The 54,879-nt window shown below is 59.4% G+C and carries 62 protein-coding genes, 1 tRNA gene and 1 pseudogene (2 of these 64 cut by a window edge); 24 read left to right on the top strand and 40 right to left on the bottom strand.

What is annotated here, in order from left to right; all coding sequences use genetic code 11:
- Positions 1-367 carry the start of a dipeptidase gene (locus tag J5278_RS01890; protein ID WP_209185362.1) on the bottom strand. Its footprint begins 695 nt before the window's first position, so 367 of the gene's 1,062 nt are visible here — the first part of the coding sequence; the start codon lies at positions 365-367; the stop codon falls past the left edge of the window.
- 174 nt (positions 368-541) lie between these two features.
- Here J5278_RS01890 and J5278_RS01885 point away from each other — a divergent pair, with 174 nt between their 5' ends.
- Positions 542-1,051 carry a DUF1993 family protein gene (locus tag J5278_RS01885; protein WP_111222057.1) on the top strand — a complete coding sequence of 170 codons (510 nt, stop codon included), beginning with the start codon at positions 542-544 and terminating at the stop codon, positions 1,049-1,051.
- A gap of 23 nt (positions 1,052-1,074) precedes the next feature.
- Here the strand turns inward: J5278_RS01885 and J5278_RS01880 are convergent, their stop codons facing one another.
- From J5278_RS01880 to J5278_RS30845, 9 genes are all read right to left on the bottom strand, one after another.
- Positions 1,075-2,625: an alkaline phosphatase family protein gene (locus J5278_RS01880; protein WP_209185363.1), complete on the bottom strand. Its 1,551-nt coding sequence runs from the start codon at positions 2,623-2,625 to the stop codon at positions 1,075-1,077.
- Positions 2,603-3,586, bottom strand: coding sequence for a UDP-glucose 4-epimerase GalE (gene galE / locus J5278_RS01875; protein ID WP_209185364.1), 984 nt, complete (start codon positions 3,584-3,586; stop codon positions 2,603-2,605). The genes J5278_RS01880 and galE overlap by 23 nt, the downstream gene beginning before the upstream one ends.
- 338 nt (positions 3,587-3,924) lie before the next feature.
- Positions 3,925-4,212: a hypothetical protein gene (locus tag J5278_RS01870; protein ID WP_111222061.1), complete on the bottom strand. Its 288-nt coding sequence runs from the start codon at positions 4,210-4,212 to the stop codon at positions 3,925-3,927.
- Between the two features lie 232 nt (positions 4,213-4,444).
- Positions 4,445-4,681, bottom strand: coding sequence for a hypothetical protein (locus tag J5278_RS01865; protein WP_209185365.1), 237 nt, complete (start codon positions 4,679-4,681; stop codon positions 4,445-4,447).
- A gap of 166 nt (positions 4,682-4,847) precedes the next feature.
- Entirely contained in the window at positions 4,848-5,333 is a 486-nt protein-coding gene (bfr, locus tag J5278_RS01860) for a bacterioferritin (RefSeq protein WP_111222062.1), read from the bottom strand.
- Positions 5,299-5,610, bottom strand: coding sequence for a (2Fe-2S)-binding protein (locus tag J5278_RS31475; protein ID WP_111222063.1), 312 nt, complete (start codon positions 5,608-5,610; stop codon positions 5,299-5,301). Before J5278_RS31475 ends, bfr begins: the two co-directional genes overlap by 35 nt.
- Before the next feature lie 136 nt (positions 5,611-5,746).
- Positions 5,747-9,136: an error-prone DNA polymerase gene (locus tag J5278_RS01850; RefSeq protein ID WP_209185366.1), complete on the bottom strand. Its 3,390-nt coding sequence runs from the start codon at positions 9,134-9,136 to the stop codon at positions 5,747-5,749.
- Positions 9,133-10,554 carry a DNA polymerase Y family protein gene (locus J5278_RS01845; RefSeq protein ID WP_247749258.1) on the bottom strand — a complete coding sequence of 474 codons (1,422 nt, stop codon included), beginning with the start codon at positions 10,552-10,554 and terminating at the stop codon, positions 9,133-9,135. The genes J5278_RS01850 and J5278_RS01845 overlap by 4 nt, the downstream gene beginning before the upstream one ends.
- A gap of 40 nt (positions 10,555-10,594) precedes the next feature.
- On the bottom strand, positions 10,595-11,539 hold the full coding sequence (locus J5278_RS30845; RefSeq protein WP_247749234.1) for an ImuA family protein: 945 nt from the start codon (positions 11,537-11,539) through the stop codon (positions 10,595-10,597).
- Between the two features lie 163 nt (positions 11,540-11,702).
- Between J5278_RS30845 and J5278_RS01840 the strand changes: the two genes are divergently transcribed.
- Positions 11,703-12,140 carry a metallopeptidase family protein gene (locus J5278_RS01840; RefSeq protein ID WP_111222066.1) on the top strand — a complete coding sequence of 146 codons (438 nt, stop codon included), beginning with the start codon at positions 11,703-11,705 and terminating at the stop codon, positions 12,138-12,140.
- An 8-nt stretch (positions 12,141-12,148) separates the two neighbouring features.
- Here the strand turns inward: J5278_RS01840 and J5278_RS01835 are convergent, their stop codons facing one another.
- Positions 12,149-12,355, bottom strand: a complete 207-nt coding sequence (locus J5278_RS01835) for a DUF1737 domain-containing protein (RefSeq protein ID WP_209185368.1) — start codon at positions 12,353-12,355, stop codon at positions 12,149-12,151.
- Positions 12,352-13,260, bottom strand: a complete 909-nt coding sequence (locus tag J5278_RS01830; RefSeq protein ID WP_209185369.1) for a CoA ester lyase — start codon at positions 13,258-13,260, stop codon at positions 12,352-12,354. Before J5278_RS01830 ends, J5278_RS01835 begins: the two co-directional genes overlap by 4 nt.
- 113 nt (positions 13,261-13,373) lie before the next feature.
- Here J5278_RS01830 and J5278_RS01825 point away from each other — a divergent pair, with 113 nt between their 5' ends.
- The 4 genes from J5278_RS01825 to J5278_RS01810 all read left to right on the top strand — a co-directional run bounded on the left by J5278_RS01825 (position 13,374) and on the right by J5278_RS01810 (position 15,949).
- A complete protein-coding gene (locus tag J5278_RS01825; RefSeq protein WP_142828761.1) occupies positions 13,374-13,604 on the top strand; it encodes a hypothetical protein in 231 nt (76 codons plus the stop codon).
- A gap of 147 nt (positions 13,605-13,751) precedes the next feature.
- Positions 13,752-14,357: a 3-isopropylmalate dehydratase small subunit gene (gene leuD, locus J5278_RS01820; protein ID WP_142824560.1), complete on the top strand. Its 606-nt coding sequence runs from the start codon at positions 13,752-13,754 to the stop codon at positions 14,355-14,357.
- A gap of 212 nt (positions 14,358-14,569) precedes the next feature.
- Entirely contained in the window at positions 14,570-14,788 is a 219-nt protein-coding gene (locus tag J5278_RS01815; RefSeq protein WP_142824559.1) for a hypothetical protein, read from the top strand.
- A gap of 198 nt (positions 14,789-14,986) precedes the next feature.
- Complete coding sequence (locus tag J5278_RS01810) at positions 14,987-15,949, top strand: sensor domain-containing diguanylate cyclase (protein WP_247749235.1); 963 nt, start codon at positions 14,987-14,989, stop codon at positions 15,947-15,949.
- 21 nt (positions 15,950-15,970) lie between these two features.
- On the opposite strand, the gene J5278_RS01805 is transcribed toward J5278_RS01810, so the two are convergent.
- The 3 genes from J5278_RS01805 to J5278_RS01795 form a co-directional block, all read right to left on the bottom strand.
- Positions 15,971-17,578 (bottom strand): DHA2 family efflux MFS transporter permease subunit, encoded by a 1,608-nt coding sequence (locus J5278_RS01805; protein ID WP_257623384.1) that lies wholly within the window; start codon positions 17,576-17,578, stop codon positions 15,971-15,973.
- Between the two features lie 2 nt (positions 17,579-17,580).
- Positions 17,581-18,735, bottom strand: coding sequence for an HlyD family secretion protein (locus tag J5278_RS01800; RefSeq protein ID WP_247749236.1), 1,155 nt, complete (start codon positions 18,733-18,735; stop codon positions 17,581-17,583).
- Between the two features lie 82 nt (positions 18,736-18,817).
- Entirely contained in the window at positions 18,818-21,040 is a 2,223-nt protein-coding gene (locus J5278_RS01795) for a cation:proton antiporter (protein WP_209185370.1), read from the bottom strand.
- 317 nt (positions 21,041-21,357) lie between these two features.
- On the opposite strand from J5278_RS01795, the gene J5278_RS01790 reads away from it, so the two are divergent.
- Positions 21,358-21,633, top strand: coding sequence for a hypothetical protein (locus tag J5278_RS01790; RefSeq protein WP_209185371.1), 276 nt, complete (start codon positions 21,358-21,360; stop codon positions 21,631-21,633).
- Between the two features lie 22 nt (positions 21,634-21,655).
- On the opposite strand, the gene J5278_RS01785 is transcribed toward J5278_RS01790, so the two are convergent.
- Both J5278_RS01785 and J5278_RS30840 read right to left on the bottom strand, forming a co-directional pair.
- Complete coding sequence (locus J5278_RS01785; protein ID WP_224127913.1) at positions 21,656-22,156, bottom strand: regulatory protein RecX; 501 nt, start codon at positions 22,154-22,156, stop codon at positions 21,656-21,658.
- Between the two features lie 212 nt (positions 22,157-22,368).
- A pseudogene (locus J5278_RS30840) lies at positions 22,369-22,560 on the bottom strand (cold-shock protein); the annotation flags it as partial.
- Positions 22,561-22,807: 247 nt separating this feature from the next.
- On the opposite strand from J5278_RS30840, the gene J5278_RS01775 reads away from it, so the two are divergent.
- The 5 genes from J5278_RS01775 to J5278_RS01755 all read left to right on the top strand — a co-directional run bounded on the left by J5278_RS01775 (position 22,808) and on the right by J5278_RS01755 (position 28,756).
- The gene (locus tag J5278_RS01775) at positions 22,808-25,108 is read left to right on the top strand and encodes an FdhF/YdeP family oxidoreductase (protein WP_209185372.1); all 2,301 of its coding nucleotides are present in this window, start codon (positions 22,808-22,810) and stop codon (positions 25,106-25,108) included.
- Positions 25,109-25,272: 164 nt separating this feature from the next.
- Positions 25,273-26,280: a Tim44 domain-containing protein gene (locus tag J5278_RS01770; RefSeq protein ID WP_209185373.1), complete on the top strand. Its 1,008-nt coding sequence runs from the start codon at positions 25,273-25,275 to the stop codon at positions 26,278-26,280.
- 589 nt (positions 26,281-26,869) lie between these two features.
- On the top strand, positions 26,870-27,067 hold the full coding sequence (locus J5278_RS01765; RefSeq protein WP_209185374.1) for a hypothetical protein: 198 nt from the start codon (positions 26,870-26,872) through the stop codon (positions 27,065-27,067).
- A complete protein-coding gene (locus J5278_RS01760; RefSeq protein ID WP_209185375.1) occupies positions 27,048-27,893 on the top strand; it encodes a hypothetical protein in 846 nt (281 codons plus the stop codon). The genes J5278_RS01765 and J5278_RS01760 overlap by 20 nt, the downstream gene beginning before the upstream one ends.
- Positions 27,894-28,474: 581 nt before the next feature.
- Positions 28,475-28,756, top strand: a complete 282-nt coding sequence (locus J5278_RS01755; protein ID WP_209185376.1) for a hypothetical protein — start codon at positions 28,475-28,477, stop codon at positions 28,754-28,756.
- Between the two features lie 88 nt (positions 28,757-28,844).
- Here J5278_RS01755 and J5278_RS01750 read toward each other — a convergent pair whose 3' ends face one another.
- The 5 genes from J5278_RS01750 to J5278_RS01730 are packed head-to-tail and all read right to left on the bottom strand — an operon-like array spanning position 28,845 to position 31,274.
- Entirely contained in the window at positions 28,845-29,054 is a 210-nt protein-coding gene (locus tag J5278_RS01750) for a hypothetical protein (RefSeq protein ID WP_209185377.1), read from the bottom strand.
- Between the two features lies 1 nt (position 29,055).
- Complete coding sequence (locus J5278_RS01745) at positions 29,056-29,730, bottom strand: hypothetical protein (protein ID WP_209185378.1); 675 nt, start codon at positions 29,728-29,730, stop codon at positions 29,056-29,058.
- Positions 29,727-30,542 (bottom strand): hypothetical protein, encoded by an 816-nt coding sequence (locus J5278_RS01740; protein WP_209185379.1) that lies wholly within the window; start codon positions 30,540-30,542, stop codon positions 29,727-29,729. Before J5278_RS01740 ends, J5278_RS01745 begins: the two co-directional genes overlap by 4 nt.
- A gap of 43 nt (positions 30,543-30,585) precedes the next feature.
- The gene (locus J5278_RS01735; protein WP_209185380.1) at positions 30,586-30,969 is read right to left on the bottom strand and encodes a hypothetical protein; all 384 of its coding nucleotides are present in this window, start codon (positions 30,967-30,969) and stop codon (positions 30,586-30,588) included.
- Entirely contained in the window at positions 30,966-31,274 is a 309-nt protein-coding gene (locus J5278_RS01730; RefSeq protein ID WP_209185381.1) for a hypothetical protein, read from the bottom strand. Before J5278_RS01730 ends, J5278_RS01735 begins: the two co-directional genes overlap by 4 nt.
- Positions 31,275-31,381: 107 nt before the next feature.
- On the opposite strand from J5278_RS01730, the gene J5278_RS01725 reads away from it, so the two are divergent.
- The 5 genes from J5278_RS01725 (at position 31,382) to J5278_RS01705 (ending at position 35,278) form a co-directional block, all read left to right on the top strand.
- Positions 31,382-31,627, top strand: a complete 246-nt coding sequence (locus J5278_RS01725; RefSeq protein ID WP_209185382.1) for a helix-turn-helix transcriptional regulator — start codon at positions 31,382-31,384, stop codon at positions 31,625-31,627.
- Between the two features lie 5 nt (positions 31,628-31,632).
- Entirely contained in the window at positions 31,633-32,160 is a 528-nt protein-coding gene (locus J5278_RS01720) for a hypothetical protein (protein ID WP_209185383.1), read from the top strand.
- 854 nt (positions 32,161-33,014) lie between these two features.
- Positions 33,015-33,440, top strand: a complete 426-nt coding sequence (locus tag J5278_RS01715; protein ID WP_209185384.1) for a hypothetical protein — start codon at positions 33,015-33,017, stop codon at positions 33,438-33,440.
- Positions 33,441-33,535: 95 nt separating this feature from the next.
- On the top strand, positions 33,536-33,718 hold the full coding sequence (locus tag J5278_RS01710; protein ID WP_209185385.1) for a hypothetical protein: 183 nt from the start codon (positions 33,536-33,538) through the stop codon (positions 33,716-33,718).
- A gap of 711 nt (positions 33,719-34,429) precedes the next feature.
- A complete protein-coding gene (locus J5278_RS01705) occupies positions 34,430-35,278 on the top strand; it encodes a hypothetical protein (protein WP_209229396.1) in 849 nt (282 codons plus the stop codon).
- Positions 35,279-36,122: 844 nt separating this feature from the next.
- Here J5278_RS01705 and J5278_RS01700 read toward each other — a convergent pair.
- The 18 genes from J5278_RS01700 to J5278_RS01615 form a co-directional block, all read right to left on the bottom strand.
- Positions 36,123-36,623 carry a DUF4411 family protein gene (locus tag J5278_RS01700; RefSeq protein WP_209185387.1) on the bottom strand — a complete coding sequence of 167 codons (501 nt, stop codon included), beginning with the start codon at positions 36,621-36,623 and terminating at the stop codon, positions 36,123-36,125.
- Positions 36,623-37,786, bottom strand: coding sequence for an ImmA/IrrE family metallo-endopeptidase (locus J5278_RS01695; RefSeq protein ID WP_209185388.1), 1,164 nt, complete (start codon positions 37,784-37,786; stop codon positions 36,623-36,625). Before J5278_RS01695 ends, J5278_RS01700 begins: the two co-directional genes overlap by 1 nt.
- A gap of 233 nt (positions 37,787-38,019) precedes the next feature.
- Positions 38,020-38,274 (bottom strand): hypothetical protein, encoded by a 255-nt coding sequence (locus J5278_RS01690; RefSeq protein WP_307877462.1) that lies wholly within the window; start codon positions 38,272-38,274, stop codon positions 38,020-38,022.
- Positions 38,274-38,798, bottom strand: a complete 525-nt coding sequence (locus J5278_RS01685) for a helix-turn-helix transcriptional regulator (protein ID WP_209185389.1) — start codon at positions 38,796-38,798, stop codon at positions 38,274-38,276. The genes J5278_RS01690 and J5278_RS01685 overlap by 1 nt, the downstream gene beginning before the upstream one ends.
- A gap of 7 nt (positions 38,799-38,805) precedes the next feature.
- Positions 38,806-39,159, bottom strand: a complete 354-nt coding sequence (locus J5278_RS01680; RefSeq protein ID WP_209185390.1) for a hypothetical protein — start codon at positions 39,157-39,159, stop codon at positions 38,806-38,808.
- A gap of 212 nt (positions 39,160-39,371) precedes the next feature.
- Positions 39,372-41,195: a hypothetical protein gene (locus tag J5278_RS01675; protein WP_209185391.1), complete on the bottom strand. Its 1,824-nt coding sequence runs from the start codon at positions 41,193-41,195 to the stop codon at positions 39,372-39,374.
- The gene (locus J5278_RS01670) at positions 41,195-43,288 is read right to left on the bottom strand and encodes a transglycosylase SLT domain-containing protein (RefSeq protein ID WP_209185392.1); all 2,094 of its coding nucleotides are present in this window, start codon (positions 43,286-43,288) and stop codon (positions 41,195-41,197) included. The genes J5278_RS01675 and J5278_RS01670 overlap by 1 nt, the downstream gene beginning before the upstream one ends.
- Positions 43,289-43,556: 268 nt before the next feature.
- Positions 43,557-44,246: a hypothetical protein gene (locus tag J5278_RS01665; RefSeq protein ID WP_209185393.1), complete on the bottom strand. Its 690-nt coding sequence runs from the start codon at positions 44,244-44,246 to the stop codon at positions 43,557-43,559.
- Entirely contained in the window at positions 44,246-44,479 is a 234-nt protein-coding gene (locus J5278_RS01660; protein ID WP_209185394.1) for a hypothetical protein, read from the bottom strand. The genes J5278_RS01665 and J5278_RS01660 overlap by 1 nt, the downstream gene beginning before the upstream one ends.
- A 93-nt stretch (positions 44,480-44,572) precedes the next feature.
- On the bottom strand, positions 44,573-44,854 hold the full coding sequence (locus J5278_RS01655) for a hypothetical protein (protein ID WP_209185395.1): 282 nt from the start codon (positions 44,852-44,854) through the stop codon (positions 44,573-44,575).
- 198 nt (positions 44,855-45,052) lie between these two features.
- The gene (locus J5278_RS01650) at positions 45,053-45,553 is read right to left on the bottom strand and encodes a hypothetical protein (protein ID WP_209185396.1); all 501 of its coding nucleotides are present in this window, start codon (positions 45,551-45,553) and stop codon (positions 45,053-45,055) included.
- A complete protein-coding gene (locus J5278_RS01645) occupies positions 45,553-45,735 on the bottom strand; it encodes a hypothetical protein (RefSeq protein ID WP_209185397.1) in 183 nt (60 codons plus the stop codon). Before J5278_RS01645 ends, J5278_RS01650 begins: the two co-directional genes overlap by 1 nt.
- Positions 45,732-46,034 (bottom strand): hypothetical protein, encoded by a 303-nt coding sequence (locus J5278_RS01640; protein WP_209185398.1) that lies wholly within the window; start codon positions 46,032-46,034, stop codon positions 45,732-45,734. Before J5278_RS01640 ends, J5278_RS01645 begins: the two co-directional genes overlap by 4 nt.
- Positions 46,031-46,240, bottom strand: a complete 210-nt coding sequence (locus tag J5278_RS01635) for a hypothetical protein (RefSeq protein WP_209185399.1) — start codon at positions 46,238-46,240, stop codon at positions 46,031-46,033. Before J5278_RS01635 ends, J5278_RS01640 begins: the two co-directional genes overlap by 4 nt.
- Before the next feature lie 15 nt (positions 46,241-46,255).
- Positions 46,256-46,441 carry a helix-turn-helix domain-containing protein gene (locus tag J5278_RS01630; RefSeq protein ID WP_209185400.1) on the bottom strand — a complete coding sequence of 62 codons (186 nt, stop codon included), beginning with the start codon at positions 46,439-46,441 and terminating at the stop codon, positions 46,256-46,258.
- 279 nt (positions 46,442-46,720) lie between these two features.
- Complete coding sequence (locus tag J5278_RS01625; RefSeq protein WP_209185401.1) at positions 46,721-47,566, bottom strand: hypothetical protein; 846 nt, start codon at positions 47,564-47,566, stop codon at positions 46,721-46,723.
- Between the two features lie 92 nt (positions 47,567-47,658).
- Complete coding sequence (locus J5278_RS01620; protein WP_209185402.1) at positions 47,659-48,858, bottom strand: site-specific integrase; 1,200 nt, start codon at positions 48,856-48,858, stop codon at positions 47,659-47,661.
- A 137-nt stretch (positions 48,859-48,995) separates the two neighbouring features.
- Positions 48,996-49,085, bottom strand: a tRNA-Ser gene (locus J5278_RS01615).
- Positions 49,086-49,378: 293 nt separating this feature from the next.
- Between J5278_RS01615 and rplU the strand changes: the two genes are divergently transcribed.
- The 7 genes from rplU to J5278_RS01580 all read left to right on the top strand — a co-directional run.
- Positions 49,379-49,696: a 50S ribosomal protein L21 gene (rplU, locus tag J5278_RS01610; RefSeq protein WP_111222079.1), complete on the top strand. Its 318-nt coding sequence runs from the start codon at positions 49,379-49,381 to the stop codon at positions 49,694-49,696.
- A gap of 30 nt (positions 49,697-49,726) precedes the next feature.
- Positions 49,727-49,996 carry a 50S ribosomal protein L27 gene (rpmA, locus tag J5278_RS01605; protein WP_142824524.1) on the top strand — a complete coding sequence of 90 codons (270 nt, stop codon included), beginning with the start codon at positions 49,727-49,729 and terminating at the stop codon, positions 49,994-49,996.
- Positions 49,997-50,120: 124 nt separating this feature from the next.
- Positions 50,121-50,756, top strand: coding sequence for a GNAT family N-acetyltransferase (locus tag J5278_RS01600; RefSeq protein ID WP_111222081.1), 636 nt, complete (start codon positions 50,121-50,123; stop codon positions 50,754-50,756).
- On the top strand, positions 50,753-51,349 hold the full coding sequence (locus J5278_RS01595; protein WP_209185403.1) for a GNAT family N-acetyltransferase: 597 nt from the start codon (positions 50,753-50,755) through the stop codon (positions 51,347-51,349). The genes J5278_RS01600 and J5278_RS01595 overlap by 4 nt, the downstream gene beginning before the upstream one ends.
- A gap of 193 nt (positions 51,350-51,542) precedes the next feature.
- On the top strand, positions 51,543-52,637 hold the full coding sequence (gene obgE / locus J5278_RS01590; RefSeq protein WP_209185404.1) for a GTPase ObgE: 1,095 nt from the start codon (positions 51,543-51,545) through the stop codon (positions 52,635-52,637).
- On the top strand, positions 52,634-53,800 hold the full coding sequence (proB, locus tag J5278_RS01585) for a glutamate 5-kinase (RefSeq protein ID WP_209185405.1): 1,167 nt from the start codon (positions 52,634-52,636) through the stop codon (positions 53,798-53,800). Before obgE ends, proB begins: the two co-directional genes overlap by 4 nt.
- Positions 53,793-54,879, top strand: the 5' portion of a protein-coding gene (locus J5278_RS01580) for a glutamate-5-semialdehyde dehydrogenase (protein WP_209185406.1). Its footprint extends 197 nt past the window's final position; 1,087 of the gene's 1,284 nt are visible here — the first part of the coding sequence; its start codon is at positions 53,793-53,795; its stop codon lies off the right edge, out of view. Before proB ends, J5278_RS01580 begins: the two co-directional genes overlap by 8 nt.

Here is a 54,879-nt window from a genome sequence, read left to right as displayed (position 1 = left end):
TGCCTTTCGCCATGCACTCGCGGATATCGCCGATCGACCTGCAAAGCTTCCACGCGCCATCACGATCTAGGCGCAGCGCGATCGCAGCCATCTCATGGGCGATGTCCAGCGACGGAGAGCGCTCGAGCGGAGCTGCCATCGGCGTCACGTAATGACCGTTGCGGTCGGGTTCGGCGAAGACGAGATCGCCGGAGGGAATGTAGATGGCGCAAAGTCCACCGGCGAGGCCACCAGCTTTTGCACGAGCTGCATCGATATGGCCGCTCGTCGTTCCGTCCCGGAATTCGGCGACCGGATCGCTCCCCTTTTTCTGGTGCGACCATAGTCGCAGGAGAACATCATTATGGCCGTCGAACACGAGTTGCATATGCTATCCTGGGCAGGCTGCCGATCCATCGGAAGTGGCCAGCATAAAAAGGCTGACAGGATTCGCCATCCCCCGGAGAAAATAAAAATAGCGGTGGCATCCTGCGTCGAACGCACCACCTAAGGGCGGCAACGACGGCGACCCATCGCCCGCTGCATTATAAGGGAGATTTCCATGGCGCTTTCGATGTACCGCATGAGCATTCCGGTGTTTCAGCGTGGCTTGGCCACACTCACGACCTATCTCGACAAAGCAGATTCCTACGCGACGGAAACAGGCAAGGATCCCGCGACATTGGTCGAGGCCCGCCTGGCACCCGACATGCTGACGCTGTCAGGCCAGATCCAACGCGCTTCCGACACGGCCAAGCTGACCGTGTCGCGCCTCTCCGGCATCGAGGCGCCACGCTTCGAAGACACCGAAACGACCATCGCCGAACTGCGCGCCCGTGTGGAAAAGACGACAGCATTCCTGTCCTCGGTTGCTGCCGACGCGCTCGAAGGCAGCGAGACCCGCGAGGTGACGATATCGCCTGGTGGTGTCGCTACGACGTTCCGGGGCGACGACTATCTCGCAAGCTTCGCATTGCCAAATTTCTATTTCCACGTCGCCATGGCCCACGCCATCCTGCGAAACCAGGGCCTCACCATCGGCAAGAGGGACTATCTCGGCCCGCAAGGCTGACGTCCCGATTCGCCAATTGCTGATCAGGGCCGGTATGTCACCGGCCCGTCCTCGGTCAGCTCCGTATAGGCCAGCGTCTGGTCGAGATGCCGGGCCCGGACGGACAGCAGCCGCTCGGCATAGCGCAGCCGGGTGGCAAGGTAGGCTGGCTCTTCCGCCAGATTGCGAAGCTCACCCGGATCGGCCTGCAGGTCGAACAGCAGCGGCGGTAGGCCGGCGAAATGGACATATTTGAAGGCCGCATCGCGGATGACCGACAGATTGCATTCGTTGGGCCGCAGACCGAAATGCTGTTCCGGCAGAGAGTGGCGGATATCGCGGAAATCAAACTCCCAGAATGCCGCATCCCTCCAGCCGGCGGGTGCCGCGCCGTTCAGGAAAGGCACCAGCGTCTCGCCATCGAGGTGATTGTCCGCATCGAGGCCCAGCCTGTCGCAGAGCGTCGGAAAGATATCCACCGAGCTGGTGAACTGCTCGATGACGGTGCCGTTGCCGGTGGCCTTGGGATCGCGGACCACCAGCGGGATATGATAGCTGCCGTCGAAGAAGCCACCCTTGCCCAGCGTCCAGTGGTCTCCGGCCATTTCCGCATGGTCGGAGGTGAAAATGATGACGGTCTTGTCCCAGACGCCGGCATCCTTCAGTGCCTGACAAGCCCGTCCGATCTGCGCGTCAACCTCGGCAATCATGCCGTAATAGATGGCCCGGATGGCGCGAAAATCCTCTGACGACCAATCGCTGAGCGGACCGTCGCCACCATGGATATAGTAGCCCTGGTTGTTTTGCGGCATCGCATAGGCGAGATAGGGATGCAGAGCATGCTCGGCTGCAACCGTCTCGGCACGCGCAAACTCGGGGCCGTCCTCGGGCGCAAACATCGTGTTGTAGGGCGCAGGCACGGAAAACGGCGGATGTGGCCGCAGCAGCGACACATGCGCAAACCAAGGTGCGTCCTGTTCGCCCAGCCAGCGCTCGAACTCGCCGATCAGAAAGGCCGTCTGGGTCTCGTCCTTGGAATAGGACGGCGCACCGTTCGTGATTTCGCCGGGGTTGGCGCCGACCGGAATGTGGATGTGGCGACTGGTCGCCTCCTCATGGCCGCGCGCCCTCAGCCAGGACAGCCACTGCTTTTCGTGCTCCGGCAGCAGTTGGCGGGCAGTAAAGCCTGGCAGGACGCCTTCATAGGTCGTCATATGCGGATCGGCACCTTGGAGGCTGCGCGGGTCGGGCGCCGTATCGGTATAGCCGAAAAGGGTCGGCTCGTAGCCGCCGCGCCGGGCGGCCAGCGCCAGGTTGTCGAAGCGTGCATCCAATGGCGACCCATTGCGGCAGACACGGGTGTTCATCTGGTAGAGACCGGTGTAGAGCGTCGCCCTCGCCGGCGAACAGGGTGCGGTGCCTGCAAAATGGCGTTTGAACAGAACGCCTTCCGCCGCAAGCGCATCGATATTCGGCGTCCGCACGGCGGGATGGCCGACAGCCGAAAGACAATCGCCGCGCCATTGATCGGCGGTGATCAGCAGCACATTTGGCCGTTCCGAGATGTCCATGTCAGTGATGATTGGATTTTGCATGCCAGTTCCAAGCCGATTGAATGATCTGCGACAGGTCGTATTGCGGTACCCAGCCGAGAACGGCTTTGGCATGATCGTTGTTGGCGACGAGCGTCGTGGAATCACCCTCGCGGCGGCCTGCATACTCTACCGGAAACGGCTTGCCGGTGACGTCCTCGATGGCCGACAGCAGTTCCTTGACCGTCGTTCCCGTTCCCGTACCAAGGTTGAGCGCCACGGAATCACCGCCATCGAGCAGGTACTGGACCGCTCGCACATGGGCATCGGCGAGATCGAGCACATGGATATAGTCGCGCACGCAGGTGCCGTCGCGCGTCTCGTAATCGCTGCCGAACACCTTGAAGCCGGCCCGGCGACCGAGCGCCGCATCGATTGCCAGCGGAATTGCGTGAGTTTCCGGTTTGTGCCATTCGCCGACGCGGCCCTCGAAATCGGCACCGGCGGCATTGAAATAGCGCAGGATCACCGAGCGGAAGCCGGTATAGCGGTCATAGTCGGCGAGCGCCTGTTCGACGATGTATTTGGTCTGGCCGTAGGGATTGATCGGCACCTGCCGATGGGTCTCGTCGAGCGGCACGCTCTGCGGCAGGCCGTAGGTGGCGCAGGTTGAAGAGAAAACGAAAGCTTTTATGCCTGCCGCTTGCGCCGCAGAGAGAAGAGTGAGAGTGCCCACCACGTTGTTTTCATAAAACGCGACAGGATCCTTCACGGATTCGCCCACTTCGATCAGCGCTGCAAAATGCAGGATGGCTGCCGGCTTGTGCCGGGCGATCACCTCGTCGAGGCGGGCGCGGTCACGAATATCGCCTTCCTCGACCGGCCCCCATCTGACGAACTCGCGATGACCATTCGAGAAATTATCGTAGACGACGGGCACGAAACCCTTGTTTGCGAGATCGAGGCAAGTGTGCGAGCCGATATAGCCGGCACCCCCCACAACGAGAATTGTTTCCCCGGCCATGCAACGCTCTCCTCTATCTAAGCTGCGAAAGACTTAGACGAGTTGGGAGACAAGAAAAAGGCATCGGCGGTCGAAAATCAAAGTCTGACCGTCGCGCATCGCTGCGTGACGGATATGGGCGGAAAACCGATCTTACTTGTGCCCATCCCGCTGCGATATGAGCGAAAGCGGCTCGACGCTCTTTCCGAGGAGCGCTATCCGAGCCGATTGCATGCAGAAGCGATAGACCGGCCATTCCAGCCGGACACAGCAAAGCTGCCCATGCCGGCGACATGACCTCTCTCGATTTGAAAATACCGCGTGCTGACAAGGCGAGGCTTTTAGGCCCGGCGGGATGCCTACTTGTTGCGCATCAGCCAGATCTTACCAGCCATGGTGATTTCATGGCAGTCCAGTTCGGGCGATTCTTCCTGGTTGCAGCGCTCGATGAGGCCCATTTCGCGCAGTTCTTCCAGGGTGGTATTGGTGAGGAATTTAACCTTCTGCGGCCGCTCCTTGAAGCGGTCGGTCTTGGCATAGGTCACCACGGCGTTCAGGTGAGTCCACTTCTTCGGTGGCAGCGGAAAAAGCTTCCCGTCCTTGGCAAGCTTCAACCCTCTGATCTGAGTCGGTGTGAGCGTAATCATCGTGTGTCCTTGGATGCTAAAAGTTGTGCCTGACGGCCAAAAAGAGGGCTTGATCGACCCTCTTGTTTTTCTCTTGAAGCTCTCCCTAGCAGATCAATCGGCAAAAAGATAAGGATCTGTGCACGCCGATAGCGTTTCAGCGCGATCAAGGCTAACGCAACCCCACAAAATGCGGGCACTGACGTAACTGTGACGCTTGTTGCGCGTGTTCTTGGGAGGAACCAATACCTGGCTATACCACCGGCAAGGGTTCACCCCATGTCAAAGTCCACAATGGCTCGCCGGCCGGCATATGCGTATAGGTAAAGCGCTCGGTCACATCAGTGCCAATCACATCGACGATCCATTCCGTCGGTGAGCGGCGACAAAGCGCCTTCTGTTTTAACCAGGAACTGAATTGCTGTTTGCTCCCGCAGGCAGTTTCCGTTTGTCCGTTCGGCAGCTCAAAAGCCCAGTGTATCATCGCCATGCTCTAACTTTAAAAAAGTCGGATAGCAGGCAATACTTACGGCTGCCTGAAGGCAGACCGTCCAATAGCACAGACTTTTCGATTGGATTCCTGCAGTGCGCCAAGCGAAATTGGCAGGACAGGCATAGAAACGCGGCAACCTTTGAAGGCTGCCGCGTCTATGACACTACTCGGCTGCGTCGGCCGAATCGGCATTGAGCTGCCCGTATTTCTCGGCGCCGATCTTGGCGAAAAGTTCGAGTTGGGTTTCGAGGAAGTCGATATGCCCCTCCTCATCGGCAAGCAGCGTTTCGAAAAGCTTCATCGAAACATAGTCGCCGGCATCATGACAGATATCGCGCGAAATCTTGTAGGCGGCACGCGCGTCGTATTCGCCAGCGAGATCTGCCTCCAGCACTTCCTTGACGGTCTGGCCAATACGCAAGGGTGCGAGCGTCTGCAGGTTGGGATGGCCTTCGAGGAAAATGATGCGGGCGACGAGCTTGTCGGCATGCTGCATCTCTTCGATCGATTCGGCGCGCTCTTTCTTGGCAAGCTTGGTGTAGCCCCAGTCTTCGAGCAGCCGATAATGCACCCAGTACTGGTTTACGGCACCGAGCTCGAGGAACAATGCCTCGTTAAGCCGCTCGATGACTCTTATGTCGCCTTTCAATGTCCGCTCTCCTTTGGTCTTCGTGGAACTTTTTGAGACGGGACATGAAATCAACTATTTCGACATCCGTCGAGTGGCGACGGGCGTGATAGTCTTCGGTTGTCTGTATGATCAGGTCGACCACGCCGGGAAAACAGCCGCAGCAGCGTCCGCGCTTCGACATCGCATGATAGACCTTCGACGGCACGATCAGCTGCCAACAGTCTTCGTCGAGCAGCTCGTTGATGACTGCCCGGATATCGTGATCGGTTATGTAATTACAGCTGCAGACCAGCATGGTTCTTCAGTCCGTCAAACATGACACTTGCTATCCTGTTTTTGATAAAGAAGAGACTGGATGTCAAGAAAGATTCTGATGCTGGCTTCCACAGGATGTCGTGAATGTGTCACATCGCCGTGAATGGCGAGTGTTTTCAATGGAAGTTCCGACCCCTGGGCATGACACTGGCAGTCCCGGAGACATCGGCAAGATCTGGGACATCCCTTTTCACCGCCTTTTCCCGCGCTAGGCGCTCGAGTTGCAGGGCCAGTTTCTTCTGCCGATGGTCGGCTGTCGGACGCAGCGCCTCGTCAGCTCTCTCGCTCGCGCCGAAACGCCGTGCTTCACGCTGCAGGATACCGAGTGCCGGGGTCAGGTCCTCGAGGTGATCGGCAACCACGTGAATGACGCCATTGGCACTCTGCAATCGTCCATGGATCTTGACCAGCCTCGCGCCCATCGCAATCGATCGGTATTTTTCAAAGATTTTCGGCCAGACAATAGCGTTTGAGACACCTGTCTCGTCCTCGAGCGTCATGAAAACGACCCCCTTTGCAGACCCCGGCCTCTGGCGCACCAGCACCAGCCCGGCAATGATCAGCTTGCGGCCGGATGGAACGGTAAGCAGATCGACGTTGCGAACAATGCCCATCGCGGTGAACTCGGTCCGCAGGAATTCTACCGGATGCGCCTTCAGCGATAGCGACAGGGCACGATAATCCTCGATCACCTCTTCGCCCGGCAGCATGGCCGGGAGGGTAACCTCCGGCTCGACCTGCAGATCGGCCCTGTCGGCAAGATCGAATAGCGGCAGGTTCTCCGCCGCATTTTTCGCATCCAGCGCCCGCACCGCCCAGAGAGCCTCCCGCCTGTTGAGACCGATGGACCGGAAGCAATCGGCATCGGCCAGCTTCTCGATGTCGATTCTCGCCAGCCCGGAGCGCAGCCAGAAATCGCGCACGGAAACATAGCCGGCGCCGCGCCGGGCCACGAGGAGGTCCCGCATGTCCCCCTCCGACACTCCACGCACCTGGCGAAAGCCCAGCCGGACAGCCTTCCTGGTCCGGATCACCCCCTGCATCGATGCATGCCGGGGGTCGATAGCGATCGGAGAAGGTGCATTTTCCAGGATCGAATCCCATTCCGACAGATTGATATCGACCGGGCGAATGTCGACGCCGTGCTCGCGCGCATCGCGAACCAGCTGCGCTGGCGCGTAAAAACCCATCGGTTGCGAATTCAGCAGCGCCGCACAGAAGACGTCCGGATAATAGGTCTTGAACCAGCAGGATGCATAGACCAGCAAGGCGAAGGAGGCCGCATGGCTTTCCGGAAACCCGTATTCGGCAAAGCCTTCGATCTGGCTGAAGCAGCGCTCGGCAAACTCCTGCGAATAGTTGTTGGCCAGCATGCCCGCGATCATGTCGTCTCTGAATTCATTGACCTTTCCGGATCGCTTGAATGTGGCCATCGAGCGTCGCAGCCGATCGGCCTTGGCGGGAGGGAAGCCCGCAGCCGTGATGGCGATCTGCATCGCCTGCTCCTGGAACAACGGCACGCCGAGGGTGCGCTTCAGCACCGCCTCCAGCGCCGGGCTCGGATACTCGATCTCCCGGCCGCAGCGCTTGTCTTCCCTGCGCTTCAGGTAGGGGTGCACCATGTCGCCCTGGATCGGCCCTGGCCGGACGATCGCCACCTCGATCACCAGATCGTAGAACTCCCGTGGCCTTAGGCGCGGCAGCATGCTCATCTGCGCCCGGCTTTCGATCTGGAAGACGCCGATCGTATCCGCCCGGCAGATCATGTCGTAGACGGGCTCGCCGTCCTGGTGATCGTCGTTACCGAGATCGGCGAGCGTCTTCTTCACCTCGTAGTGCAGCGCCAGCATGTCGAAGGCCTTGGCAAGGCAGGTCAGCATGCCAAGCGCCAGGATATCGACCTTCAGGATGTCGAGGACATCGAGATCGGTCTTGTCCCACTCGATCATGTAGCGATCGGGCATGGCGGTGTTCATGATCGGCACGATCTCGTCGAGCCGGTCGCGGGTGATGACGAAGCCGCCGACATGCTGCGTGAGATGGCGGGGAAATCCCATCAGTTCGGAGGCATAGGAGAGCACACGCTGCGTCGTTCGATCCGAAAGATCGAGCCCTGCGGCCCGCGCCTCGCGCTCCGACAGATCGTCGGACGACCATCCCCAGACGGTGCTTGCAAGTGCCGACTGTACGTCCTCGGAAAGCCCGAATGCCTTGGCCACCTCACGGCCGGCGGATCGAGCGCGATAACTGGTCACCGCCGCCGTCAGGCCGGCATGGGCAATGCCGTAGGTCCTGTAGATGTACTGGATGACTTCCTCGCGGCGGGCATGCTCGAAGTCGACATCGATATCAGGCGGTTCGTCACGGTCCATGGAGATGAAGCGCTCGAACAGCAGCGTGCTCCTCTCCGGATTGACCTCCGTAATCTCGAGGCAATAGCAGAGCGTCGAATTCGCCGCCGAGCCCCGCCCTTGGCAAAGGATATTCAGTTCGTAACGGGCGTGCTGGATGATTTTGTGGACTGTGAGAAAATAGGATTCGTAGGCCTTCTGCCGGATGAGATCGAGTTCATAGGCGATCTGCGTGGAGATTTTCTCCGGTACGCCTCCGGGATAACGGCGCGATGCGCCAAGCCATGTCAGACGTTCCAGGGTTTGCGCCGGCGTTTCGCCCGGTGCACTTTCATCCGGATAATTATGCTTCAGTTCGTCCAGCGAAAACTGCAGGCGGGCAAAAAAGGCCTGCGTATTCTCGACCGCCTTGGGATAGGCCTCGAAAAGCCGTGCCATTTCACGCGGCGGCTTGAGATGGCGCTCTGCGTTAGGCGCCAAAAGAAATCCGGCATCGGCGATCGTCACATGCTCGCGGATTGTCGTGACGATATCAGCAAGCGGGCGCCTCTGAGCGCCATGATAGAGAGGCTGGTTGGTGGCAATCAACGGCAACCGCGTCTTTGCAGCCAGCATTGCAAAGGCTTCGAAGACGAAGCGGTCTCGGCCGTCATAGGATGGCGAAAGGGCCAGATGCAGCTGCCGGGGAAAGCGACCGCGCAACCGATCGAGACAGGTCGTCAGCGCTTCCCAGCCAGAAGCATCGGAAACGAGGGCAGGGTCGGGGACAACGGCCAGCATCATGGCGTCCCCCCAGGCACACAGATCCTCTTCATGCAGGATACAGCCGCCCTTTTCCGTTCTGAGGTTACCCGCACTGAGCAGCCGGCAAAGATGGCCCCATCCGGCCCTGTTCTCCGGGTACGCCAGAACATCCGGCGTTCCGTCGGCAAACACCAGCCGCGCACCGGGCTGGAATCGATAGCCGTTCTGCCGGGCGATCGCATGGGCGCGCACCACCCCCGAAACGCTGTTGCGATCGGCAATGCCAAGGCCGGTCAGGCCGCAGGATTCGGCCGCCACGACCATTTCCTCCGGACTTGAGGCGCCTTCGAGAAACGAGAAATTCGTTCTCGCCCCGATCTCGAAGAACATAGGCGCCGGGCGCTGGCTCATGCGAAAACCCCGTGCATCAGCCAGCGCGGCGGGGCGCCTTGCCCATAGAGCCCCTCGCGAAACATCCAGAAGCGGTGTCCGCTTTGTACTTCCAGCCTGAAATAGTCGCGGGGCGGGGCCGCCTCGCCATCGAGCCACCATTCGCGTGCCAGCCTCTCCGGCCCCTCGGCGCGCAACACCTCGTGCATCGTTCGCCGCCAGCGAAATCTCTGTGGCGGCCCTTCCGGCACCTCGGCCATGAACGTCTCGACCGGCTCCGGCGTCCGGAACAGCCGCAGCGGTCGCTCGGACCGGCCGGCCCCAACCGTCGGGCCAGTCGTCTGCCGAGGCTGGTCGGACAGCACGTCCGATGCGGGCACGAACAGGGCCGCCCGCTCCGGCACATGACTTTCCGCCAGTTCCAGTGCCTGCAGACAGGCCCGCCCGAGCCGGGCTGCGACCTGATCGACAAAGGCGGAAAGCGACTGCTCCGATGGTCCATCGACAGTAAAATCCGCCTGAAGCGCATCGAAAACTTCGTGCTGCAGCACGTTCAGCCGGACAATCTCGTAACCGAAGCCGGCATCGAGATCGTCATGCACGGCCTTGATACGCTCTGAAAACAGCGCGGCAATGCGTTTCGGCTCGCGCAGCGGCTTCGACGCACCGGCCGAAATCCGAAACACGGCACCGTCGACCCTGAACAGCAGCAGTTCGAACAGCCGACCGCCGATACCACGGGCTTCCAACCCCGGCTTCAGGGCAGCCCCAAGCTGGCCTGCCAGCAGCAGGATATCTTCCTCGGCCTGAACCGGCTCGATGAGGCGCCGTTCGGCAGAAAGGCTGGCCACCGGACGTCGCGGCGAAATCGGCTCCTCGTCAAGGCCCAGCGCCTGATCAAGGCGCAAAAGCAGATGCGCACCGAACCGTCGTGCCAGTGGCGCCCGGGCGGCAGCGATGATATCGCCGACCTGCTTCAGGCCGAGCTTCTGCAGGGCGGCGACGGTCGGTCCGTCGAGCCTGAGCGACGCCACGGGCAATGGCGCGAGCACAGTCTCCATCTCATCCGCTTCGACAATGCCGCTGCGGCCAAAGCGTGCGACGGCCCAGGAGAGGCCCGGGGAAGATGAAATGGCGCCCCGCACCTCCAGACCGAGATGAAACAGCCGGTGCAGCACATCCTTCAGCAGTGCCCGCTCACCCCCGAAAAGATGGGCGCAGCCGGTAATATCGAGGAACAGGCCGTCACGACCATCCAGCGAGACCAGCGGTGTATAGCGGTCGCACCAGTCTGCCATCGCCTCCAGCAGTCGCCGGTCGGCCGCATCATCGTCCTCGACCACATCGAGGTCGGGACAGATTGCCCGTGCTTCGGCGACGCCCTGGCCAGCCTTCAGACCGATGCCCTCGGCCGCTGCTTCCAGGGCTGTCAGCCGCATGGCATTTTTCACCCGTCCGGCGCAAACCAGCGGCGGCGTCTCAGGACGCCCGGTGGTACGCCACGACAGACCCCAGCGCTTGCGGGCGATCCGATCTGTCGACAGCCGGGGAAACGTGAGGGCCAGAATGCGCTGCTGGCCGTTCGACAGCGGTAGGCTGCCGGTTGACAGGGAAAAATTGGCGGTCATGGGCATTCCATTCGAGGACAAATGACAGGGGAGCCGGGTTGCGGCTCTTTTCCAGGGTGAGACGGAAGGACGGGTTTCCGATGCTGCCGCCCAGCATCGATCCGTCCGGCAAAGGCCGCGCCGACGCCGGCGCGGGTTCGATATGAAGGCGCAGAAGGGCGCTGCTGGCCTCTTCCAGCCCGGCTTGCCTGAGGACAAACAACGGTCGCCCGGCAGCCTTGGCCCGCAGGCTCAGCCGGCGACTTTCCGTCAGGCCGAAATGGGCGGGATTGCCGCGCACCTCGAGCACGACGAGGGTAAAGACGGCACTGGCAAGCGCCTCCTCCGCCAGCCACAGCGCCTCTTCGAGTTTTCGCGGCGCCGCGTGCAGGAAGCCGCGTGGCATGACGCCGAAATCCTGAAGGCCCAGGGCATAGGGCAGGCCTGCTTCCAGCATTACCATCGTCTCGCCGATCCAGAGGACCGGCGAGACACCGGCATGGTTGTCGCGCGCCCTGAGCCTTGCGGCTAAAGCCAGCACGAAGCCGGTCGCAGCCCCTGCATCGCGAAGGCTGGAAGAGCGTATTTCGGTCAACGCATTGAGGGGAAAGCCCCCCTTGAGCGCCGCATCGAGATCCGCAACACCGCTCGAGAGCAGCGTCTTCCCCCCGGAAGGGACCCTGCCCGAGACAGCACTTTCGTTGCCCAGGCGATCGTGCTCGGCCGCCGAAAGGGCTGGCACGGGCTTGCCTTCCAGACGGGCGATGGTTTCGCGCAGGGCAAAAAGCGTCTCCCGCGCCACGGCATTGCTAGCCATGGACGTTAGCTCCTGAGTGTATTGTTCCTGTTATGTTCTTATAGATTCCAGAGCGCTAAAGAAGAGTCAACAGGGATTCTCTGTGAATTTATTCCTGCCTTGAATTGGCTCTCGAAAAATTTCCCCAAAGCCTCTATATGGGCCGAAAGAAGGGAATGAGATCATGGCCCGCATTGACCAGAGCGACGATTGGCGTGACCGCCACGCGCCGACAATCAGCGCATTCGAGTCGCTCGCTGCCGAAGCCTACGGCCATCTGCCGGAGGAATTCCGTGCTCTAACCGGCAACCTGTCGATCGAGGTCGAGGATTTCCCGGATGACGAGATCTTCGATGACATGGCCCTGGAAACGCCCTTCGACCTGCTCGGCCTGTTCGAAGGCCGCGGCATTTCCGAGCGCTTTACGGTCGAGACCGGCGAGATGCCCAATCGCATCCGCCTCTATCGCAGGCCTATCATCGATTACTGGGCCGAGAACGACGAGACGCTGGGCGATATCATTACCCACGTCCTGATCCACGAAATCGGCCACCATTTCGGCCTCAGCGATGACGATATGGAACGCATCGAGGCCAGCGCCGAAGAAGCCACGGATCGCTGACGCCCGCTCTACTGCTCCGAGAGCTTCATCTCTGGATCGTAATCCTTGCCCGGAACGTCCTTTACGACGGCCTGGCCGCACTGCATGACGCCGGTTGCGGCATTGAAGGCATAGGTCGGCGAACCCAACAGCACCCAGCCCTTGGAAAGGGCCGCCGATACCTTGTGACAGAAGGCGGAATCGTCCGGGCCGGTGAGAAAGCGATAGAGTTTCATGACGACGTCTTTCGGTCTGCAATGAGATCGGCTTTATGGACCAGTCCCTCCGCCTCGACAAGATGCAGCCGCTCGACCATCTGCCCCTCGAGATCGATGACGTTGAGCCCGGCGGCGGCCGGCTCGGCGAAGGCAGCAATGATTTTCCGCGCCTGCGCGACAGCGGCCTCGTTGGGGCCGAAGTGACGGTTGGCGCCATCGATCTGGGCCGGGTGGATCAGCATCTTGCCGCCAAACCCCATGGCCCGACCTTGGGCGCATTCATCGGCGAATGCGGACAAATTCTTGAAATCGTTGAAAACGCTATCGATCGCGTCGAGCCCGTAGGCGCGCACGGCCAGCACCACCTGCATCAGCCAAGGCACCAGGTAAGTCCGTCCTGGCAGTGCCGGAACGCCGGTTTCCTTGCGCAGATCGTTCAGTCCGACGACGAAGCAATCGAGCCTGGAACCGCCTGTCCGGCCGAATTCGGCAAGGGCGGCAACATTGAGAATGCCCCTTGGCGTCTCGATCATTGCCCAGATGCGCAGCTCCTCCGGCGCGTCGGCATCGGCCAGCCGGTCGCCGACCGCCATGATGTCCTGCGGTTCGTCGACCTTGGGCAGCAACACCGCATCGGGCTGTAGCGCCAGTACGAGGTCCAGGTCGGCCTTGCCGAACACGGAATCGAGCCCGTTGATCCGGATGATCAGTTCCTTGCCGGGAGGTTTAGGCCCGGCGAAGAAGGCACGCAGATTGTCCCGCGCTTCTGCTTTACGCTCCGGGGCAACGGAATCTTCCAGATCGAAGATCACCGCATCGCAATCGAGATCGTGGATTTTCTCGAGCGCCCGGCGGTTGATCGCCGGCACGCTGAGGACGGAACGGCGAAGGCGCGCGGAACGGGTGTGCGGAGAACGGCTCATAGACGACTTCTGCCAATCTTTGTCGCAGCAGGCAAGACAACAAAAAGCCACTCTCCTCTTGCATAGCAGCGGGTCTGGGGCCACATTGGCTGCAGAGAAAGGGTCCCAAAGCCATGAAGAATATCCGTTCGCTGTTTCTTGCCCTCACAGGCGTCGCAATCTTTGCAGGCCTGGCCCTACTCACAGTTTCCCTGACGCTGGTCTTTGCTGCTATTCTGACCGTCTTCCTCGCTGTTCGCGTGCTATCGACCCGCGCCAAGCCGGTGCCTGTTCGCGCCACCGCAAATGGCGCAAAGCCGATGCGTATATGGAACGACGGCCGCGGCACAATTATCGATCTCTGATCGCTGACGCTCCCTCGTCCACTCTCGCCATCACCCTCTCGTCATAGCGTGGCGAAATCTTCACGATATTTTTCTTCATTTCCTGCCCAATTTGCTCTATTGGCTGGAAAATTCGTTGATGCGGCGAAATCGTAGGCAGGAATTTCCATGGACAAGTTCGTGAAGCTGACGGGTGTCGCGGCACCTCTCCCGGTCGTAAATGTCGATACCGACATGATCATCCCGAAGGATTATCTGAAGACTATCAAACGCACCGGCCTCGGCGTCGGCCTGTTTGCCGAGGCTCGCTACCGGGATGACGGTACGCCGAATCCGGATTTCGTGCTGAACAAGCCAGCCTATCAGAACGCCAAGATCCTGGTTGCCGGCGATAACTTCGGCTGCGGCTCGTCGCGCGAGCATGCTCCCTGGGCCCTGCTCGATTTCGGTATTCGATGCGTCATTTCCACTAGCTTTGCCGACATCTTCTACAACAACTGTTTCAAGAACGGCATTCTACCGATCACGGTTTCGCCGGAAGACTTGGAAAAGCTGATGGACGACGCTTCGCGTGGCTCCAATGCTGTCCTGACGGTCGATCTCGAAAACATGGCAATCACCGGTCCTGACGGCGGCTCGATCACCTTCGATCTTGACCCCTTCAAGCGCCATTGCCTGCTGAACGGCCTCGACGACATCGGCCTGACGCTGGAAAAGGGAGCGGCTATCGACCGCTTCGAAAAGTCCAACGCCGTCGCCCATCCCTGGGCCTGATCGTTTAGAAGCAGATATATCCAAGCCGGGCCAGTTGCCCGGCTTTTTTGTGCCTTTTCCGGGCACCACCCGCTCCCTTCACCGGCACCCGAGAGTGGATCTTTCTGGCACAAGTGGCGCGGACCAGCCGGTTGGCGGCTTAACGGTTTCTTTGCTCGAATCTCTTACCGCTCGCTCCGCTGCGGATAGCTGTGTGTTATCGGGAATAAAAAATGAATAGTTCCAAGAACTTTACCGGCTGGGCACTCGATCGGGCCGAAGCAATCGTTGCCGACCAGGGATTCGATATTATCGAATCGACCTGCGACCACCCTCGGTGGACGAAGGAGCAGAAGGTTGTCCGACTGACCCTGGCGATCATTGAAGCTCTTGTCGATGCTCACAATTTCGGCCGCGAAGACGAGAAACCGAACCGCGGGCTTCATTCCTGAAAACGCCAAAACCATAACAAAGGCAGTGAACAAGCGGCCAGGATGGTGATCCCGCCGCATAATCTGGCAAAGCACTCTCACAGCACCCCGCCCATAGAGATAAGCTCATTGCTGTCTATAGCCATCACGTGTATTTTAGCTATGCCTTAAGGCTTTCAAAATAGGGTCGCCGCATCCACGAAAATCCCGGGGCTGGCCATGGACAAGGACGAAATAATTCCACCAGACGTGCTGGCTTCGATGCTGGTGCGGATGTTTGAATTGGCTCCCATCGCAATGGCGATTACCACCAGTGACACACGAACTTCCAGCTATGCTAAGGTCAATGACGCCTATCTTCGGCTAACGGGTCTCAACTGGGACAAGATCCGGGGAAAGAAGCTCATTTCCGAAGGATCGGCAATCGATAGCCCTGCGCGCGACCGTCGTCATCGGTTGCTGGCGGAAGAAGGCAGCTATGTGCTCGAAGAGGTCGATATCGTTCATGTCGACGGCACGACGATACCGACGCTGATCTCGGCCCAGCGCACTGTCGTCAACGGCGTCTCCTTCGATGTCGAGGTCATTGTCGATGTCTCATCGCGCGTCCGGCAGCAACGCGAAATCGAGAACGCCCTGAAGGCGTCGGCCTTGACGGATGCTCTCTCGGGACTTCCGAACAGGGCCAGCTTCGACGCTGTGATCGCCGACCATCTCAATGAAAACAGGCCGACCAGGAATATCCTGGCTCTTGCCTTCATTGATCTGAACGGTTTCAAGGCAGTCAACGACAGGCTGGGCCACGGCGCCGGCGACGAGGTCTTGCGAATTATAGCTGCCCGTCTGCGAGAGCACTCACGCGCCAACGACTTTATCGCCAGGATCGGCGGCGACGAGTTCGCAATACTGATCGAGGCCGATCCGGCCACCGCATCGACATTGCCGCAGACAATCCGCGAAACCATGGAGCGCGTCTTCAAGCCTATCGCCATTGAAGGGCATGTCACCGATACCGGCGCTGCGGTCGGCGTCGCATTTCTCGGCGCCGACGACGATCCCGCCTCCTTCGTCAAGCGGGCAGATGAGTTCATGTACCTTGCCAAGACGACGGAGCAACGCGTTGCGGTCGTTTGCTCCGGTCAGATCCTGACGCCGGTGTCACCAATCGCGCGCGCGCGATAAGCGGCACCAACCCCTCGATAATCAATGGCCGCCGGCAGGCGCCCCGCCGGTCAGGTCGATCTTGCGCAGGATCAGTGCCAGCGGAATGACACAGAGTGAAATCACCATCAACGTATGGAAAACGTCGATATAGGCGAGATAACTCGCCTGGTTCTGAACCTGCGTGCTGATCCAGGCCAGCGCCCGCGATTGCGCATCCACCATGCTGGAGCCCCGGTCGACAAAATACTGGGTGACCGACTGCAGCGTGCTGGTATAGCCGGGATCCGAGGGGACCACCCCCTCGATCAGCCGGCTCTGATGGAATTGCTCCCGATGCGCAAGAACATTGGAGGCGATCGATACGCCGATGGAACCACCGGTATTGCGGGCTGCATTGATCAGCGCAGACGCCTGGTCCGTCTGGTCTGGTCGCAACCCGTCGTATGAGGCCGATGTGATCGGGATGAAGATCAGTGGCAAACCGAGCCCGAGATACATACGCGACCAGACGAAAAAACCGAAGTTGAGATCGGCGTAGAGCCTTGTCATGTACCACATGGCAAAAGCGATGATGCCGCCGCCGATGGCGATCAGGTATCGCGGCTGGACCTTTGTCGCCAGACGGCCGCAGACGAACATCATCATCATCGTAACCACGCCGCCGGGCGACAGGGCAAGCCCGGCCCAGGTGGCGGTATAGCCGAAGTTCTCCTGCAGCACCTGCGGAATGAACTGGGTCGTGGCAATGAGGATGGCGCCGGTCGCCAACATAACGATGAAGCAGGAGCCGAATTGCCGGCTGGCCAGCAGTCCGACGTCGATCACCGGATTTCGCTTTGTCAGCAGCCAGGGAATGGCCGCCAGAAGCGCGATTGCGCAAAGAGACGTGGTGACGACGATGAAGTTCGAATCGAACCAGTCTTCCGTCTGGCCGCGGTCGAGCACCATTTCGAGAGCGCCGAGGAAGGTAGCCACGAGAAGGAAGCCGATAATATCGAAGCGGATACCCTTCTTTCGCATCTCGGCCCGCTCCTTGCGGAGCTTTTCGGGCTCCTTCACCAGCATATAGACCAAGGCGAGAGCCAGCACGCCGACGGGACCGTTGATCAGGAAGCACCAGTGCCAGGAAAAATTGTCAGACAGGTATCCGCCCAGCGTCGGGCCAACGACCGGGGCAACGACGACAGCCACGCCGAACAGCGCAAAGGCCTGCCCGCGCTTGGCCGGCGGAAAGGAGTCGGCCAGGATCGACTGCGAAATCGGCACCATGCCGCCTCCTGCAAAACCCTGGATCATGCGGAAGAGCAGCAGCGATTCGAGATTCCACGCCAGTCCGCACAGAATGGAGGAGATCGTAAAGACGGCGAGGCAGGCGAGATAGAAACGCCGGCGTCCGTAGCGCTTGGCGATAAAGCTGCTGGCCACCAGCACAATGGCATTCGACACCAGATAGGTCGTCACCACCCACGATGCCTCATCGGAACTGACCGCAAGGCCGCCCGAGATGTAGCGCAGCGCTACGTTGGCGATCGTCGTGTCCAGCACCTCCATGAAGGTGGCGAGCGACACTACCATCGCAATCAGCCACGGATTGACGACCGGTGACGACTTCTCAGCCGCTCCGCCGGCGGTAGTAGCGGCGCTCACCGTCAGTGCCTCGGCCGAACGGTGACGACCGGAATGACCGACATTCCGGGCCCGATCGAGACATCGGCAGGCCAGCTGTCGACGAGGATCTTGACCGGTACGCGCTGCGTCACCTTGACGTAGTTTCCGGTGGCGTTTTCAGCCGGCAGCAACGAGAAGGCTGTGCCCGAGCCGGGCTGTACGGAGGCTACCTTGCCTTTGAGCACGTGATCCGGATAGGCATCGATCGTGACATCCACCGGCTGGCCCGGACGCATGTCGGTAAGCTGCGTCTCCTTGAAATTGGCCGTGACCCAGATTTCGTCCGGCACGAACATGGCGACGGCCTGTGCCGCCTGGACATATTGGCCTTTTGAGCCGCTGAGACGGACGACGCGGCCGGGCTGGGCAGCCGAGATCGTCGTATATTTGAGGTTTTGCTCGGCTGTCTCGACCTGAGCCTCGGCCTGATGGAGGTCGGCGACGGCGCTGGCGCGCTGTGCCCCGGATGCGACCTTGTTCTTGACCGCAGAGGTGACGCTTGCCTGCGCCTGGGCAAGGTTGGCCTCGTTCTGGCGCAGGGTCGACGTTGCCTGCTGCTGGGTCTGCTGCGAGCCGGCGCCTGATTTCAGCAGTTGGTCCTGCCGGCTGGCCTCGTCCCTGGCAAATTGCAGTGCTGCCGCTGCCGACGCCAGTTGTGCCTTCTGCTGGTCGATCGATGCCGCGCTGGCGGCAATCTGCGCATCGGCGCTGGCAATCGCAGCATTCGACACGTCGATCTGGCTTTTCGCCTGATCGAGAGCAATCTGGTAGTCTCGCGGGTCGATCTTCAGGATGACATCGCCGGCGTTGACGTGCTGGTTATCGGTGACCGGCACTTCGGAGACATAGCCCGAGACCTTGGCGGCGACTGAAAAGCTGCGCGCGTCGACGAAGGCGTCGTCCGTCGTCTCGTAGGGATGCACGTAGATGAGCCAATAAACGTAGCTGCCGATAGCCAAAAGGATGATGGCGACGATCACCAGCAGCACGATGAACGGATGGCGGCGGAGGACAGAGGGTTTCTTCTCCTCATCCTCCTGCTCTGTGTCGTCTGCGGCCTTCGTGTCTGCGTCGTCCTCGACTGCGTCTTCAGGCCTCGCGGCGCGGCTGGTCGGAGCGTGCGGGTTGTTGTCCAACGTAACATTCCTGAGATTGTGAAGAATGGGCTTCAAACGTCGACGAAATCATTAGGTTCCCAATCGAATCCGCGGACCCGCCTTACTCGGTTTCGAAAAACACGAAGGACCGGTCCGCAGCTTCCAGGAGGGTATCGGCAATTGCGCCGTAGGAAAGCCGCTCCCCTGCCCTACGGCTGACACCGAGCACGATGAGGTTGTAATCGCCCTTGCGCGCATGGCGAAGGATCGACAGCTCGGGCGCGGCCCCTTCCTGAACGATCTTGCGGACCTTGACCCCGTTGTAGAGAGCGATCTCGTCGATCTTCTTGAACGCGGCCACATGGGCATTGCTGGCGTCACTGACGCGCGGCAGCGAGCGGATCTGCTGCGGTTCGCGGATATAAAGCACCGAAATCTGGCACTCCGTCGCCTTTGCAATGACGAAAGCAAGCTCGGCGGCGCGCGTCGAACGTTCCGTGCCGCTGATCGGCACCAGGATGCGCAAATTCTTGTCGACCGGCAGTTCGCCCCGCGAGGACACGATCGCCGTCGTTCCCCTGAAGGCCGATGTCATGACCGACAGTTGCTCGTGGAAGCCACCGGCAGTATCGACCGTCGGCTCGACTCCGATGAACAACAGGTCGTGGCCCTTCTCCGCACCCTCGCCGAGGATCTTGCGCAGGTTGGCATCCTTGATTTTCGTGGTGATATGGATGTCGGTTGTTTCCGGCTGGTGCGGATCGGTGGTCGTTGCCACCGCGTCATCGGCCGCAGCCTTGACGCGCTCTGCCCCCTCCTCGGCCCGGGCGACGGCTGCCTTCGGATCGCTATCGCCGGCAGCTTCCGGCTTTGCCGCCGGAGCCTCCTCGCCGATGATGTCGAGCACCGTCACCGGTGTCTTGCGCACCGCAGCGAAATGGCCGGCAATGCGCGCGGCCAGATGGCTGCTCGCGGAAACGTCGATCGCCAGCAGGATCCGTTCGAATTTCTGCAAGAAGCTGCGCTCCTCGAATTCCTCCTGTTTCAGCCGCTCGCGCTCCTCGTCGCGCATCGGTAGACGCGCCAGTGCCCAGCGCAGCGTCGGCGGCATTGCCATGGTCGTCACCACGGCCATGGCGACGATGACCGAGAACAGCCGCTCGTCGAGGACGCCGACGGAGAGACCGATAGTGGCGACGATCACTTCCGTCGAGCCGCGCGCGTTCATGCCGCAGCCGAGTGCCAGCGCTTCGGCATTCGAAAACTTGCCGATCTTGGCGCCGGCAAAGGCACCACCGAACTTGCCAAGACTGGCAATGACGATCAGTCCGACGGCGAGCATCAGCGTCGAGGGATCGCCAAGCACGCTGAGGTCGGTATGCAGGCCGGTAAGACCGAAAAACACAGGCATGAACAACGCCGTCGTCAGCGCCCGCAACTGCTCGTCGATCTGGCGCGTCAGGATCGGCGATTCGCCAACCAGGATGCCGGCCACGAAAGCGCCAAGTACCGTGTGGACGCCGATAGCATTGGTGATGATCGCCATGCCGCCCATGATGGCAATGATCGCACTCAGCACAGGCAGGTCGCTGCGGAACCGGTCATTGGTGAAGCGGATGATCTCGAACACCAGTTTTCGGCCGATGGTAAAGCTGAAGGCCATGAAGGCCAGCGTGCCGATGACCGCCTTGGCGAGCGTCGGCAGGTCGACGGCACCCTTTTCCGCCAGGCTGAAGGTCACGGCAATGATCACCCAGCCGACAGTATCGTCAATGATCGCCGAGGCGACGATCAGTTGACCGATGTTCCGGCGCATGAAGTCCATCTCGCGAACGACGGAGGCGACGATCTTTACCGACGAGATCGATAGCGCAGTACCGAGAAACAGCGACGTCACCAGCCGCTTGCTGGCATCCGGGAGGAACTCTGCGGGGATAAGCTGCCCCAGCGCAAAACCGGCTGCAAACGGCACGGCAATACCGGTCAGAGACACGCCGATGGCTGCCCGTCGCAAGCGTTTGGCGAGCCCGAGATCGGTTTCCATACCGGCCAGCAGCAGAAGGAACAGGATCCCGAGCTGTGCCACCGCATCCGTCATGCTCTTCTGCTCGGGAGACGTCGGAAAGATATGCGCCTGGGCATCTGGCCATATCTGGCCGAGGATCGAAGGGCCGAGAATGATGCCACCGATGATCTGCCCCATGATCGATGGCTGGCCGATCCTCACCATCGCCTCGCCGAGCAGGCGGCCGACGACCACGAGGATGACGATCTGGATCAGGAACAGACTTTCCGACGCGCCCCCCTTGGCGCCCTCTTCAGCAAATGCATTTGCAGGCGCCATGAAAAAGCAGGCCGCTGCCGCTGTCTGTAGAATATGATTTCGGGAGAGGTCGGATAATCTGGGGAAACGTATCAATAAGAATGCCTCGCTATGTCTGCCAGCAACGTCGGATGGGACGCCGCGTTCCCTGGCATTAGCCTTGCAGATGGGTCGTATCCAGAAAAATCAATCCAATAATCTTCCGCTGGCATAGATGACTGCCGTCCCCGGCCCGCCGACCGGAACCGCTCATCAAAGCCGCAGCCGCGAGAGATACCCTTGCATAGAGGCTGCCCGAAGCCTAAATCGGCGCTTGAACAGACAGGATCGGAGACCAGATGAACCCGCTCGCCAAGCCGCAACGCGAAGGAAAATATCGCGACAGGGATATCGACTGCCAGGAGGCTTTGGAAAAGGCATTTATGGAAATCGCCGGCGTCCAGTCCAACACGGTGGTCGCCGCTGCCGGCGGCACCATGTCTCCGGCATTGGCGGCCCTGGCAAAACGCGCCGAGGCTGTCGGCTGGTCGCTGGAAGAGGCCGAAGTCGCCATCAGCGAACTGGCGCAGAACCTGCTGGATGAAGACGCTGCCGGCGCCGGCGAAGAGGAATAAGCAGATGTCCGAAGCGACGCCGTCAGCCTGCCAGGATGGCGTCGGCTTCGTCTGCACTCATCTCGAAGACCGCATTGCCGATCGTGAAGCCGAACCCGTTACGGGCGAACGCCGATAGCTCCTTGGCCTTGCGCTTGTCGTCGGCCTCTCCCCGCCGGTACGGGCCGAAGGCGCGCTTTCTGGCAAAGACCACGGCCGCATAGAGATCGTCGGTATCCTTGAGTGCCGAAGCAGCGACGTCCGTATCCACACCCTTTGCCGAGAGCGTCTGCGCAATAAATCGCTTCGACTTGCCGTTGCGCACGGCAGCATCCGTCTTCTGGCGGGCATAGGCGCCGTCATCCAGTGCCTTCTGTTCATAGGCCAACGCGACTGCCGCAGCGGAAATTGCACGCAGTTGGTCGCCTGTGATGTCTTCGAATTTCGCCTTGGCTTTTTTGACGATCGCTTCGGAAAGCTCTTTTTCCGTCATCATCCGCCGTTCGAGACGGGAGAGCGTTGCATTGCGCGTCCAGGCCAGCATCCGGGGCGTGGGGACTGAACCCTGGTCCTCTTCGGGGACTTCCGGTGGACGCGCCCTGGCCTTCGGAAATTCGATCAGAATCGCCGCAGACCCCATTCGCGCTCGAATTCGGCGTCGGCATCGATTTCCTGAACAACAACAGGGGTAGGGCTGCGTTTCTGCTGCACGGGAGCCTCGACCTTGGCAACAGGAGCAGGCGGCGCGATCATCACCAGGTTCTCGGCGAAGACCTTGCCGTTCTTGTCGCCCAATGTGTATTCCAGGGATGTGCCGGGTTCGAGGGGCGGCAACTTGGCTTCCTCGATTTTCCGCAAATGCAGGAAGACATCAGCGCTGCCATCGTCCGGCGTGATAAAACCATAGCCCTTGGTTACGTTGAACCATTTCACCTTGCCCGTGGCCAAATCCGGCTTTCCTCATTCGCTGCAAATCATTTAACCCATAGTGGCACTACGGCCGGCAAAATTCAACGCCATGACCGTTTGAAGCCCCGAGTAACCGCGATTATTGTTACTATCCGGCACAAGAAATACGTCGGTTGCGGGTGCGCGGTCGCCGCTTCGTGACTGGTCCTTCGTCAGAGCTCAACTATAATGCTTCGAATACGGCGGAGATCGCCTGTAGAACCATCGACGAGGAAGAGGAAGCACCGTGAGCAAGAAGCGTCCCGAAGGCATCGAAACCTACGACGCGCCGGCCGGCGGCTGGGGCGCATTACGCGCCGTCGCCAAGACGCTCTCCCAACAGCAGGTTGTGGCGCAAGGCACGACGACGCTGCTGAAAGCCAATCAGCCCGATGGCTTCGATTGTCCAGGTTGCGCCTGGCCGGACCCGAAACACACCTCCTCGTTCGAATTCTGCGAAAACGGCGCCAAGGCCATCACTTGGGAATCGACGGCAAAACGCGTCGGTCCCAGCTTCTTTGCCGACAACAGCGTAAGCGATCTCTGGCACTGGACGGACCACAAGCTGGAAGATGCCGGCCGACTGACCCATCCGCTGGTCTACGACCGCGACAGCGACCGCTATGTGCCGATCGAATGGGACGAAGCCTACCGCTTGATCGGCACCGAACTGAACAAGCTGCCTGATCCGCACATGGCCGAATTCTACACCTCGGGCCGCGCCTCGAACGAGGCTGCCTTCCTGTTCCAGCTCTTTGTGCGCGCCTACGGCACCAACAATTTCCCCGACTGCTCGAACATGTGCCACGAGGCGACCAGCGTCGGACTGCCGAAATCGATTGGCGTCGGCAAGGGCACGGTGACGCTGGAGGATTTCGACCACTGCGACGCGATCTTCAGTTTTGGCCACAATCCCGGTACCAACCACCCCCGCATGATGGGAACGCTGCATGAAGCAGCCCGTCGCGGCGTACCGATCATCGTCTTCAATCCGCTGAAGGAGCGGGCACTGGAGAAATTCGCATCGCCGCAAAGCCCAGTGGAGATGGCGACCTTCTCCTCGACGCCGATCGCTTCAGCCTATCACCAGGTCCGTACCGGCGGCGATCTGGCTGCCCTGAAGGGCCTGATGAAATCGATCTTCGAGCGCGATGCCGCAGATCTCGCTACCGGCGGGACGGGCGTGCTGGATCGCGAATTCATCGAAACCCACACCGTCGGCCTGGAAGCTCTGAAGGCCGATATCGACGCCACCAGCTGGGACGCCATCATCGAGAGCTCCGGCCTAACGCGGGCAGCGCTCGAGAGCGCCGTCGACGTCTACGTCAATGCCAAAAAGGTCATCCTCTGCTACGGCATGGGCATAACCCAGCACGCCAACGGCACCGCTAACGTCCAGCAACTCGCCAACTTCCTGATGCTGCGCGGCAATATCGGCAAGGAGGGTGCCGGCATCTGTCCGCTGCGCGGCCATTCCAACGTCCAGGGCGACCGCACCGTCGGTATTACCGAGATCCCGACCAAGCCGCTGATCGACGGCATCGAGCGTGCCTTCGGCTTCCGCCCGACCATGGACAAGGGGCACAATGCCGTCGAAGCTGTCGAGGCGATCCGCGACGGCCGGTCGAAGGCGCTGATCTGCCTCGGCGGCAACTTGGCCGTCGCCATGCCCGACCCCGATGCCACCTTCGCTGCCATGCGCAAGCTGGATCTGGCGGTCCACATCACCACCAAGCTCAACCGCTCGCATCTGCTCCTTGCAAAGACCTCGATCCTGCTGCCGGTCTTCGGCCGTACCGACCTCGACACCCAGAAATCCGGGCCGCAATCGGTGACCGTCGAGGACTCGATGTCCATGGTGCACGCCTCACGGGGCTTTCTCAATCCACCAAGCGAGCACCTGCGCTCCGAACCCTCGGTCGTTGCCGGCATGGCAAAGGCGACCCTCGGAGATCGCTACGGCATAGACTGGGACGGCATGATCGAGAATTACGACCGCATCCGCGACAAGATTGCGATTGTCTTCCCGGACTTCCACGACTTCAACGCCCGCGTCCGCGTCAAGGGCGGCTTCCGCCTCGACATTCCGGCAAGCTATCGCCAATGGAAGACCGAAAGCGGCAAGGCAACCTTCCTCGTTGCCCCCGGCGTCGATGAGGATCCGCGCCTCTCCGACGACAATATCCTGGTGCTGACGACGCTGCGCAGCCACGACCAGTACAACACCACCATCTACGGCATGAATGACCGCTATCGCGGCGTATTCGGCAGGCGGGATGTCGTCTTCATGAACAAGGACGACCTTTCCGCACGTGGCCTCACGGAAGGCGACAAGATCGATATTATCGCGGCCCTCTATCCGAACGAAAGCCCGTCGGCCAGCAAGACGGTGCGTGGCTTTACCGTCGTTACCTACGATATCCCCAAGGGCTCGGTGGCCGGCTATTACCCGGAAATGAACAGCGTCATCGCGCTTGGCCATTACGACCGGAAGTCCGGTACTCCGGCCTATAAGGGGGTGCCGGTCGAGGTGCGCCGCGCCGTCTGACCACACGGGCAAGGCTTTCCATCCCGATTGGCCCGCAGCAGGGGACAGTGGGGATGGAAGTCACGAAAAGATCCCCGCAAGGAGAATCGCCGGGAGAGCTTAAAACTGTGATCTGCAGTCCCTATATGAGGAACGTCACAGTTCAGTGCCTCATAGGAGAAGCAATGCCCGCTGCCTCGCGTTTCGCCAAATTCGCTCTTATCGCCGTCGTTTCAGCGGCCAGCGTCTTTGCTACCATCGGTGATGCGGATGCCCGGCGCGCCGGCGGCGGCATGAGCTTCGGAAGCAGAGGCACCCGCACCTATACGGCGCCGCCAGCCACCAGCACGGCCCCGACCACTGCCGCGCCGATCGAGCGCTCGATGACACCCCAGACCTCGCCGCAATTTCAGCCGCAGCCTGGCGTCAACGCGCCCCGCACCGGCGGAATGTTCGGTGGCTTCGGCCGCTCGCTGCTCGGCGGCCTTGCCATCGGCGGCCTGCTCGGCATGTTCCTCGGCCACGGCTTTGGCGGTGCGGCCGGCTTCCTCGGCATGCTCCTGCAGATCGCCATCGTCGGCGGCCTGATCATGCTCGCCATGCGCTTCTTCGCCAATCGCCGGCAGGGTGCAGCCTCACCATCGGCAGGCAACGCCTATGCCGGCCCGTCGCCAATGACGCCGTCCTTCCGCATTCCGACCTTGGGCGGCTCAGGCTCAGGCTCAGGCTACGGTTCCGGCAATGCGCCGAAGACATCGGCCAAGCCGAGCGACGAAATCGGCCTGTCGCCAACCGACTACAGCCGCTTCGAAGCACTGCTCACCAAAATCCAGACCGCCTACGGCGCCGAAGATTATAGTGCCATCCGCGCCCTGACGACGCCTGAAGCCATGTCCTATCTGGCCGAAGAACTCGGCGAAAACGCCACCAATGGCGTCCGCAACACCGTATCGCAGGTGAAATTGCTGCAGGGCGACGTATCCGAAGCATGGCGCGAAAACGGTGTCGACTACGCGACCCTCGCCATGCGCTACTCCAGCATCGATGCCATGGTCGATCGCAACAGCGGCAAGCTCGTCGACGGCGACGACCGCAACCCGAGCGAATCCACCGAACTCTGGACCTTCACCCGCAAACCCGGCACCGAATGGCTCCTCTCCGCCATCCAGGGCACTGAGCCTGCAAGGCACTAAGGCGAACTGCGATCGCGGCCGGGGATCAATCCCGGCCGCATGAGCATCGGCAGAAAATTGCGATAACGTGCAATGGCCTGTGAGTGACACACGCCAATCTCTTTAGTGAGCACATCAGCAAAAAAACTGGAAAATAATGCGAGCTACCGCAGATAGCCGCTAAAGATGGCGGAATCCAAATCAGGAATTGGCGGAGAGGGTGTCCGACTAACTAATCCTATATCTACTTGTTTATATTAGATATAAGTTTAAGGTGCAAATCCATCCCCATTTCCATCCCCATTTCGCTCATCCGGTCGGCAGAGAACACTTGCGATCAAAGGTGATGTCTTGCGCCACCACGTGATGATTGTCTACTTGGTTCGACAGATAGGTGATTGGCTGTGCCGCCCCGTCATGATGCGACCTTTTTAACTTTCCTACGTTACAGAGCATACGAAAAGACCAGAAGCGTGCGTGATGCCAACAATTGGCTTGACCTGCGGGTCTTGCACTGATTCTTGTGAGACTACTGAAGTTGTCGTCAGGTTCACGCAAACGTCGGCACGTAGAAGTCAGGCGAGCAATTATTTGCTCGATGGAGAGCACCATGAATATCTATGAATCCTTGGCCATGGCAGACATTTCCGACATCACACGTCCGAAATCTTCCGGACGCATGGTGGATACAAGGGTTGTTCACGCTCCTGCTGAACCGCGGCCGGACTATGATAAGATGCGTCGCATGGTTCATGGCGATGCGGCCGATTTGAAGGTTCCAGCACAGCATGACCAAGGACGTGACTAAGACCGTCGCCGAAGAGGCTAAATTTCCGAGAGGAAAGGCGCTTCCATCCCAGTCGCCCTTGTTTTGGGTTCAGCAGAAAGATCGATACCTCCGCCAGCTCCTCATCTCAGATATCGAAGAGATGACCGGTCGACGTCTGGTCGTGTATTTTGCGAACCGCTTCAAACAAGAGTCGATCATCAATGCAGGCGATATCCCGTATGTCGCGGAGCTGCTGGGGGATTTGAACGGCGCGCCGACTGATCTCCTTCTCGAAACGAATGGTGGTGAGACGGATGCGACGGAGGCAATCGTCTCCCTGCTTCAAAGTACGGTAACCGACCTTCGCGTGATTGTGGTCAACGCTGCCAAGAGTAACGGCACGATGATATGTCTGGCGGCGCGTGAAATCATCATGGGTCCCACGTCAGAACTGGGACCTATCGATCCTGCCCTGAATGGCGTGCCGGCCTCGATTTTGATCGAGCCTCCAATTGCGCAGCAGAATTATCCGCTACACCGCCTCGCGGCATACGCGATTATGCAAACCACGAAATTGGCCACAACGCTTCTTCAGAATGGAATGCTCGCCGGAAAAACGCCCCATGAGGTAAGCGCCGTCGTAGAGGCTCTTTCCACGAAGAACGTTTTTCATTCTCATGGCTCAGTTGTCGATCATCGTGAAGCCAAGGCGCTCGGTCTGGCGGTAAATTACCTTCCCGAGGCTGATGAGCTATGGAAGCGCCTTTGGTTACTCCACTGCATGTACGCGCAAGATATCACCACATCGAATTACCTAAAAATATTTGAAGGCCGTGCCAGAAGCACATCGGTCGCGGCCACGTAGGGCGCATTCAGAATGCAGTTCGGCTTTGTTCGGCGTCTCGACGATCGACTGGCGGAGTTATGGAAGACAGCAACCCGCTTGATCAAGCGATGACACCGGCCGCCGTGGTGGCGGTCTTGCAGTCCAATGGCATCATCCTTTCCGAACGAACGTTGCGAGAGCACGCGAGGCGGATCGGCGCGTGCCGGATCATTGGAAAGACGATGTTTCTCATGCCATCCGACGTTGTGCAGATCATCGAGGCGGCGAAACCCAAGCCAAAGCATCTGCCGGCAGCTGGCGCTGCCGTTTCCCGGTGGACGGAAAACGATACCGACGAGCTGCTGAAGAGGGTTGAGGGCGGCCCTCGCCGAAGGGGGCCATCAAAAAGCGCTGAGGGGCCTTGGACTGATGCAGACGCCGCGGCCCTTCGCCAACGACTGGTCGATGATTTGCGGAGAAAACCAGCTTGGAAGGGTCCGGCGAAGCGCGGCCGGCCGCCGAAGACATAGTCTTAGCGGCCGATTCAAACTTCCACATTTGTGATTCTTAAATACGAAGTAATGGGGGGAGTGGTCGACCACCTTCATGCTGAGCGGGCAATGATCGACGAAAATCTGATGCGGGCGGAACTGTCCGCGTCGGAGCGGGCCGTTCAGACGGCTCGTCGCAAAGCGATATATCTTGAGCTGCATCCTGAAACGGCGGCAGGCGTGGCGGGCGCTATTGCGAAGCATTTTGCAACGGACAATTTGTCCACTGCATCCTTTGCATCCGAGACAGCCAATGCCACTGGCAAGGATGAACGGACCGTTCGTCGCGATGCCGAGCGCGGCGAAAAAGTAATCCCTGAAGTTATGACCATGATCACCACTCGCGCGTAGGGGGTGCGAACCTGGGTGCGAACCTGGGTGCGTACCTACGGACCGATCCCGTGTTTTGGAATGCTTTACTTTTGCTTTACTGATTTGATCACAAGCCAGCGCCTCCGAGCACCTTGCCAAGCGGCGGCTCGCGCTCGTCGATGTCCTCTAAGTCGTCGTCTTCGAGATCGGCGTCACCGTCCATCGTGTCCAGCAAGGCTATGGCCTGGTCGATCCACCGTTCCAGTTCGCGCCTACGGAAGGCGAAGACAGCCGGGGAACGTGCGGCGGGGCAGGCCGTAGTGCCTGCGGTGTCCATTTTAGACGTCCTCCCCAAGGTCGGACCAAACGGCCTTCGCGAGCCACATACTGGCAGTGAAGCGTTCTTCGGCCCCGAGAGCGGCATACGCAGCTGTCGCCCGTACTTTCAGAGCGACGCCGGCCAGCGTAGCGGCTCGGCACTCCGCAATCTGATGGACGATCCGGCGCAGCTCGGCTTCCGCCGATTGATATTCGTTCATCGCGCCTGCTAAGCCGGAAGCGTGCTCGGCTGCCTTCTGCTGCTCTTCGAACTTGACGACTTTGGCCCGAATGAACTTTACGTTGTGGGGATCGGCAAATCCCTTCTCTACGTGCCCGTCGATTTGAAGCCTGCATACCTTCATCATCCGGAAGCCGCGTTCTGACTTCATTGCGCGTGATGTCGGGCTGGTCGGGTCGTGGTATAGTTCCAGGTACCGCCGCCAAGGCCCATCGCGATACTCCTCGAACAGGACGCCATTCCCGTCGGGGGCGATTGCGCGGTACGCATCCTTGAATGCCGGTAGCCGTTCGTTCGCATCTTGAAACTGGGCATGAGCGGTATCAAAGTGCTTGCCGAGGGCGAGTAACGCCGCATCCTGCGAGGTCTCGGCGGCCACATGGGCGATTGAAGTGGATGTGAGGGCAGAGGCAACGGCCAAGCCGCCGAGGAACGAACGGCGAGTGGTATTCATGATGCGCCTCCCTGGGCATGGCGAAGGATGGATTTGGCAATGCTGGCGTGCCAGTCCGCGCCCCCACCGAGAATTTGACCGTAGATCTTTTCGTTTTTGTCGAGCCGGCTCCACTCCATGAGCGTTTCGGCTTTGATAAGGAGCCCTTCCATGGTCCAGTCGTCTTCAGCCATGACTGCGGAAACGTGGTCAGCGAATGCTGCGAGCGCCTGTTCTCGAGCGGGATAGAGAAGTTCATGATCTGCCAGGGCGGCGGCGCAAGCATGCTCGCGCTTTACCTCATATGCGGTGACCGTTTCGAGTTGTGACTTGAGCCGCTGGGCTTCTGCTTCTGCATCGAGGAACTCGGCGGCCACCCTGTTCTTCTTTGCCAACCGCTTGGCCTTGAGCGCGCGGCCTATCTGCGTCTCGATTTGCCAAGACGTTGTCATAATGCGGCGAGGCCACTGTTCGCCCTGACGGAATAGGTAACTCCCGGTAGCGTATCTCTCGGTGTCGCCCGCCTGCGGCTCGGTCCAAGGATTGCTATTGCCGATTTCAGTTATTTCATCGGGTGCAAGGGGCGTTGACGCTTTCCGGCGTTCGCTCATCTCGTGGTACGCGTCATAGGCTTTGTGATATGCCCCGGCGACGGCCGGCAGCCGAGTGGCAAAGTCGAGCAGCTTCGGGTTCTCCGAACCGATGGCGGCGACAGGCGCAGAAGCTGTGGCTGCAGCTGCAGCAGATGCGGCAGCAAGACCGAGAAGGAAGCGGCGGCGGTTCGTGGTGATAGATGGCATAGCTTCGCCAGCTGCCAGGACTGTATTCGGCATTGATATCTCCTATGGTCGGTTGAAGCTGGGCGAGTGAGGCCGTCTATTCCGGCGGCGGGGCGGCGCTGGACACCAATATCTGCGTGTGCGGCGTGCCGTCGAATTCGCCGGAGAGCAGGCGGGCTACAGACATTGCGTATTCGTTGACCGCACCCATGAAGCCAACGACAAGCCCCCGGCTCACGTCGGACCTGATCATATCGAGCACGATGGGGCCGAGCAGGCTCGCATTGCCGTTCGTCGGGTGCCGGCCAAGATATTCGAGGTATTCCGCCGCAAGCTCCCGGCCACGCGCACAGTCGCTCGAATAACTGCCGGTCGGTTCGGCGGTCCAATACTGATAGCCCCGACCCTTGCCGATCCTGGCCATGAACGAGAGAGCGTCGGCAGCGCAGACGTCAGCCACAGTGGTTTCGCTGGTCTTCATTGGATCACCCCTCCAAGCATTTTGATTTCCGCGAGCACTGCCTGGCGGTCGCCGGCTATGCGCATCTTCCATGGTCGGGCATCGACCCGCATGAGTTCGATGGTCAGTTCCTGCACCCGCTCGGCGGCGCGCTCCTGCATTGTTTTCTTGCCGTCGGCAATCCGCTGCTTTGCCCAAGTCCAGGCGGTGCGGAGACACTGAGCGAACAGCTTGCGGCGGCCCTCAACGTGGCTGGGCCGGCTGGAGCGGGTTTCGCGGCGGTAGATGGCCCAGGCCTCGGTCATAATGTTGCGAATGTGGAACATTGAAGCAAATCCCGTTGTATTTTGATCCGTTAGGGATTATTTAAACCTTATAGGATCATATTTCAATACCATACGGATCATTTTCTTTCCCAAAAGGATCAAATAACGTGGACGCTGAACAATTGCGTGCTGCCCGAGCTCTCTTGCGGTGGTCGCAGCAGGATTTATCTGATCGTTGCCAGGTATCGGTCCCGACCATAAAAAGGCTTGAAGCGATGGAGGGGGAACTGTCCGGTCACTCGAACACGATCAAGGCTATCGAGACCGCGCTGATAGAAGCAGGTGTGAAATTCATACCTGAGAACGGCGGCGGCGCTGGTGTCCGGCTGGCAAGGCCGAAGAAGGGAGAGTGAGTTCAATGCCGATATGGGTTGCTGCGCTTCAAGCCCTTCTGACGCCAGCCATCGCCGTGGCCGTTGGCGTAATAGCGTTCATGCAATGGCGAACGGCTCATCAGAAAGTCGTGCTCGAGATGTTCGAGCGTCGATTGGCTGTTTATGAATTGGTGAAATCCGCAGTGAGGTCAGTAAACACTAGCGGCACCGTTGCGGACGAGGCTCAGTTCAACCTGCTGACCGCTATAAATCGCGCCGAGTTCCTATTTGGGAACGATGTCCGCGAGTACCTGGAAAAGCTGTGGGAGGACTATGTCCACCTTCAATCCGCAACCTATGAGATGGCGGATTTGCAGCCCGGGCCTGAAAGATTGGCGGCAATAAAGCGAAGAACCGAACATTTCAGGGGCATAACCGCCTTCTACAAAGATAGTGTTCCAATTTTTGCGCGGTACCTGCGAATGGACCAAAAGCTGATCCGGACGCCAAGCCAATGGTTCAGCGATCGAAACAACATTCGACTGTCCTACGCCGATGAGAAACAAAGCTAACCTACTTCCAGTCCGCCCTGAGGTCGCCGAATAGGGCGTTGATCGCTCGCCCTATATCGCGATGGTGGATGTGTCCATTGGACCAGTTTGCGTTGCCGAAATAGCCTCGACTTCTGATCATTTTGTCCAGGTCAGGCATCGTGTAGTTAAGCTCTCGACATCTAGCTCTGATTTGATCAAGAACCGTGATGCCAGTTGGGAGGAAGGGCTTCGGCAAACGATATATTCCATTTCGCGTGGCAAGCTTTGCGATCTGGTCCCACGTCCTGCCCGGCATAAGCGGCATCAGGACTTCTCGCACCGCCGTTGGGTAAAGACGTCTTACGAGGGAAAGCTCTCTCGCTGTGAAAGGCGGGCGTCTAGTAACCAGATTTAGGGTTCGGGCTCGAGTGCGGCATGCGCGAAGGGTACGATGAGGGAGCGCCCCTACGATGTCAGGGTAGCTCGGAAAGAGGAACCGGACAATCTCATCCTCTTCCGTCGTCCAAATCTTGTCGCCTCTAATGGTAAAGCCCTCACGTTTGATCCTCTGCCGGTTCCGTTCGGCCGAATTTGCATTCCTGGTCAAATAAGCAATCGACATGGCAAATCTCCTCCTGCCACTCGACGCCAGCTTGCCGGCGATGACGAATCCATTTCGGCCCAATCCCCAGAATCCACCGACTGCCTGTGGAAAGGATGTGCGTTTCCGAAAGTGATTTGCTCATGCCAGCAAGTTTGAAACGCCCTACCCTGTAGAAAACGAGGCCGGTGCCGGTTGCGGTGGCAGCCGATAGGATATTGACTATGCTGCGCCCTTATCTCGCCAAGGCGACACGGGCGTGCGTGGAGGTTGAAACTAGGAGGAAGCAATTGTGTTGACTTATAAAGAGTACGTCGAAAAGGAGCGAGCCAGCCGTTCACCTGTGGTGCTATGGTACCTGACGAATGACGCTGAGGCGCATAATGCTGCTCAAGGCCTAATTGAAGAAGGACGGACATATAAGCTCGACAACCGATACTCTGCACGGTTTGATATCGCCCACCAGCCGAACCAAAAAAATCACACGCACGTATATTTGAAGGGCAATGAAGTTTGTGTGGTCAACGATAACGGTACGCCCAGCCACAAGTCGCCGCCGTTTTCAACTCTGCCGTCAAACATTCAATCCAAGATCAGAAGCCTCAAGCTTGTGGAAGCAAGTAGTTATTTGTCGGAGACTGCCTCTGGTGCGCCGAGCGTCCTCATAACTCGGTCAGCACTTGCGATGCTGTGGCTTCGCCTTCTTGCTCCCGAATAGAACGAGTGCTCGCGATGGCTTAAATTCGCAGACCAATGACTCGACTTAGGCGAGAATCTCTGCATGATTACGCTCAACCTTATGGGAGCATCGTCATGAAATTCGCCGCCATTCTTCTTTTCACAGCAGCCACCGTGTTTGCTACTGCGGTCGAAGCACGGCGCGACACGCGGTCCTACAGCGGCTTCTCTACCGGCACATGCAAGCGCGCGAGCTGTTTCGCCAAGCACCCGGGCGGGCACTATGTCTATCCGCACCACTCCGGCCGTCGACATTAATGGCCGATATGGCATCTTTTGATACCCGAACAGAGGAGCGCTCATTTTGCGTTATCGAGCGATCTGATCTGCAGCTCTTCGCTGAGGTGGCATGGAGCCGATTGAATCAGGTTTTCAAAACTGCGCCAATTGCCGCCCTTTATAAGGAGAGACTTCTCTTATTGGCCCTGGGTCAGGGGGGTGCTTTGCACTATGCAAGCGGCGCGAATGGGCTCAAAGATATCGACGTATGGGCATTCTTTTCAGGCGGCCAAAGCAAACCTTTTCCGCATCGGTCACGATGGACAGCGGACTATGGGCCATCAAAGTTTGGGCGTGGCATTGACATCCCAGCCTTCGGAGGCCGCCGGATAGACATCATGGGCAGATCGATAGACGTCAACCGTGGAGAACCTCCAGAGCAAAGCGTTAAGCGATGGTTGAATGGTAGATCGTCCTCTGCGATCGAATTGAGCAAAAAACCAATGTACATAATCGACCCCGGTGAAAAGCTCGGACTGCGATTGTAGGCTCAGGCCAAGGGATTAAAAAACTATGCGACCGCAATCGGCAGCCCGGGAACAGTGGCAAACCTGGTGGATGGTAACTGGACCAAAGCTCCCATCTAGTTTGTTAAGACTCACAAACCAGATTGCACTTGCACCGTTGTCTCAAGAAGAATTTGACGATAACAAAAAGAGGCGAGCACCGGTCCTGACGATGGATGCTTCCTTGGATTCCCAGGTCATAGCTTACCCTCCAAGAGACGAAGTGCAGAGCCGACACCGCCTCCAAATCGATGTTGAAGCGGCGAATGCTGACGATGCATGCGATTTTGCTCAGCGTATAGCGGACAGACTGCTTCTCTCGCTGAGCCTCTCGATACCGGGAAGGCGTTACCACGCTGAGCTTCGGAGGCTTCGTCGGGCAGGCGAGCAGCAAGAGCTTTCCGCTTGGTCGCAAACAGCCAGTATTGCGATGTTCCACGAGCCAGACCCTTTAATCGAAACTGATTTACCGGATGTCAGGGTGCTTTTCGCCACCACCGAAAAGGATACTGTTGCCGAAAACGCTTACATCCACCTCCTGACAGCATGGCAGCTACAAGTCACTGCCGGCGCGAAGCCGCTGCAGCGCTCAATCCTTCAGCACTATGTCCTCTGCGTGGAAGCGATAGTCAGCGGCGTCATGACCTCGATACGCCGGGAGCGTGGAGACAGCATACGGCAGGATGAGCGAAAATTTGCGTCAGAGTTTGCCGAGACACTTTCTAGGCGGGCGAACAAACCGGAAGCTATTCGTGATGCATCTACCGAACTCCGGAATATCGGTCTGATCAACATGCTGCCTTCGATCGCCACGGTGGCATCTGTCCTACAAATACCCGATGACGCAAAGGATCAGGCCATAAATCTATATCGTTTTCGATCAAGCAATCTCAGTCACCCAGGTAGGGATAAGCCGGAAGCATTAAAAAAGTGGCTCACCGGTGGTCCTACCGTGGACCAGTTCTGCTTAGCCGATATGGTCGCGCGCAGCTTCCTCGCAGCGTACTGCAGACATATCGCTGAAACGTCGTAATGGGCTCCCCTGACAGCGTTCTGGTCTTCTATTTCAGTCAGTTTTGGAAAGCTCGATGACAACTAGCAACCTGACGAAGCGACAAGTCCTCACGATCCAAGCTGCTTTGGAATATATCTGCGCCGAGATCGAAGATGATTTAGTCTTCGAGGATCGGTTCGGATGCCCGCGGTGGGTGGTGGAGGAGCTTCTTGCGAAAATGATAACGCAAGATTCGCGAATTCCCGGGCGTTGAGCGAATGAAACTGCCGGAAGCTTGAAGTTGCTCGCACGTCTGTAGCACACGCATCCTTTCGGCCCACTCTTTACCTCCCAAGCAAACGAGACATTCTAAGGGGTCGATCTTGGCTGCGTACTCCGATCGACAACAAAGACCAAGGCTAGGACCACGATCCAACCGGTGGCGAGTTCCCAACTGCTAACTGAACTGGCGGCCGCGTCGCTGGGGACATCGGTCGCCTTAAAGAAAACTTCGAGAAGATATCCCAAAACAGGCATGGCCAAAATGCCACATACGGATGAGAGCGCTATACTTTGGGGCGTACCTCTCGGGCTGTTCCATACATACCCCCACAGCACAAGACCTAGCGTTACTGCAACTAAAGCGCCTGTCAACTCGAACGGACCAGGCGTAACGAATATGGTGACCGAGACTGCCACAACCCCGGCCGTCAACGCTGCAACATCTGTCTGATTGCTCAATTATTTCTCCAAAATTCAAAATCACTTGTCTCGTCCAAATCTAGGTATCGAGAACAACGGATCGCACAGTCACCACCACCCTTGTCGGGACGTCGGCATCCTCGAAAAATGGCCCACCGCGAGTGTGATCGCTAGCATCAAGTTAGATGCGGTGAAGCATAAATGATGCCGACATCTGACGCAGCGCGTCGAACGTGTCGAGGCAAGGAACGCCAAAGTTTACGCAGACGTTTGGGATCATAACTCTATTTTTTGCGCTCGGCTGAGCGACCGTTTCGTGCGTAACGATTGTGGCACCCAACGTAATCGCTTTGGCGATGAGCCAGGGATCGGCTTTCGACAGGAATTTTGCGACCGCGGATGCGGTATAACCGGCATTCGAAACGTGGTCCGCGACCTCAACGAAGTTACTCTGGGTAGCGTCGTCGTCGACGCGAAGGAACCACGCGACCTCGTTTCGTGCAGTTATCCAATCAGCCAGATCATCTCGACCGTCAATTAACTCGTCCCTGACTTCCACAATCGATGCAACGTCATTGGCGCAAACGTGGTCGATCCAATCCCAAAAGCCGGGGCAAATGTCGAACCCATAATACCGGTTCTTCGCTTCAATGAAGATGTTGCTGTCCAGGAGAAATTTCATCAGGCAGCCTGCCTTTTACGATGAAACTTCATGATAGCCGCCGGCTGAGTATTCAGCAGCGCAGCCGCTTGACGCAATAACATTCGGCCAGATACAGCTTCGCCTACGACAGAGTTCGTGAAACGAGAACCGTTTCGGATTGGTAGGACCTTATAAAAATCTCCGCCACCACCAGCTTCATCGTCACGTACCCAACGCTGAGCCTCCGACGCGAAGAACCGCCCGTATTGATCATCGGTGCACTGGCCAAGATCAAATGCTCGACGAGCAATTACGACACGACTGACTTTGAAAAATCGAGAATTGCTGTCGACGTTATCGATGAAAGACCGATCAGCGTGCCACCTTTCAAGGAAACGCGCTTCCGGAACCAGGAATTCCGCTGCAATTGCGTTACACTTTCGTTCAAGAGCCCGATGCGTGCCATAATCGGTCTGGCCGATCTTGACGTTGGAGATGCCGCTTTGTCCCAACCAGATATGCGCCAGCTCATGTGCAAGCGTGAATATTTGCGCAGCCTTTGCGTCTCGGCCATTGATAAATACCAATGGTACAGTTTGATCGCTTATCGCGAATCCTCGGAATTGGTCAACGGAAAGCGGGCGATGGGTATTGCTGCCGACAATACCGTTTCTCATCACCCAGATACCTGCACGTTCGGCCGATTTCATGAGGGTGGAGAGGTAAGCCTCCCAAGACGCTGCAGCTGGCGGCTCACTTTCCGGACCGAATAGAACCAATTTCATGCTCTCAGAAACCTGAATAGCGTCTGCAGAGACGTCGAAGCTTCCGACGAAGGGAAGCTCAGTTCCATCAATCTCGGAAAGATAGTCTCGGTACCAGTCCCGCTTGAACAGGACATCGCGGAGAAGGTCACGGAAATTCAAGTCGAGATTTCGAGCGGGGTCACCGCCAACGGTTCGAAGGTCGGGCAGACCCATCTCTTCATCCGGGGCGCGTCGCAAGAACAGAAATCCAAAAGGGACGTGTAGTGCCGACGCGGCTTGCTGCGCTTGCCGGAATGTTGGCTTGTCTGCTCCGTCGAGCCAGCTTTGGGCGCGATCCGGCGTGACCTTGAGGCGTTCGCCGATAGCTTCAGCGTCTAGACCCGCGCGTTCGCTGGCCCACGCGAGCATGGCTGGATTGATCTGCGCCTTCGCCATTTTTTAAACGTTCACCCCTTTGAGCGGCATTATGCACAAACAGTATGTAGGAGAAACCTTGCGAGAGGATTTCCAACAAAGCTTTCTGTATTGCGAGACTTGATATAGGCGACCGGGGCGCTGGGTATAGGTCGATGTCGCATGCTTTCATCTATTTCACGGGTAATGCAGCGCCTCCAGGCGGTCCAAATGCTCGATCGTCTTCGCCGGCTGTCACGATCGAGACAGGGCACCTACTGCGAACGTCCGCCCTTCTGCCCGGCGATGATGATAGCCGTCAGCTCATCGTCTGTTAGGTCGCGCATCGGCCGCGTGATGAGCGGGTTTTCAGGATCACCACCGATCTGCAGCGGCAGCACCTTGCCCAGCAGCGTCATGAACGGGCCGGGGTTCAGGATGGCTTCCTTCAAAGCGGCCGTGGTCTTGTTCAAGGCCCCTTGCGGCCGGCCCATCCCGGCGCGCGGCGGCTTGTTTCCAGTATCGGTCACTATTTTACTGCCTCCATTTGGGCATGGTGTCGGGACCAGCGGCGACGCTGAGCTTCGACGATCCGGCCAATTCCCTCGGGTGTTCGGGCTCCGGTACTCATCCCGCCGTGGAACTTGCATCGAGCTTTGCCTGGCTCACTCATATTCCGGCAAGCGGTGGCCTTCCTCGTCTTTGCGCCGCATGCCACCCGCCGGCGGGCTTGTCTGCGCGCCTCGCGTTCGTCATGGCGTCGTTTCCAGTCCTCGAGCTTCACAAGGCGACGAGCTTCCTCGGCTTCGAGCATTGCCGCCATGCGGCTAACACCCCATCCCCCTGCGCGCGCGTTACTGGTGGCTTTTACCTTCAGGTCGAGCGACAGCACCGATGCCATACGCGTCACCGCCCATCCGCGAGAATTGAGCCGTTCCTTCCGCTCCCAGTACGAGACCGCGTCCCGACTGACGCCGGCCTTTGCTGCAAGGCCACTCTGGCTTAATCCGGCGGCCTTCCTTGCTGCCTGCAGGTCCGCTCCGCTCAATGCCATGATTGCCTCACTGCACCATTGCTGGCGCGGCTTCATCGAAATACAAACGATCTGCCAACGGCGAGCCGTTCAACGCCTCCAGGACCGATCCTGCTGACAGCAACACTGGAATGAGATGGGAACACATGTCCCTCACCTTGGCTGGGTCATCGGCGCTGTCCTTGATTGCCCTTGCGAGCGAGACGGCGAAGGCCTGCAGGGACAACGCATCGTTGGCGGTCACGCTGTGGGTGTGAAGGTTGAAGACCAACCCGTTCAGTGTGCTCGACGCGCCGTCTCTTGCTTCCTGATCGCCCGTCCGCGCTTGGAAAGCCAAATAGGCCAGCAGGCCGTCGATCGAATCCAGTTTCATTTCATCCATCTTTTCACCTCGATCAAAATGCGGCATGGTGGGGTATGAGTGCTCCGATCATCAACCATGACCCAGACGAGCGGCCGCGACGAAAGCCATTCGGCTGGATATGGTGGCCGGCACTGGCAATGCTGGCCTTCCTTTGGTTTGGCCAATGGTATCTCGATGGGTTCCATTGGGGAGAGGTCGGGCTCGGCTTCATGAGCGGCGCGTTCCTTGCCCTATGGTGCGTTGACATGACCGTCTCTGCGGGGCGTCACCGTAACCTCTAGCGGCGGCCGTGGGTCTTGACCCAGGATGCGCGGGATAGCGTTGGCGTCGATCTGGCTTATCGCACTGATGAGGCTTGCTCTGGTCTCTGCCGACAGGTTTCCGGTGAGTAGCTGGTTCCGGAGGTACGCCTGTCCGCCCTCTGACATCATCATGCGTCCGACGATTTTCGGGATTGCTGCTCCAGCGACAGCACCGCCTACCCCCATGGCCGCCCCGCCGGCTGTCGTCCCGGCAATACCGCCCAAAGCTCCGAGAAAGGTGGCTCCAAGGTTCTGGGCGTTGAGCCGGCCTGCGGTGCCGGAGTTCGGCAGGGGCTTCATCACGCCCTCGCCGGCTCGCGCCAATTCTGCGAATTCGCCTTGGCCGCGCGCATACTGCCGACGGCCCTGGCTGGCTATCGTGGCGTTTCGCAATGACGATGGAGATATGAGCCCCTGTGCGGCGTTCTCACCGGCACCGGTGGCTGCCTTTTTTACAACGAGCAAATTTCGGTAGGTGTTTCGAGCGTCACGGAACACGCCCAAGTCATTGGGGTTCGTTGCCGCGATGCTACGCTCCATTCCATCGTCGAGTGCATCGCGCATGCCGTTCAATGCTTGGCCGAGCTGCGGGTCGGCTGTGCCGCGGGCCGCGCGGGCTAAGCGGGAGCGAAGCGCCTGGTATGTCGCCCCGTCGAGCGTTCCGCCGTTGGTCAGGGCATTGTTGATATCGCGCATGGTGTTCGCGACGATTGGAGCACGCTGGCTGGGTGGGGTGAGCTGCATATACTCCCGCCAATTATCGACGAAGTCCGTAGAAAGCTGGCGGTCGGGCACAAGGGTGTTCGCCGCGGTGACCTGGTTGAATTGGTTGCTGTTCTGGGTGAAGGCGTGATCAACGACGTCGGGGGTCGCCCGATCGGCATTGACGCCAACGCGACGGAGAATGGCAGAGGTGAATTGCTCACCCTGATTGTTCATGGCGTCTTCGGCTTGCTGGCCGCCGATCTCGCTTTCTGCATATCGAAGGCCGCGACTGCCGGTCGCCTGTCCCGCGGTGACGCGAACACCCTCGTTGCCAAGCTGGTCAACGAGCGCCTGGCGCTCCGGGTTGATCGTGAAGGGGGAGACGGCCCGCCGAACGGAATTGACCACTCCTGAAACGGCCAATGGCAGCGCCGTTCCCAGAGCCCCGCCAATTTCAGCCCCGGTCATAGCTCCGTGTAGACGGTTTTCGGTGCCTTCACCTTGCCCGAAACCTTGGACGCCGCCTGCGATACCCCCGTCAATGGCAGATGCCAGCGTCGTCCTGCCGATCCCAGCTCCAGCTTCTGCAGCTCTCGCTGTGAGGCTCAGACCCGCTCGAGCCATTCCGGTTCCGGCACCGACGGCACCGGCCACGTTGCCAGCAATATTCGAGACAGGGTGCGCGGCCGCTACGGCCTTATCGCTGGTTCGACCATCCGCAAGAGCTTGGTCATATGTCTTTGGATCACGCCAGGGCAGATGACTGCCGGCCGCGTCAACAGCAGCGCCGATTTCATCACCAAATCCGAATGTGACCGCGTTGACAATGCCACGCCCAAAGGCGTCGATCGATCCTGCGATACCGGGCTCTCCTGCGGCTGACGGCGGCGACGCTGGCGACGGCTGCGATGAGAAGCCGATCTTCTCGTTGAACTGTTCCGCCGGCATGTCGGAATAGAACTTCTGGTGAAGGGCGTTCGCGAGGTCGCCGTCCGACATGTCGTTGTACTGCGGGTATTGCTGGCGGATATCTTCAATGGTTGGCATCAACGTATTCCCAATGGGTCTGGAGCAGCAGGGGCGTCGGAGGCTGCGGGCGTTGAGGCATGACCGGCACCGGCCGCCTTCTGACGGGCTCGTGCAAGGCCTTGAGTGACGATGCCCCGGAGTTCCTGCAGAGCATCCTTGTAATCCTTTTCGCTCTGCGCCGTATTCAACCGGCCCATAGCCTTCGTTGCCTTGTCGCCCTCGACCTCCGTTATCGAGCCGCCGCCTTTGAGGGAGTTGAAGGCTTGCAAGAACTGCTGGCCACCGATCTGGTCCATCTTCGCCTGAACCCGAGCGGCGTCTGCGCTGAAACTGGGGAGACGACTGTTTATGGGACCCACCATGCTCGGCAGATATTTGTCGTTCGCCAAGCTGTCGATAGTCGATAGCATCTGGCTTGCTGCACCTTCCGCCTGCGGCAGCGACGCGGCGGCATCACCGCTAGCCTTGCCAAGTTCAGTGCCGAGAGCCTTGTCGCGGGATTCTTGCTGGTTCTGCTTCGGAACGCGCGAAATCTCCTGTCCACCGGGGCCGACGGTAACGAGTTCGGTGCCCGTGTCGATCGTGCGCGTCGGAGGCGCGGCAGTCGCACCAGGGCCGAAATCCAGATCCTTTGCATTCCCGTCCTTGGCAAGCTGGCGATAGTGAAGCTGACCCTGAGCATCGTAGTAGGGGACTGTCGTACCGAAGAACTCTTTTCCGTCGCCACCAGCACCGGCGGGCGGCAAAATCCATTGCCCAGAGTCTGTGTCGTAGAACGCGCCCTTGCCGTTGCTCTGGAGTTCCTTTTTGCGGCTCTGGAAGTTGCCTAGTGTCTCGACCTGGCCGTTCTGCTTATTCGCCCGAGCGAGGGTGCCGTCGTCAAGCTTGACGAAATCCCAAGGGGAGTCGCCGGCTTTGCCCAGAACTTGCTGCCAGAGCTGAAGGCCGAAAGCGCGGGTGTTGGGGTCGCGAACCATCGCTGCAATCTGATCGTTGCTGATGTTCTGGCGGCTTACAGGCTGTGCTGCGGCAAGGATGTTGGAAGATGATCGGCGGTCTTGAGCCACCTGCTGCGGCGCTTGGACGGCTCCCGCAGGCATGGGTGCATTCCCATCACCAATAGGAGGCTGCGCCGTCTCAGGCTGGGCGTTTGGCTGCTGATAGGCGGTCGTGATGGCCGGATCCTGATAGCCTCGCAATCCGGGTGTGCCGATAGTGGCCTCTGATGTTGGATATGGGGTAGCCGCCGGCGCTGGACCTCGCATATGATCAAGGCGAGCCTGATCTTCTGGTGCGAGCGATCCTTCCGGTGCAAGCGTATTCCCTCTTCCAAGGGCAGTCCCTTGGCTTGGGGCCTGCTGCTGAATAGCCTGAGCGGCGGGAGATGGCGACGATCCGCCGTAATATCCCATGATCTTCTGAGCCGCCGCTTCGGGGCTGCTGTTCGGGTCAACTCCGTTCACAGCCAAATTTTGAGCGGAGACGCCCTTGCCAGAGAGAAGGTTGATTGCGCCTTGCGCGCCCTGCTGATGAGCAAGCGCTAGCTCGCCATCGGTCGGAGGGCGACCGAGAGCCTGCGTCAGCGTGTTGCGGTTGTCGTTGGTCAGAGCAACGAGCGCCTTGATATTAGCGACAGGATCGCCTCGCATATCGCCCTGATCGCTGATCAGTCCATACTTGGCACCGGTACCCTTTGTGAACTGAGCAAGCCCCTTCGCTCCTGTCGGCGATACAGCCGATGGATTGAACGAACTTTCCTTGCCGATCAGGTTCGTTGCGTATGCCTGCATCTCTGGTGGCACATTCGACGCAATAAGCGCCTGAATACCGCCAGGTGCAGTCGATGCCATCTGCTGCTGTGCGGCCGGCGCTGGTATGGCGGCAGCCGGCGACGCAGCCTGTTGCCCCAACAGGCGGCCAAGGAAGCCCGGCTGAGGCGGCGGCGTAGGCCGACCGGTGATGGCTGGAATAACGTTTTGCTCGATTGATTTGTTCTGGGAGGCCTGATCGATAGCGTCGCCAGCGGCCTTGGTGAGGTTGTCGAGCCAGGATGTGTTTACCTGCGGAAGCGGATCGAGCGGGATGACAAGGCTTTTGAGATTGGCGACCATTTGGTTCAGCCTCCAAGGCGGGGGGTTGCGGCGGATAGCATGGGATTAGTGGCGAGCTGGTTCGTCGGCACTTGGCCTATCAACCGCTGGAGGAACCCGGCCGGGGCTGCCGGAGCCGGCGGAAATCCGCTGGAACTGGGAGCCGGTGGAAATGCCCCGTTTGATTGCGTCGACTGCGCGAGCCCATTGGTAAGCTGACCGAGCCAGGACGTATCGACCTGGGGGATGGAAAGAGCGGGTGCCGCCGCAGCGGTGAATTTTGCCACCATCAGAACAATCCTCCGGTGGCGGGCTTGAGCGCGAGACTGCCGACGCCACCGATCAGCTTGCCCAGGAAGCTGCTCTTGTTTGCGTCCTGCTGATCTTGAATGCCGGCGGTCTGGGTGTTGATTCCGATCTGACCCTGCGTCACGGTGTTTTCGAGGTTCAGCCGATTGTCGGCTCCGTTCGAATACGTGGTGGCGAGTTGCGCGTCCCCCGCCTGCTGGCCGCCGGCAGCGGTAAGGCCTTCGCCCTGCAGACTGCTGAGCCGATCGAGCCAAGAGCCGTATTCCTGATCGGCCGTCCCTTGCCCGAACTTCGTCAAGGCGGTGAGAGTGTTGCCGCTGTTCAGCATGCCGGCCGCCGACGCACCTCGGAGCGCCGCCGTCGTCCCTTGGTCCATAGCGAAGTCATAGCCCGGAGAAGTGTGGAAAGCCGCCGTCGCCGCTGCGTTGCCGGCGTCGCCGTTAAGGCCAAGGGCATCGGTGTACGTCCCGAGCGCCTTTGTGCCGGCGTCGGCATATGGCTGATAGCCGGCGATGCCTGCGTTTATGGCATCAGTTGATTTTTGCTCGCCGGTATCGATGATCGAGTTGCCGGTTGCGTCGAAGCCGTTCAAAAGCCCGGTGTTGGTCTTCAAGGCTTTGAGTGTGTTCGAGCCGACGTCGCCACCGGTTAGGCTGCTGAGAAATCCCATCAGTGCGCTCCCATCGAAATATCGCCTGGGCGGAAAAGGCCGGAGAACTGCCGGCCGGATGCCTTCAGCTTCTCGGCGGCGGCCTGAAGAACGTATTCGTTTGCTGTCATGCCGGCCCTGTTGGCGGCATCGAACAGATTATCCCTGAACGTTTCGGTCACGTTCGCGCCACGGAGAGCGACGGGAACGCGACGCTCGCGGGCTGTCGTTGAGGTTGCGGCTTGTGCGGTCATCGCTCTGCTCCTTAATTTGGTGCCCAGTATCGCACCGTGTGCTGCCTTGATCACCCCGGCACGTTAGGCACTGGTTCGCATCCGTTGACAAAATCAGGGCTCAAACCCTGTGAAATCAAAGATGCGGGTCACTTGAGGACAGGCGCGGTCTCCTGCTCTCAAAAGTTCCAGCGCGTCAAAATCACCGTGGCGGATCATGACTAAGGCAGGGCCGGAGATTTCCCACGGGGCGTTGGGAGTGGACTGGTGTCCAATTCGATAGTCCAGGCACCAGCGCTTCACTGTTCGAGCGTCTCGTCCAGACAGCTGTTCTGCTCGTTTCATTCCAACGATATCCGTTGGCTTCATGAGGATAGGCCATGGCTTGTCGCTCATACTGCCCCCTCGTATTTTTCTTTCCTCCTAAGCCCCTCTTTGCTCGTCGAGTCGTTTCGGCTTTTGATCGATGACGGTCTAAAAGTCTCTTTTTCTGTTTCTGTTTCTGTTTGTGTCTCCATCTCGGTCTCTGTCTCAGGTCTCTGTCTCTGTGTATCAATACCGGTATCCTGAGGGGTTCCTATACGGGTCAGTTGGTCAGCTTCCAAAAGCTCGCCCTCCGACGCTTGAGTTGCGTACGAGGGCAGTGTCGCCCAGTCTGCTGACAGTTCCGCCGGCTCTGGATGTCCTTGTGGCGAATGCCTCCTCGAACGCCTCTTTTGATTTTGAAAAGTCCTCATAGGCGGCGTTTTGGATCAACTCACTGCTGATCAGGAGGATGAGCCGCTCGGTCCCGGCGGCGTGCTTCGGGTTGCATATCGGGTTTTCATTGTACCAACCGGACACGTAGACTTCGGCCGTTTCTTCATCGAAGAGGATCAAGCCGGTATCCGCAACTGCCTTCCTGGCAGCTTCATATTCGGAAGGGTCACATTTCAAGTCGGTTGCCGCGTAGCCGTCAGGAATACGATAGCAACCGGCAGACGTCTGGTGTTTCCCGCCCATCAAATAGAGGTAAACGCATCTACTTTCCCACCCGAGAGACAGGAAGCGGGCATCGTCGAAGATGGCCGGGTTGAGCTTTGTGAAGTCACGCATCAGCCGAAGGCCCTCCGCGCCGTCCGGTATTTCTGCGCCAGCGCGCAGGCGTCACACGCTTCCTTGCTCGAAAGCGAAAATCGCTCACGAATGGTGGGAACCGCCATTGCTGGCGGCTCCTTCTGATCGGCAAGCCATTGAGCGGCTTCCACAGTGCGGGGGGTTGCTTCCTCCGACGTCATGCGGCAGCACTCCGACGGTCGCTGTCATCGAGTAGCTGGACCTGAGAACGAAGCACATATCGGGCATGCGAGCCGGCGAAGGGGCCGCCGTGCTTTTCGTCGATGGTTTCGATAACAAAACCGGCTCTCCGCAACTTCCATGTGTAGTGTGACCACCTTGGCGCGGGGTTATCGATCGGGGTGCAGCCATTGGAGCCGGCGTTCACGAGATTGCGCAGTGCCCAAGCGTCCCGGCCTATCACCTTGACTGTTGCGCCGTCGGGAAGGATGCGGGCGGTGATGGTGAGTTTCTGCGTCATGCTACACCTCCAAGACCGGAGGCGCGGCAGATGATCTGAGCATGCCAGATCGAAACCGAGAACCGTCTCATCACGGTACGGATAGCAAGCGTTTCCGATTGAACTTCGTTGTGATTTTCGATAGGCTTCTGAACATCAAGTCCGCCAAGACCTGTGACATTCAAAGCCCTGCCACATCCAGCTGTGGCGGGGTTTTTCTTTTCCATGATTGTCACCCCCCATCAAGCCGCGGTTCTAAGAACTGGGAGCGACAGCACGTAGTCGTCGATCGAAGCGGTAAGCAGGAGTGTTTTCCGTCCGAGTTTCCGGCCTGAAATCTTGTCCGTCTTGACGAGTTCGTAGAGCTTGGTCTTGCCAATGCCGCAGTAGGCAGTGGCTTCGTCGACAGTCATCGATAGCTTGGTCATTGATGGGTCCAAACCGGAAGACCGTCCGGTGGCGCAAACCTCAGCAAGTCCGCTGGAGTTCGCCGCCCATTATTCACATAAACGGCTATCCGTCTTGGTGCGTATGTGACTGCAATATCTGCAATATTTAGGTTTGAATCGCTCCCCCTCTGAACCGATCTTTTGGTTCAGAGGCCATTGCGTCTGAACCTTTTAGGAACGACTTTCGGGTTCGTCTCGGTTCACTCCTGCTCTCGTCGGCTAGCTTGGTAGCGCTCGGCGGACGCATGCATCTCTTTGTCACCATAGCGTTCGTGTTGTATCAGCATTGAAAGAGCGCGCGATCGATCCTTTGTTTTGACTTCCGCGACATGCGAGGCTGCAGCGTCCGCAAAAGCTTGGTGTCGAGAGACGGTAATGTCCATCAGGGTCGCCTTCCGACTCTCTTAGCCGCTTCTCCCATGTCCTCAACGTTTCGAGGCTCACTCCAAACGCTTTCGCGACCTCATTCCATGCATCACCGGCGCTCATAAGGCCAGTTTTTCGGCGAAACCTCGCAAAAGTCACAGCTCTCAACTGCTCACGCTGTTCTGTAAAGCTAACCTTTCGACCGGAACGCTTTGGTTCGAGGATCGGCATCACCTCGCCATATTCAAGGGCGCGCAATGCATCCGCAAGCTCTTCGGCGATATCACCGGGGAATGAGTTATTCATCACACTCAGAATGTTGGCCATAGCACGCCGCTTGTCCTCGACGCTGACTGTTCTCTCGTGTCGATGGTATTCGACTGCAGCTATTTCATGCCTATGATCATCAACCTCGCGCTTTGCTTCCTGATAAGCGGGGAGACTGCGGCTTGTTGGGTTGCCACGTGGAAGAAATTGTTTGCGATGGATTGCTAGGCCAAGCTGGTGATCGATGGCCCAGCTAGCAAGTTCTTTGATTACTCCGCCCAATTTATAAAGCGCATCGAATGCAAAATTATCCTTCCCGGCGGCGTTTGCGTCTGAATCGGGGTTGGTCAGATCACGTAATTTGACAAGTTGACCGATCATATTTTGAGCGTGCTCACTGATCTCGCCGACCTCGTGCCGGTAGTTTCGTTTCTTGGTCAAATAAGGGTCGTTAGAATTGTCAGAAGACATCGCGCACCTTTGCGAAGCACCATATGACCGCAGGGAAACCGGTGGTGCAAACCGGCTTGTCGGGTGCCCCCTATCCCCGCAGATACTGATATCTATGCTGCCGGAAAGCTGAGGACGTTCCCGGCCTTCTTCGTTGCCGTCAGATATTTGTCCCAAGCGTCCATCAGCTTACGGCGCTTGGCCAGTGCATCACTTCGACGGTAAGCCCGCTCTGTCTCGTCCCCGACGGCGTGAGCTAGGGCCGCCTCGGCAATCTCGCGGGGGAAGGTCGTCGCATCTCCGCACCAATCTCGAAAGCCTGATCGGAAGCCGTGGACGGTGAATGCATCGAACTTCATACGGCGCATCAGCATCGTCATGGCAAGATTGGAAAGCGAGCTGTCTTTCTTTTGGCCCGGAAAAACATAGCCGTTGCGGCGGCATTCAAGCATCAAATTGAGAATATCCATCGCCCGGGGGGAGAGCGGAACCCGGTGCTCGACGCCCATCTTCATACGCTCGGCAGGGACAGTCCAGACCTTCGCGGCCAGGTCGATCTCATCCCACTTGGCTCCTATGACTTCACCCGTTCGCGAAGCCGTCAGGATCAGGAATTCCAGGGCATGCGCGGAGCAGGCGTCCGACGCTCGAAGAGAAGCGGAGAAGGCCGGCAATCCCTCATACCCCATTGCGGCATGATGGCCACGTTGAAGTTTTTGCCTTGGCGGCAGGATACTGCTCAGGTGCCCGCGCCACAACGCCGGGTTTTCTCCAAAACGCCATCCCTTGGCTTTGGCAAAGTCCAGAACGCGTTCGACCCGACCCCGAACGCGAGAGGCGGTTTCGTTCTTGGTCGCCCAAATCGGCTGAAGGGATTTCAGGACATCATCAGCGCCTACGGTGGAAACCTTCTTGCCGCTCATTCCCTTGCAGTAGGTTTCAAGCGTGTTCCGCCACTGCTGTCGGTGCTTCTCATTTTTCCAATGGCCCTCATTCGAGGCGAGAAACTGTTCCACGCATTCGGCAAACGTCGGCTCTGCCTCTTTTGCCTTCTCGGCAATAGGATCTCTGCCTTCGGCAACGGCCTGCCGCGCGTCGATGGCTTTACCGCGAGCTTTGGAGAGGGAAATTTCTGGATAAGCGCCCATGCCCATTTCACGGCGTTTGGCATCCTTGGTCCACATAAATACCCAAGATTTTGTCCCGGTCGGCCCCACGTTGAGGTAAAGCCCGCCGCCGTCACTAAGTCGCCCCGGGCTGAGCTTGCCGGATTTGATCTGAGTGTCAGAAAGCTTTTGAGTTACCCGAGCCATTCGTCCCTACTTCCATCCCCACTTGAAGACGCGGTTAACCGCGAACAACTGCGAACGACAATATCACGTAGAGGGGCGAAAGGCTATATTCCGCGGGGGATTTGCGAACGGTGGCGAACGCACCAGATATGGGAGTATGGCGGAGAGGGTGGGATTTGAACCCACGGTGCCCTTGCAGGCACGCCGCATTTCGAGTGCGGTACATTCAACCACTCTGCCACCTCTCCGCGGAACCGGTTGACGCTGTGAAGCGCGCCGTCCTCATACCGATAGAAAGTCCGGATGGCAAGGGTGAAAGTCGAAGCTTTTCACCCTTTTGCCTTGACACAATTTGACCCCTCGCGTATGTGCCCGATCCAATAGGTGCGGAGAAGTCCGCTCCCTTTGCGCTTCCGCGTTCCGCGCAAGCATCACCGGCAGGCCGGTTCGGGCACAAGGCCCGCCTCGCCTGCTCAATGTCGACTGATAAAAAGACGGCCCCCAAAGCGGGAGAGCCGGAACGAACATGAAAGGATAACCAATGTTCGCAGTCATCAAGACCGGCGGTAAGCAGTACCGTGTGGCAGCAAACGACGTGCTGACCATCGAGAAGCTCGACGTCATCGCCGGCGATATCGTAGAATTTAACGAAGTCCTGATGATCGGCGTCGGCGCCGACGCTTCTATTGGCGCACCCTTCGTTGTCGGCGCAACCGTCAAGGCTGAGGTTGTCGAACACAACCGCGCCCGGAAGGTCATCGCCTTCAAGAAGCGTCGTCGTCAGAATTCCAAGCGTTCGCGCGGTCATCGTCAGCACCACACGGTTGTCCGCATCACCGACATCGTCGCTGCCGTTTAAGATCACGGACAGGTTTAAAGGAGAAATCCCATGGCACATAAAAAAGCAGGCGGTTCGTCGCGCAACGGTCGTGATTCCGAATCCAAGCGTCTCGGCGTGAAGAAGTTCGGCGGCGAAGCTGTGATTGCAGGCAACATCATTCTGCGCCAGCGTGGCACGCAGTGGCATCCGGGCGCCAATGTCGGCCTCGGCAAGGACCACACGATCTTCGCGCTCACTCCCGGTAACGTCGCCTATCGCACCAAGGCCAATGGCCGCGTGTACGTATCCGTAATGCCGAAAGCCGAAGCAGCAGAATAAAGCCGGAAGCGTTTAAGCAGCCGGCGTCTCATCGACCCGGCTGACCGCATCAGGTTCAGTCTTTGAAAACGGGGAGATGGGGCGCCATCTCCCTTTTTTCTTTTCCCCCAAGGAGGACTGAACGATGCAAAGCGAATTGTTAAGGGAGGACCAATCGCGGTCGCCCGAAGACCGGTTGAGGCCGGAGAGGTTAAGACCCGATTGCCCCGTCTTGTTATCGGAGCGGCTCGTTCTGCGCGCCCCCCACAAAGACGACATCGAAGCTCTTGCCCATCTCGCCAATAACGCCAATGTCGCCACCATGGTCTCGCGCATGCCGCACCCGTATACGACCCGGGACGCCGCCGATTTTGTGCGCCGCACGACGTCTGGCGAGATTGGCAAGTGCCTCTATGCGATTACCAAAATGGAAAACGGCGCCTTTCTCGGCTGCTGCGGCATAGAACCGGGCCAGGATCCGACGACTGTCGAAATCGGCTACTGGCTGGGCGAGCCCTACTGGAACCAGGGCTTCATGACGGAGGCGGCTCACGCGCTGATCGACATGGTGTTCCGCACGCGGCCTGAGGTCGACCAGATCGATGCCCGCTGCCGGGTCACCAACGTCGCCTCGCGCCGGGTGATCCACAAGTGCGGGTTCCAGTTCCAGGGCGCCGGGCTGGCAGCGTCCCTGGCGCTTGGCAGCACGGTCTCCGTCGAATGGTTCCGACTGGATCGCCGCACCTGGATGTCGTTGCGCAGCTGGGGGGCACTGAGATGAACGCCGCTGTCCTCTCGCGCCGGTCGCGGCAGATCGCGGCACCCGGCCCGGAACCGGTTATCCGCACCGCCCGGCTGACACTGCGTCCGCATCGCCTTGGCGACGCGGACGCGATCACGGGATCCCTGTCGGATTTCGCGGTCACCCGCATGCTGGCGCGCGTGCCGGTTCCCTACCACCGGCAGGACGCGCTCGACTGGCTGGTGCCGCGGGCCTCCGGCCTGCTTGGCGACTGGGCGCTCGCCATCACCGAGGGCGATGACGATGTCCATATCGGCACCGTCGGCATCGAACTGCGCCACGACCGCTGGCACGTCGGCTACTGGCTGAACCGCTACTACTGGCGGCGTGGGTTCATGGGCGAAGCGGTGGCAGCGGCGCTGGAACGCTTCAGCCGGCGGATGCCAGGCGAAAACATCCATTCCGGTGTTTTCGTCGACAATCCGGCGTCGCTGAAGCTGCAGGAGAAACTCGGCTTCCGCATTACCGGTTGCGCGGAAGTCTTCAGCTTTGCCCGCAGCACCATGGTTCCGCATGTCGAAACCCTGCTGTTGCCGGGCGATCTGCGCACCAGCGCCAGTGCCAGTGCCTGAGGCAGACAAAGCTGACATAGACAAAACCGTCGCCGGTTCGCCGGCGGCGGCTTCTTATAGACCAGACAGCAAGACCCCCGCAGGCGACTATGCTATAGCTGCTGCAGATGACGATAATCTTTGACCTCCGGCAGAACCGCCTATATCGAAGGCGGCATGACGGGCGCAAACTGACCGAATAGCGAAGAATACGATGAAATTTCTTGACGAAGCAAAAGTCTACATCCGCTCCGGCGACGGCGGTGGCGGCAGCGTCTCATTCCGCCGGGAAAAATTCATCGAGTTCGGCGGCCCCGACGGCGGCGACGGCGGACGCGGTGGCGACGTCTGGGTCGAGGCGGTCAACGGCTTGAATACGCTGATCGATTTTCGTTTCCAGCAGCATTTCAAGGCGCAGATCGGTACCCATGGCATGGGCCGCAACCGCACCGGCGCAAACGGCGAACACGTCACGCTGAAGGTGCCTGTCGGCACCCAGGTCTTCGAGGAAGACGCCGAGACGATGATCTGCGACCTGACCTTCGAAGGCCAGCGCTTCCGCATTGCCGCCGGCGGTAACGGCGGCTTCGGCAATGCCCATTTCAAATCCTCTACCAACCAGTCGCCGGATTGGGCCAATCCTGGTCTCGAGGGCGAGGAAAAGACCATCTGGCTGCGGCTGAAGCTGATCGCCGATGCAGGCCTCGTCGGCATGCCGAATGCCGGCAAGTCGACCTTCCTCGGCGCAGTTACGCGTGCCCGCCCGAAGATTGCCAATTACCCCTTCACCACGCTGCATCCCAACCTCGGTGTCGCAACCGTCGATGGCACGGAATTCATTCTGGCCGACATTCCGGGCCTGATCGAAGGTGCCCATGAGGGCGTCGGTATCGGCGACCGTTTCCTCGGCCATGTCGAGCGCACCCGAGTGCTGCTGCATCTGGTTTCCGCCCAGGAAGAAAAGGTCGGCAAGGCCTACAAGACCGTCCGCCACGAGCTCGAAGCCTATGATGAGGCGCTGGGCGAAAAGCTGGAAATCGTCGCCCTGTCGCAGGTCGACATTCTCGACGATGCGGAACTAAAGAGAAAAACGAAGGAGCTCGCCCGCGCCTGCGGTCACACGCCATACCAGATTTCGGCGATCACCGGCAAAGGCATGACGGACCTTTTGCGCGCGCTGCGCGACATCATCGCTATCGGCGAAACAGAAGACAAGCCGATGAAGGCGCTGAAAAACCGCCACAGGGATACAGTCGACCTGGTCGCGGATGAAGCCAACGAAAGCGGGGACGAGGAGCGCGAGGGATGACAGCCCGACAGCCGCTCGACCGCTACCGGCGCATCGTCATCAAGATCGGCTCGGCGCTGCTGGTCGACCGCGGCACCGGGTTGAAGAAGGCTTGGCTCGATGCGATCTGCGCCGATATCGCCGCGCTGAAAGCAAAGGGCGTCGATGTCCTTGTTGTCTCCTCGGGAGCCATCGCGCTCGGCCGCTCCGTGCTCGACCTTGCCAGCGGCGCCCTGAAGCTCGAGGAGAGCCAGGCGGCTGCGGCGGTCGGCCAGATTGCGCTCGCCCGCGCCTGGTCGGAAAGCCTTTCCCGTGACGACATCGTTGCCGGCCAGATCCTGCTGACGCTTGGCGACACCGAGGAGCGACGCCGCTATCTCAACGCCCGCGCCACCATCAGCCAGCTCCTGAAACTCGGCGCGGTACCGATCATCAATGAGAACGACACGGTCGCCACCAGCGAAATCCGCTATGGCGACAACGACCGGCTGGCAGCGCGCGTTGCCACCATGACCGGCGCAGACCTGCTGATCCTGTTGTCAGATATCGACGGCCTCTACACCGCCCCGCCGCACCTCGACCCAAATGCCCGGTTCCTCCACACGATTGCTGAAATCACGCCCGAAATCGAGGCGATGGCTGGCGGCGCTGCCTCGGAACTGTCACGCGGCGGCATGCGCACCAAGATCGATGCCGGCAAGATCGCCACCGGTGCCGGCTGCGCCATGATCATTGCATCCGGCAAGACGGACCGGCCTCTTTCCGCCATCGACCAAGGTGCCCGCTCCTCCTGGTTTGCGCCCTCTGGCACACCGGTCACGGCGCGCAAGACCTGGATTGCCGGGCAGCTGCAGCCGGCAGGCGAACTGCACGTCGATGCCGGCGCCGTCACCGCGCTCGGTGCAGGCAAGAGCTTGCTGCCTGCTGGCGTGCGCTCCGTGATCGGTCACTTCGGGCGCGGCGATACAGTCGCCGTCATCGGTCCCGCCGGCCGCGAGATCGGCCGTGGCCTTGCCGGCTACGATGCCGAAGAGGCACGGCAGATTACCGGCCGCAAGTCGGCGGAGATCGAGGCCATTCTCGGCTATGCCGGCCGCGCCGCCATGGTTCACCGCGACGATCTGGTAATGACGGCGTCGGGAACGCAAGGCACAGCAAGCCGAAAGGACGAGGCGCATGCTTGATCACGTAGCAGCCAGCCCTGATATCGACCGGCTGATGGATGAAATCGGTCGCCGGGCCCGCGCTGCGGCACGTCCGCTGTCGTTTGCCTCTGCTCAATCGAAAACCCGCGCCCTCAATGCCATGGCGGATGCCATTCTTTCAAAGCGGGACCACATATTGGCTGAGAATGCCAGGGATCTTGGCGACGTGGAAGGCACCGGCATGCTCGCATCGTCGATCGACAGGTTGACGCTGACCGAGGCACGCATCGACGCCATGGCCGACGGCATCCGCACGATTGCCGCACTGGCCGATCCGGTCGGCGAAGTCATTGCCGCCTGGGAACGCCCGAACGGGCTGCAGATCGAGCGCGTCCGCACGCCGCTCGGCGTCATCGGCGTCATCTTCGAAAGCCGCCCCAACGTTACCGCCGATGCTGGTGCACTCTGCCTGAAGGCCGGCAATGTCGCCATTCTGCGCTGCGGCAGCGATTCGCGCCGTTCCTCGCAGGCAATCCATGCCTGCCTCGTCGAGGGATTGAAGGCGGCAGGCTTGCCGCAATACGCGATCCAGCTTGTCCCGGTTACCGATCGGGCAGCCGTCGGCGCAATGCTGTCCGGGCTCGATGGAAATATCGACGTCATCGTCCCGCGCGGCGGCAAAAGCCTCGTGGCGCGGGTGCAAAGCGAGGCCCGCGTTCCGGTCTTTGCCCACCTCGAGGGTATCTGCCACATCTACATCGATGCGTCTGCGAAACTGGAAATGGCAAAGCAGATTGTCGTCAACGCCAAGATGCGCCGTACTGGCGTGTGTGGCGCGGCCGAGACACTGCTTGTCGACCGGGCGGCAGCGGCAACCCACCTCAAGCCGCTCGTCGACGCTCTTGCGGCGGCCGGCTGCGAAGTTCGCGGATCGGCCGACGTGCTTCATGCTATCCCCGCATTGAAGGCTGCCACCAAGGAGGATTGGTCGACGGAGTATCTCGATGCCATTATATCGATTGCTATGGTTGATGGCATCTCGGGCGCTATCGAACATATAGCCCGCTATTCATCCAATCACACCGAGGCTGTCATTGCTGAAGACCCCGAAGTGGTGG

This window comes from Rhizobium sp. B21/90 (assembly GCF_019355815.1).
Classification (GTDB): domain Bacteria; phylum Pseudomonadota; class Alphaproteobacteria; order Rhizobiales; family Rhizobiaceae; genus Rhizobium; species Rhizobium rhododendri.
The sequence above is the reverse complement of the archived record's forward strand: the minus strand, read 5'-3'. Positions and strand labels throughout refer to the sequence as shown.

Excerpts from the sequence above, each read along its gene's own strand:
- J5278_RS01680 (WP_209185390.1), bottom strand. The coding sequence starts at position 39,159 with ATGGATGAAATGAAACTGGATTCGATCGACGGCCTGCTGGCCTATTTG.
- proB (WP_209185405.1), top strand. The coding sequence starts at position 52,634 with ATGACAGCCCGACAGCCGCTCGACCGCTACCGGCGCATCGTCATCAAG.
- J5278_RS01685 (WP_209185389.1), bottom strand. The coding sequence starts at position 38,798 with ATGGCATTGAGCGGAGCGGACCTGCAGGCAGCAAGGAAGGCCGCCGGA.
- leuD (WP_142824560.1), top strand. The coding sequence starts at position 13,752 with ATGGACAAGTTCGTGAAGCTGACGGGTGTCGCGGCACCTCTCCCGGTC.
- J5278_RS01885 (WP_111222057.1), top strand. The coding sequence starts at position 542 with ATGGCGCTTTCGATGTACCGCATGAGCATTCCGGTGTTTCAGCGTGGC.
- J5278_RS01655 (WP_209185395.1), bottom strand. The coding sequence starts at position 44,854 with ATGAGCGACAAGCCATGGCCTATCCTCATGAAGCCAACGGATATCGTT.
- J5278_RS01730 (WP_209185381.1), bottom strand. The coding sequence starts at position 31,274 with ATGTTCCACATTCGCAACATTATGACCGAGGCCTGGGCCATCTACCGC.
- J5278_RS01760 (WP_209185375.1), top strand. The coding sequence starts at position 27,048 with ATGACCAAGGACGTGACTAAGACCGTCGCCGAAGAGGCTAAATTTCCG.
- J5278_RS01675 (WP_209185391.1), bottom strand. The coding sequence starts at position 41,195 with ATGCCAACCATTGAAGATATCCGCCAGCAATACCCGCAGTACAACGAC.
- J5278_RS01660 (WP_209185394.1), bottom strand. The coding sequence starts at position 44,479 with ATGACCGCACAAGCCGCAACCTCAACGACAGCCCGCGAGCGTCGCGTT.
- J5278_RS01630 (WP_209185400.1), bottom strand. The coding sequence starts at position 46,441 with ATGACCAAGCTATCGATGACTGTCGACGAAGCCACTGCCTACTGCGGC.
- galE (WP_209185364.1), bottom strand. The coding sequence starts at position 3,586 with ATGGCCGGGGAAACAATTCTCGTTGTGGGGGGTGCCGGCTATATCGGC.
- J5278_RS01700 (WP_209185387.1), bottom strand. The coding sequence starts at position 36,623 with ATGAAATTTCTCCTGGACAGCAACATCTTCATTGAAGCGAAGAACCGG.
- J5278_RS01770 (WP_209185373.1), top strand. The coding sequence starts at position 25,273 with ATGCCCGCTGCCTCGCGTTTCGCCAAATTCGCTCTTATCGCCGTCGTT.
- J5278_RS01830 (WP_209185369.1), bottom strand. The coding sequence starts at position 13,260 with ATGAGCCGTTCTCCGCACACCCGTTCCGCGCGCCTTCGCCGTTCCGTC.
- J5278_RS01765 (WP_209185374.1), top strand. The coding sequence starts at position 26,870 with ATGAATATCTATGAATCCTTGGCCATGGCAGACATTTCCGACATCACA.
- J5278_RS01635 (WP_209185399.1), bottom strand. The coding sequence starts at position 46,240 with ATGGAAAAGAAAAACCCCGCCACAGCTGGATGTGGCAGGGCTTTGAAT.
- J5278_RS01665 (WP_209185393.1), bottom strand. The coding sequence starts at position 44,246 with ATGGGATTTCTCAGCAGCCTAACCGGTGGCGACGTCGGCTCGAACACA.
- J5278_RS01620 (WP_209185402.1), bottom strand. The coding sequence starts at position 48,858 with ATGGCTCGGGTAACTCAAAAGCTTTCTGACACTCAGATCAAATCCGGC.
- J5278_RS01740 (WP_209185379.1), bottom strand. The coding sequence starts at position 30,542 with ATGCCGAATACAGTCCTGGCAGCTGGCGAAGCTATGCCATCTATCACC.
- J5278_RS01850 (WP_209185366.1), bottom strand. The coding sequence starts at position 9,136 with ATGAGCCAGCGCCCGGCGCCTATGTTCTTCGAGATCGGGGCGAGAACG.
- J5278_RS01865 (WP_209185365.1), bottom strand. The coding sequence starts at position 4,681 with ATGGCGATGATACACTGGGCTTTTGAGCTGCCGAACGGACAAACGGAA.
- rpmA (WP_142824524.1), top strand. The coding sequence starts at position 49,727 with ATGGCACATAAAAAAGCAGGCGGTTCGTCGCGCAACGGTCGTGATTCC.
- J5278_RS01600 (WP_111222081.1), top strand. The coding sequence starts at position 50,121 with ATGCAAAGCGAATTGTTAAGGGAGGACCAATCGCGGTCGCCCGAAGAC.
- obgE (WP_209185404.1), top strand. The coding sequence starts at position 51,543 with ATGAAATTTCTTGACGAAGCAAAAGTCTACATCCGCTCCGGCGACGGC.
- J5278_RS01825 (WP_142828761.1), top strand. The coding sequence starts at position 13,374 with ATGAAGAATATCCGTTCGCTGTTTCTTGCCCTCACAGGCGTCGCAATC.
- J5278_RS01710 (WP_209185385.1), top strand. The coding sequence starts at position 33,536 with ATGAAATTCGCCGCCATTCTTCTTTTCACAGCAGCCACCGTGTTTGCT.
- J5278_RS01845 (WP_247749258.1), bottom strand. The coding sequence starts at position 10,554 with ATGCGGCTGACAGCCCTGGAAGCAGCGGCCGAGGGCATCGGTCTGAAG.
- J5278_RS01795 (WP_209185370.1), bottom strand. The coding sequence starts at position 21,040 with ATGGCGCCTGCAAATGCATTTGCTGAAGAGGGCGCCAAGGGGGGCGCG.
- J5278_RS01695 (WP_209185388.1), bottom strand. The coding sequence starts at position 37,786 with ATGGCGAAGGCGCAGATCAATCCAGCCATGCTCGCGTGGGCCAGCGAA.
- J5278_RS01625 (WP_209185401.1), bottom strand. The coding sequence starts at position 47,566 with ATGTCTTCTGACAATTCTAACGACCCTTATTTGACCAAGAAACGAAAC.
- J5278_RS01835 (WP_209185368.1), bottom strand. The coding sequence starts at position 12,355 with ATGAAACTCTATCGCTTTCTCACCGGCCCGGACGATTCCGCCTTCTGT.
- J5278_RS01645 (WP_209185397.1), bottom strand. The coding sequence starts at position 45,735 with ATGACGTCGGAGGAAGCAACCCCCCGCACTGTGGAAGCCGCTCAATGG.
- J5278_RS01840 (WP_111222066.1), top strand. The coding sequence starts at position 11,703 with ATGGCCCGCATTGACCAGAGCGACGATTGGCGTGACCGCCACGCGCCG.
- J5278_RS01640 (WP_209185398.1), bottom strand. The coding sequence starts at position 46,034 with ATGACGCAGAAACTCACCATCACCGCCCGCATCCTTCCCGACGGCGCA.
- J5278_RS01810 (WP_247749235.1), top strand. The coding sequence starts at position 14,987 with ATGGACAAGGACGAAATAATTCCACCAGACGTGCTGGCTTCGATGCTG.
- J5278_RS01790 (WP_209185371.1), top strand. The coding sequence starts at position 21,358 with ATGAACCCGCTCGCCAAGCCGCAACGCGAAGGAAAATATCGCGACAGG.
- J5278_RS01785 (WP_224127913.1), bottom strand. The coding sequence starts at position 22,156 with ATGCTGGCCTGGACGCGCAATGCAACGCTCTCCCGTCTCGAACGGCGG.
- J5278_RS01670 (WP_209185392.1), bottom strand. The coding sequence starts at position 43,288 with ATGGTCGCCAATCTCAAAAGCCTTGTCATCCCGCTCGATCCGCTTCCG.
- J5278_RS01755 (WP_209185376.1), top strand. The coding sequence starts at position 28,475 with ATGATCGACGAAAATCTGATGCGGGCGGAACTGTCCGCGTCGGAGCGG.
- rplU (WP_111222079.1), top strand. The coding sequence starts at position 49,379 with ATGTTCGCAGTCATCAAGACCGGCGGTAAGCAGTACCGTGTGGCAGCA.
- J5278_RS01745 (WP_209185378.1), bottom strand. The coding sequence starts at position 29,730 with ATGAATACCACTCGCCGTTCGTTCCTCGGCGGCTTGGCCGTTGCCTCT.
- J5278_RS30845 (WP_247749234.1), bottom strand. The coding sequence starts at position 11,539 with ATGGCTAGCAATGCCGTGGCGCGGGAGACGCTTTTTGCCCTGCGCGAA.
- J5278_RS31475 (WP_111222063.1), bottom strand. The coding sequence starts at position 5,610 with ATGCTGGTCTGCAGCTGTAATTACATAACCGATCACGATATCCGGGCA.
- J5278_RS01750 (WP_209185377.1), bottom strand. The coding sequence starts at position 29,054 with ATGGACACCGCAGGCACTACGGCCTGCCCCGCCGCACGTTCCCCGGCT.
- J5278_RS01815 (WP_142824559.1), top strand. The coding sequence starts at position 14,570 with ATGAATAGTTCCAAGAACTTTACCGGCTGGGCACTCGATCGGGCCGAA.
- J5278_RS01735 (WP_209185380.1), bottom strand. The coding sequence starts at position 30,969 with ATGAAGACCAGCGAAACCACTGTGGCTGACGTCTGCGCTGCCGACGCT.
- J5278_RS01870 (WP_111222061.1), bottom strand. The coding sequence starts at position 4,212 with ATGATTACGCTCACACCGACTCAGATCAGAGGGTTGAAGCTTGCCAAG.
- J5278_RS01880 (WP_209185363.1), bottom strand. The coding sequence starts at position 2,625 with ATGCAAAATCCAATCATCACTGACATGGACATCTCGGAACGGCCAAAT.
- J5278_RS01650 (WP_209185396.1), bottom strand. The coding sequence starts at position 45,553 with ATGCGTGACTTCACAAAGCTCAACCCGGCCATCTTCGACGATGCCCGC.
- J5278_RS01595 (WP_209185403.1), top strand. The coding sequence starts at position 50,753 with ATGAACGCCGCTGTCCTCTCGCGCCGGTCGCGGCAGATCGCGGCACCC.
- J5278_RS01720 (WP_209185383.1), top strand. The coding sequence starts at position 31,633 with ATGCCGATATGGGTTGCTGCGCTTCAAGCCCTTCTGACGCCAGCCATC.